The 57671-nt window shown below is 69.3% G+C and carries 45 protein-coding genes, 1 tRNA gene and 1 riboswitch (1 of these 47 running past the window's edge); of the genes, 24 read left to right on the top strand and 22 right to left on the bottom strand.

Annotated elements, in window-relative coordinates:
* Nucleotides 1-282 precede the first annotated feature (282 nt).
* Nucleotides 283-1446 carry a site-specific integrase gene (locus RN901_RS10255; protein ID WP_310758184.1) on the top strand — a complete coding sequence of 388 codons (1164 nt, stop codon included), beginning with the start codon at nucleotides 283-285 and terminating at the stop codon, nucleotides 1444-1446.
* 19 nt (nucleotides 1447-1465) lie between these two features.
* Here the strand turns inward: RN901_RS10255 and RN901_RS10260 are convergent, their stop codons facing one another.
* The 10 genes from RN901_RS10260 to RN901_RS10305 all read right to left on the bottom strand — a co-directional run bounded on the left by RN901_RS10260 (nucleotide 1466) and on the right by RN901_RS10305 (nucleotide 10638).
* The gene (locus RN901_RS10260; RefSeq protein ID WP_310758185.1) at nucleotides 1466-2323 is read right to left on the bottom strand and encodes a hypothetical protein; all 858 of its coding nucleotides are present in this window, start codon (nucleotides 2321-2323) and stop codon (nucleotides 1466-1468) included.
* Nucleotides 2324-2624: 301 nt separating this feature from the next.
* Entirely contained in the window at nucleotides 2625-4991 is a 2367-nt protein-coding gene (locus RN901_RS10265) for an aerobic carbon-monoxide dehydrogenase large subunit (RefSeq protein ID WP_310758186.1), read from the bottom strand.
* Nucleotides 4991-5491 carry a 2Fe-2S iron-sulfur cluster-binding protein gene (locus tag RN901_RS10270; RefSeq protein WP_310758187.1) on the bottom strand — a complete coding sequence of 167 codons (501 nt, stop codon included), beginning with the start codon at nucleotides 5489-5491 and terminating at the stop codon, nucleotides 4991-4993. The genes RN901_RS10265 and RN901_RS10270 overlap by 1 nt, the downstream gene beginning before the upstream one ends.
* A gap of 4 nt (nucleotides 5492-5495) precedes the next feature.
* Nucleotides 5496-6434, bottom strand: a complete 939-nt coding sequence (locus tag RN901_RS10275; protein WP_310758188.1) for a xanthine dehydrogenase family protein subunit M — start codon at nucleotides 6432-6434, stop codon at nucleotides 5496-5498.
* Nucleotides 6431-6898 carry an SRPBCC family protein gene (locus RN901_RS10280; RefSeq protein WP_310758189.1) on the bottom strand — a complete coding sequence of 156 codons (468 nt, stop codon included), beginning with the start codon at nucleotides 6896-6898 and terminating at the stop codon, nucleotides 6431-6433. Before RN901_RS10280 ends, RN901_RS10275 begins: the two co-directional genes overlap by 4 nt.
* Nucleotides 6895-7092: a hypothetical protein gene (locus RN901_RS10285; protein WP_310758190.1), complete on the bottom strand. Its 198-nt coding sequence runs from the start codon at nucleotides 7090-7092 to the stop codon at nucleotides 6895-6897. Before RN901_RS10285 ends, RN901_RS10280 begins: the two co-directional genes overlap by 4 nt.
* 14 nt (nucleotides 7093-7106) lie before the next feature.
* Nucleotides 7107-8117, bottom strand: coding sequence for an XdhC family protein (locus RN901_RS10290; RefSeq protein WP_310758191.1), 1011 nt, complete (start codon nucleotides 8115-8117; stop codon nucleotides 7107-7109).
* On the bottom strand, nucleotides 8114-8740 hold the full coding sequence (locus tag RN901_RS10295; protein WP_310758192.1) for a nucleotidyltransferase family protein: 627 nt from the start codon (nucleotides 8738-8740) through the stop codon (nucleotides 8114-8116). Before RN901_RS10295 ends, RN901_RS10290 begins: the two co-directional genes overlap by 4 nt.
* 73 nt (nucleotides 8741-8813) lie before the next feature.
* Nucleotides 8814-9677, bottom strand: a complete 864-nt coding sequence (locus tag RN901_RS10300) for an SAM-dependent methyltransferase (RefSeq protein ID WP_310758193.1) — start codon at nucleotides 9675-9677, stop codon at nucleotides 8814-8816.
* 28 nt (nucleotides 9678-9705) lie between these two features.
* Nucleotides 9706-10638, bottom strand: a complete 933-nt coding sequence (locus tag RN901_RS10305) for an EamA family transporter (RefSeq protein ID WP_310758194.1) — start codon at nucleotides 10636-10638, stop codon at nucleotides 9706-9708.
* 153 nt (nucleotides 10639-10791) lie between these two features.
* On the opposite strand from RN901_RS10305, the gene RN901_RS10310 reads away from it, so the two are divergent.
* From RN901_RS10310 to RN901_RS10340, 7 genes are all read left to right on the top strand, one after another.
* Entirely contained in the window at nucleotides 10792-11259 is a 468-nt protein-coding gene (locus RN901_RS10310) for a nucleoside deaminase (RefSeq protein ID WP_310758195.1), read from the top strand.
* A gap of 67 nt (nucleotides 11260-11326) precedes the next feature.
* Nucleotides 11327-11445: riboswitch (SAM riboswitch) on the top strand.
* A gap of 90 nt (nucleotides 11446-11535) precedes the next feature.
* On the top strand, nucleotides 11536-12753 hold the full coding sequence (gene metB / locus RN901_RS10315) for a cystathionine gamma-synthase (protein WP_345782382.1): 1218 nt from the start codon (nucleotides 11536-11538) through the stop codon (nucleotides 12751-12753).
* Between the two features lie 502 nt (nucleotides 12754-13255).
* Nucleotides 13256-13996 carry an ABC transporter ATP-binding protein gene (locus RN901_RS10320; RefSeq protein WP_310758197.1) on the top strand — a complete coding sequence of 247 codons (741 nt, stop codon included), beginning with the start codon at nucleotides 13256-13258 and terminating at the stop codon, nucleotides 13994-13996.
* Between the two features lie 9 nt (nucleotides 13997-14005).
* Nucleotides 14006-15430 carry an ABC transporter permease subunit gene (locus RN901_RS10325; protein ID WP_310758198.1) on the top strand — a complete coding sequence of 475 codons (1425 nt, stop codon included), beginning with the start codon at nucleotides 14006-14008 and terminating at the stop codon, nucleotides 15428-15430.
* 1 nt (nucleotide 15431) lies between these two features.
* Nucleotides 15432-16862: a DUF3526 domain-containing protein gene (locus tag RN901_RS10330; protein ID WP_310758199.1), complete on the top strand. Its 1431-nt coding sequence runs from the start codon at nucleotides 15432-15434 to the stop codon at nucleotides 16860-16862.
* A gap of 3 nt (nucleotides 16863-16865) precedes the next feature.
* A complete protein-coding gene (locus RN901_RS10335) occupies nucleotides 16866-18314 on the top strand; it encodes a DUF3526 domain-containing protein (protein ID WP_310758200.1) in 1449 nt (482 codons plus the stop codon).
* Complete coding sequence (locus tag RN901_RS10340; protein WP_310758201.1) at nucleotides 18311-19687, top strand: DUF3526 domain-containing protein; 1377 nt, start codon at nucleotides 18311-18313, stop codon at nucleotides 19685-19687. Before RN901_RS10335 ends, RN901_RS10340 begins: the two co-directional genes overlap by 4 nt.
* A 30-nt stretch (nucleotides 19688-19717) precedes the next feature.
* Here RN901_RS10340 and RN901_RS10345 read toward each other — a convergent pair whose 3' ends face one another.
* Complete coding sequence (locus RN901_RS10345; protein ID WP_310758202.1) at nucleotides 19718-20968, bottom strand: serine hydrolase domain-containing protein; 1251 nt, start codon at nucleotides 20966-20968, stop codon at nucleotides 19718-19720.
* A 134-nt stretch (nucleotides 20969-21102) separates the two neighbouring features.
* Between RN901_RS10345 and RN901_RS10350 the strand changes: the two genes are divergently transcribed.
* Nucleotides 21103-23343, top strand: coding sequence for a TonB-dependent receptor (locus RN901_RS10350; protein ID WP_310758203.1), 2241 nt, complete (start codon nucleotides 21103-21105; stop codon nucleotides 23341-23343).
* 48 nt (nucleotides 23344-23391) lie between these two features.
* Here the strand turns inward: RN901_RS10350 and RN901_RS10355 are convergent, their stop codons facing one another.
* Nucleotides 23392-24498 carry an ABC transporter substrate-binding protein gene (locus tag RN901_RS10355; RefSeq protein WP_310758204.1) on the bottom strand — a complete coding sequence of 369 codons (1107 nt, stop codon included), beginning with the start codon at nucleotides 24496-24498 and terminating at the stop codon, nucleotides 23392-23394.
* A 144-nt stretch (nucleotides 24499-24642) separates the two neighbouring features.
* Between RN901_RS10355 and RN901_RS10360 the strand changes: the two genes are divergently transcribed.
* The 4 genes from RN901_RS10360 (at nucleotide 24643) to RN901_RS10375 (ending at nucleotide 31046) form a co-directional block, all read left to right on the top strand.
* Nucleotides 24643-27948 (top strand): hypothetical protein, encoded by a 3306-nt coding sequence (locus RN901_RS10360; protein WP_310758205.1) that lies wholly within the window; start codon nucleotides 24643-24645, stop codon nucleotides 27946-27948.
* Between the two features lie 61 nt (nucleotides 27949-28009).
* Nucleotides 28010-29440 (top strand): NfeD family protein, encoded by a 1431-nt coding sequence (locus RN901_RS10365; protein ID WP_310758206.1) that lies wholly within the window; start codon nucleotides 28010-28012, stop codon nucleotides 29438-29440.
* A gap of 2 nt (nucleotides 29441-29442) precedes the next feature.
* A complete protein-coding gene (gene floA, locus RN901_RS10370) occupies nucleotides 29443-30429 on the top strand; it encodes a flotillin-like protein FloA (protein ID WP_310758207.1) in 987 nt (328 codons plus the stop codon).
* Nucleotides 30429-31046, top strand: coding sequence for a hypothetical protein (locus RN901_RS10375; protein ID WP_310758208.1), 618 nt, complete (start codon nucleotides 30429-30431; stop codon nucleotides 31044-31046). The genes floA and RN901_RS10375 overlap by 1 nt, the downstream gene beginning before the upstream one ends.
* A 24-nt stretch (nucleotides 31047-31070) precedes the next feature.
* On the opposite strand, the gene RN901_RS10380 is transcribed toward RN901_RS10375, so the two are convergent.
* The 3 genes from RN901_RS10380 to RN901_RS10390 are packed head-to-tail and all read right to left on the bottom strand — an operon-like array spanning nucleotide 31071 to nucleotide 32928.
* On the bottom strand, nucleotides 31071-31835 hold the full coding sequence (locus RN901_RS10380) for a VOC family protein (protein WP_310758209.1): 765 nt from the start codon (nucleotides 31833-31835) through the stop codon (nucleotides 31071-31073).
* A 29-nt stretch (nucleotides 31836-31864) separates the two neighbouring features.
* Nucleotides 31865-32161: a hypothetical protein gene (locus RN901_RS10385; protein ID WP_310758210.1), complete on the bottom strand. Its 297-nt coding sequence runs from the start codon at nucleotides 32159-32161 to the stop codon at nucleotides 31865-31867.
* Nucleotides 32158-32928: an SURF1 family protein gene (locus RN901_RS10390; RefSeq protein WP_310758211.1), complete on the bottom strand. Its 771-nt coding sequence runs from the start codon at nucleotides 32926-32928 to the stop codon at nucleotides 32158-32160. Before RN901_RS10390 ends, RN901_RS10385 begins: the two co-directional genes overlap by 4 nt.
* A 33-nt stretch (nucleotides 32929-32961) precedes the next feature.
* On the opposite strand from RN901_RS10390, the gene RN901_RS10395 reads away from it, so the two are divergent.
* From RN901_RS10395 to RN901_RS10420, 6 genes are all read left to right on the top strand, one after another.
* Entirely contained in the window at nucleotides 32962-34614 is a 1653-nt protein-coding gene (locus tag RN901_RS10395) for a 4-coumarate--CoA ligase family protein (protein ID WP_310758212.1), read from the top strand.
* Nucleotides 34611-35081 carry a PaaI family thioesterase gene (locus RN901_RS10400; RefSeq protein WP_310758213.1) on the top strand — a complete coding sequence of 157 codons (471 nt, stop codon included), beginning with the start codon at nucleotides 34611-34613 and terminating at the stop codon, nucleotides 35079-35081. Before RN901_RS10395 ends, RN901_RS10400 begins: the two co-directional genes overlap by 4 nt.
* On the top strand, nucleotides 35068-37026 hold the full coding sequence (locus tag RN901_RS10405; protein ID WP_310758214.1) for an amidase family protein: 1959 nt from the start codon (nucleotides 35068-35070) through the stop codon (nucleotides 37024-37026). Before RN901_RS10400 ends, RN901_RS10405 begins: the two co-directional genes overlap by 14 nt.
* 201 nt (nucleotides 37027-37227) lie before the next feature.
* A complete protein-coding gene (locus RN901_RS10410; RefSeq protein ID WP_310758215.1) occupies nucleotides 37228-38034 on the top strand; it encodes a hypothetical protein in 807 nt (268 codons plus the stop codon).
* A 161-nt stretch (nucleotides 38035-38195) separates the two neighbouring features.
* Nucleotides 38196-38582: a BlaI/MecI/CopY family transcriptional regulator gene (locus RN901_RS10415; RefSeq protein ID WP_310758216.1), complete on the top strand. Its 387-nt coding sequence runs from the start codon at nucleotides 38196-38198 to the stop codon at nucleotides 38580-38582.
* Nucleotides 38579-39745: a M56 family metallopeptidase gene (locus RN901_RS10420; RefSeq protein WP_310758217.1), complete on the top strand. Its 1167-nt coding sequence runs from the start codon at nucleotides 38579-38581 to the stop codon at nucleotides 39743-39745. The genes RN901_RS10415 and RN901_RS10420 overlap by 4 nt, the downstream gene beginning before the upstream one ends.
* Here RN901_RS10420 and RN901_RS10425 read toward each other — a convergent pair.
* Nucleotides 39707-40930 (bottom strand): FAD-binding oxidoreductase, encoded by a 1224-nt coding sequence (locus RN901_RS10425; RefSeq protein WP_310758218.1) that lies wholly within the window; start codon nucleotides 40928-40930, stop codon nucleotides 39707-39709. The genes RN901_RS10420 and RN901_RS10425 overlap by 39 nt on opposite strands.
* A gap of 16 nt (nucleotides 40931-40946) precedes the next feature.
* Nucleotides 40947-44321, bottom strand: coding sequence for an amidohydrolase family protein (locus RN901_RS10430; RefSeq protein WP_310758219.1), 3375 nt, complete (start codon nucleotides 44319-44321; stop codon nucleotides 40947-40949).
* Between the two features lie 152 nt (nucleotides 44322-44473).
* Between RN901_RS10430 and RN901_RS10435 the strand changes: the two genes are divergently transcribed.
* Complete coding sequence (locus tag RN901_RS10435) at nucleotides 44474-45013, top strand: NAD(P)H-dependent oxidoreductase (RefSeq protein WP_310758220.1); 540 nt, start codon at nucleotides 44474-44476, stop codon at nucleotides 45011-45013.
* A gap of 26 nt (nucleotides 45014-45039) precedes the next feature.
* Entirely contained in the window at nucleotides 45040-45570 is a 531-nt protein-coding gene (gene dut, locus RN901_RS10440; protein WP_310758221.1) for a dUTP diphosphatase, read from the top strand.
* Nucleotides 45571-45725: 155 nt separating this feature from the next.
* On the opposite strand, the gene RN901_RS10445 is transcribed toward dut, so the two are convergent.
* Nucleotides 45726-46385, bottom strand: coding sequence for a hypothetical protein (locus RN901_RS10445; protein WP_310758222.1), 660 nt, complete (start codon nucleotides 46383-46385; stop codon nucleotides 45726-45728).
* Nucleotides 46386-46505: 120 nt separating this feature from the next.
* Between RN901_RS10445 and RN901_RS10450 the strand changes: the two genes are divergently transcribed.
* Nucleotides 46506-46590: transfer RNA gene (locus tag RN901_RS10450), tRNA-Leu, on the top strand.
* 5 nt (nucleotides 46591-46595) lie between these two features.
* Here RN901_RS10450 and RN901_RS10455 read toward each other — a convergent pair.
* Together RN901_RS10455 and RN901_RS10460 are read right to left on the bottom strand one after the other, a co-directional pair.
* Nucleotides 46596-49547 carry a TonB-dependent receptor gene (locus tag RN901_RS10455; RefSeq protein WP_310758223.1) on the bottom strand — a complete coding sequence of 984 codons (2952 nt, stop codon included), beginning with the start codon at nucleotides 49545-49547 and terminating at the stop codon, nucleotides 46596-46598.
* A 75-nt stretch (nucleotides 49548-49622) separates the two neighbouring features.
* On the bottom strand, nucleotides 49623-51656 hold the full coding sequence (locus RN901_RS10460; protein WP_310758224.1) for a serine hydrolase: 2034 nt from the start codon (nucleotides 51654-51656) through the stop codon (nucleotides 49623-49625).
* A 245-nt stretch (nucleotides 51657-51901) separates the two neighbouring features.
* On the opposite strand from RN901_RS10460, the gene RN901_RS10465 reads away from it, so the two are divergent.
* On the top strand, nucleotides 51902-55162 hold the full coding sequence (locus RN901_RS10465; RefSeq protein ID WP_310758225.1) for a PDZ domain-containing protein: 3261 nt from the start codon (nucleotides 51902-51904) through the stop codon (nucleotides 55160-55162).
* A gap of 109 nt (nucleotides 55163-55271) precedes the next feature.
* Here the strand turns inward: RN901_RS10465 and RN901_RS10470 are convergent, their stop codons facing one another.
* Nucleotides 55272-55985, bottom strand: coding sequence for a hypothetical protein (locus RN901_RS10470; RefSeq protein ID WP_310758226.1), 714 nt, complete (start codon nucleotides 55983-55985; stop codon nucleotides 55272-55274).
* 40 nt (nucleotides 55986-56025) lie between these two features.
* Nucleotides 56026-57144: a peptidyl-alpha-hydroxyglycine alpha-amidating lyase family protein gene (locus tag RN901_RS10475; protein WP_310758227.1), complete on the bottom strand. Its 1119-nt coding sequence runs from the start codon at nucleotides 57142-57144 to the stop codon at nucleotides 56026-56028.
* Between the two features lie 190 nt (nucleotides 57145-57334).
* Between RN901_RS10475 and RN901_RS10480 the strand changes: the two genes are divergently transcribed.
* Nucleotides 57335-57671 carry the 5' end (the start) of a hypothetical protein gene (locus RN901_RS10480; protein WP_310758228.1) on the top strand. 551 nt of this gene lie beyond the right edge of the window, so only the first 337 of its 888 coding nucleotides appear in the window; its start codon is at nucleotides 57335-57337; its stop codon lies beyond the right edge, outside the window.

Below are 57671 nucleotides of genomic sequence, written 5' to 3' on the forward strand. Positions count from 1 at the left end.
GTCGCTCCGGTCACGGCCTCCGTTTCCGGCGCGGCGCAGCCGCCCCGGAGGCCGTTGTGCAACCGCAATCCGGCAAACGACATGTGCCGTCGCTGGCGTGCACATCCGGAACGCGTGTCCGCGCACACGGACCCCGAGGTCGATGTGCGCTCGCCGCCCGGCCCCGGTGACCGGGTTTCCGGGACGGAAACCGGCTTTCGAGCAACCGCAACTGGCGCAAGGGCTTTCCCTCCGCGAAGTTTTGTTCGCGCAGGTCGTGCGGTCCATCACGAGAGGAATCGAATGATGGCACGCACGAAACGAAGTCGGCGCTCGTACAGCGCCGGCGAATGGGGCCGGAACCGGGTGAGGGTGTTCACCGATCCCAAGACCGGCCTTTACCAGATGGAGTGGCGCGAGAACGGGCGCAGGCTCACCCGGTCGCTGAAGCACCGCGATTGGACTCGGGCCAAGAGGCAGGCCGACGAGGCCGCCGCCGCGTTTGCAAGCCCCGGCCTGAATGGCAAAGCGGAAGCCGAGCCGGAGCCGCTCACGCTGGGCATGCTTTTTGACATCTACGCCGAGGAGGTGACGCCCGCCAAGGGCGAGAAGTCGCGGCGGCACGATAGGGTCGCGACCGCGATGTTCCTCCGGTTCTTCGGCACCGACCGAAGGCCCGAAACCCTGTCGCGGCGGGACTGGGACCGATTCATCCAAGCCCGGCGGGCGGGCAGGGTCGGCCTGTCCGGGAGGCCCGTGGGCGACCGGACGATCGAATGGGATCTGGCGTTCCTGATGGCGGTGCTGAACTGGGCAGAGCGTTCCAACGACGAGCGGGGCCGCCCGCTGCTCGACAGGAATCCGCTGAAGGGCCTGAGGAAGCCCACGGAGAAGAACCCCGCCCGGGTCGTTCTCACCGAGGAGGAATACCGGGCTCTGCTCGGGGTTTCCCGGGAGGTCGGGTGGCGATTCCATGTCGCACTCGTGCTCGCGCACGAGACGGGGCACCGCATCGGAGCCATCCGCAAGCTCCGCTGGTCGGATGTCGACTTCGAGGGCCGGGAGGTGCGGTGGAGGGCGGAGCACGAGAAGACGGGCTACGGGCACAGGACGCCGGTGACCGACCGGGCACTGGCGGCCTTGGAAGAGGCGCGACAGATGAGCGGCGCAACCGGTGACGCGCCGGTGCTGCCCCCGCCGACCGACGCGGGGACGTGGATCTCCAACAGCTTGGCGCTCACGTGGTGGAACAGGGCCGTGGCGCTTGCCGGGCTGGAGCCGAAGCGCGGCCGGGGTTGGCACTCGCTGAGGAGGAAGTTCGCCAGCGACCTGATGGACTTGCCTCTCAAGGTCCTCTGCGAGCTTGGCGGTTGGAAGGACCCGAAGACGGTGCTGCGCTGTTACCAGCAGGCCGACTCGGTACAGCTTCGGAAGGCTTTGGACAGCCGCTCGGTGGGTCGCGCCTAAAATCCGCAATGGGCGGGAGTCATTGGGCGGGAATCCGGCACGTATGACTCGCAAGTTCAACAATCACAATCATATCCACGCCCAGTCCCAACTGTTGCACCAGCGGGTCGTCCTCCGCCACCGGCGAGGCGCTGAAGAGGCCGGGGCCGGCCGGGCACACCTCGAGCGCCGCTTCCTCGCCTGCGCTTGGCTCGTCCCTCTCGGAGGGCATCGGATTGCATGCGTCTGAGGGGCAGAGCTCGAACCCGTCCGCCGTGGAACTCCGCATGGCGAACACGAAGCGCCCGCCCACAATCTCCACTCGCGTGATGAACGGCTCCGGGGCGTCGATGTACTGCTGGAGGATCATCCGGGCGCCGGGCCCGGCGTCGAAGCCGTCGCCGTCGAGGTGCCGCTCGAGCTCCCGCGCGTCGCGGAAGAGGTGGATCCCCAGGCCCTTGCCCCCCTGGTCGTGCTTCGTGATGAACGGGCCGTCGAAGGTGGCCGCCGCTTCGAGCAGGTGCTCCCTCCCCACGGCCAGCACGGTGCGCGGCGTGCGGATCCCGTGCCGGCGCAGGACGAGATCCTGCCGGAGCTTGCTCATCTCCAGCTCGAAGGCGCCGAGCCCGTTGATCACCCGGCGGCCGTGCGACTCCAGCCAGTACAGGAACTGCCGCGCCAGTTCCACCGTGTGGACATGGCCGCGCGTGTGCGACGACGGGCTGATGCGGTTGATCCAGATGCCCTCGGGAGGCGGCGTCGAAGGGTCGACGAGCCCTTCGTTTACGTGCACGAGGCGGACGCGGAAGCCCTCCCTCGCGAGCGCCTCCTGAAGCGGCGGAATCCAGGCCGGGTTTTCGTACAGCACGTGTATCTGCGGTAAAGCGGGACGAATCATGGGTTTCTCTCGGGTTGAGTCCGGTTGCACGGGGCACGAAAAAAGCCGCCCGGGTCGGTGGACCGGGGCGGCTCGAAAAACGCTTTGAGCTAGGGGCTCAGCGCATCAACACACCCGGATCCACGCGTCGTGGAGACACGAGCACATACAGACGCAGGTGCTACAGGCGCAGGTCGCTCCGCGGGCGCGGAGAGCTCGGATGTCAGACGCGTGAATCATGGCGCGAGAAGATGTCCGCATGGGCATGGCGGGGCAACTGCCACAGCGTCGCCCAAACCGTGACGCACCCCTCATCGCACCCTTACTCTGCCACGCCCTTCTCGTTGAGGATCTCCCACACCTTGTCGGGGGTGATCGGGATGTCGAGGTGCGTCACGCCCAGGTGCGCCAGAGCGTCCACCACGGCGTTCGCGATCGCCGGGGGCGCGCCCACCGTCGCCGATTCGCCGACGCCCTTGGCGCCGAGAGGGTGGTGCGGGGACGGCGTGATCGTGTGCCCGGTCTCCCACGCCGGCGTCTCCATGGACGTGGGGACGAGGTAGTCCATGAACGAGCCGGCGAGGTTGTTGCCGTCCTCGTCGTAGGGGATCTCCTCGAACAGGGCGGGGCCGATACCCTGCGTGAGGCCGCCGTGGATCTGGCCCTGCACGATCATGGGGTTGATGATGTTGCCGCAGTCGTCCACGGCCACGAAGCGGCGCACGGTGACCTCTCCCGTGCCGCGGTCGATGTCGACCACGCAGATGTACGTGCCGAAGGGGAAGGTGAGGTTGGGTGGGTCGTAGTAGTTCGTCGCCTCGAGGCCCGGCTCCATCCCCTCGGGCAGGTTCGTGTAGGCGGCGAAGGCGCAGTCCTGGATCGTGACGGACCGGTCCGGGGCGCCCTTCACGGAGAACTTCCCGGGCTCCCAATCGAGGTCCTCCTCGCTCACCTCCATCAGGTGGGCGGCGATCTTCGCGGCCTTGTCGCGGATCTGGCGTGCGGCCATCGCGCCCGCGGCCCCGGCGGTGGGGGTCGAGCGGCTGGCGTAGGTGCCGAGCCCGTACGGGGCGGTGTCGGTGTCGCCCTCCTCGACCTGCACGTGCGCGGCGGGGAGGCCGAGTTCCTCGGCGATGATCTGCGCGTAGGTGGTCTCGTGGCCCTGGCCCTGCGACTTGGTGCCGAAGCGGGCGATCGCCTTCCCCGTGGGGTGCACGCGCACCTCGGCGGAGTCGAACATCTTGATGCCGAGGATGTCGAAGTCCTTGGACGGGCCAGCGCCCAGCACCTCGGTGAAGCTGCACACGCCGATCCCCATCAGTTCGCCGCGCGCGCGCTTCTCGGCCTGCTCGCGGCGCAGATCGTCGTAGCCGATCATCTCCCTGGCCTTGTCCATCGCGGCCTGATAGTCGCCGCTGTCGTACTCCCAACCGAGCGGCGACTTGTAGGGGAAGGCCTCCTTCGCGATGAAGTTCTCCTCGCGCAACTGCGCCGGATCCTTCCCGATCTTGTGCGCCAGCGTGTCCACGACCCGCTCCATGCAGTGCACGGCCTCGGTCACGCGGAAGGAGCAGCGGTAGGCGACCCCGCCCGGCGGCTTGTTCGTGTAGACCGCATCCACCTCGGCGTAGGCCTGCTCCATGTCGTAGGAGCCGGTGCAGATGGAGAAGAGACCGGCCGGGAACTTGGAAGGCGCGGCCTGGGCGTCCGAATAGCCGTGGTCCGCGAGCGTCTTGATGCGGAGGCCGCGGATCTTCCCGTCGGCGTCGGCCGCGAGTTCGGCGTCCATGTGATAGTCGCGCGCGAACGAGTCCGCCTGGAGGTTCTCCATCCGGTCCTCGATCCACTTCACCGGCTTGCCCAGCACGACGGAGGCCGCGATCGCGACCACGTAGCCGGGATAGACCGGCACCTTGCCGCCGAAGCCGCCCCCGATATCGGGCGACACGACACGGATCTTCTCCTCGGAGAGTCCGACGTGTCCCGCCACGAGGGCGAGCACGGTGCGGATCGCGTGCGGCGCCTGCGTCGTCATGTAGACGGTGAGGTGGCCCTCGACGGGGTTGAAGTCGGCGACGCAGCCGCAGGTCTCGATCGAGGCGACGTGGATGCGCGGCACGTGCATGCTCTCGCGCACGACGACGTCCGCCTCCTCGAACACCTTGTCGGTCGCCTCCTTGTCGCCGGCCTCCCAGTGCCAGATGCGGTTGTCGGTCTGGCCTTCCTTGTCGGTGCGGAGGACGGGCGCGTCCTCATCGAGCGCCTTGAAGGGGTCGATAACGGGCTTCATCGGCTCGTAGTCGACTTCGACCGCGGCCACGCCGTCGGCCGCCGCGTAGCGCGATGTCGCGATGACGGCCGCGACCTCCTGCGCCTGGTACATGACGGTGTCGGTGGGGAGCACCATCTGCGTGTCCGACATGAGCGTCGGCATCCAGTGCAGGTTGTACGCCTCGAGGTCCTTGCCGGTGAGGACGGCGAGGACGCCGGGGACCTCCAGCGCCTTGCTCGAGTCAATGCCTTTGATCTTCCCGTAGGCGATCGGGCTGCGGACGATGTCGAGCCACAGCATGCCGGGGAGGACGATGTCGTCGATGTAGTTGCCCTTGCCCTGCAGGAAGCGCGGATCCTCCTTGCGCTTCATGGAGTGCCCCATGCCGCAGATGTCGGCGGAAGTCTTCGGTGCCATCAGCTGTCCTCCCCCGCTTCGGCGGCGCCAGCGGCGAGTTTGTCGGCGGCGTACTGCACCGCCTTGACGATGTTCACGTAACCGGTGCAACGGCAGAGATTGCCGGAGATCGCCTCGCGGATCTCCGCCTCGCTCGGGTTCGGGTTGTCCTCGAGGAGGGCGGCGCCGGTCATCAGCATGCCGGGCGTGCAGAAGCCGCACTGGAGGCCGTGCTTCTCCCAGAAGCCTTCCTGAAGCGCGTGCATGCCGTCGGCCCCGGCGAGTCCTTCGACGGTTCCGATCTCGGCGCCGTCGGCCTGCACTGCGAGGACGGTGCACGACTTCGTCGGTTTCCCGTCGACCAGCACGGTACAGGCGCCGCAGTGGGTCGTGTCGCAGCCGATGTGGGTGCCGGTGAGCCGCAGTTCGTCGCGGATCAGGTGGACGAGCAGCATGCGCGACTCGACCTCCATCGCGTGCGCCTCGCCGTTCACGGTGACGCTGATCGGATGTGTCGCCATCGCTCTACCCTCCGGCTCCGGCGCGCGCGAGCGCCTGGCGGATGGCCCTCGCGGTGAGCACGCGGGCCATGTTCCTCTTGTACTCGACGGAACCGCGCCGGTCCTCGACGGGCTCGGTCATATCGGCCGCGGCCTGGGCGGCGGCGGCGATGATCTCGTCGGCGTCGGGCGCCTTCGTGATCGCGTCACGAACCCTCTCGATGGCGCCACGCAGCCCGCTCGCCGGCACGAAGTCCGCGCCGAGGAGCGTCTCTTCTGCCGCGGTCGCGCGGATCGGCGCGAAGCTCAGGTTCGTGAGCGCCACACCCGCCTTCGTCACCTTGCCGTCGTCGTCCAGAGTCAGCTGCACGGCCGCGCCGGCGACCGCATAGTCGCCCACCTTGCGCTCCAGCTTGACGTAGGCGCCCCCGCTGCCCGCGGGCGGCACCGGGATGTGGAGTTCGGTGAGGATCTCGTCCTCTCCCAGCGCGGTCATGAAGAGGCCGTGGAAGAAGTCGTCGATGTCGATCGTGCGCTCTCCGCCCGGCCCGGTGGCGATGACGTGCGCCCGCAGCGCGAGCATCGTCGCCGGGTGGTCGTTCGCGGGGTCGCCGTGCGCGATGTTCCCGCACACCGTGGCGCGGTTGCGCACCAGCGGGTCCGCGATCACGCGGGCGGTGTCGATCAGGATCGGATAGCGCTCCACCACCGCCGCCGATTCCTCGAGTTGGGCCTCCGTCACGAGCGCCCCGATGCGGAGACATCCGTCCCGCTCCTCGATCGTGTCGAGCCCGGGGATGCGGCCGATGTCGATGATGTTCGCGGGCGCGGCGAGCCGAAGCTTCATCATCGGGAGGAGGCTCTGGCCGCCCGACATCACCTTCGCGTCGTCGAGTTCGCCGAGGAGGTCGATCGCGTCGTCCAGTTCGGCCGGCGCGTGGTAGTCGAACTGCGGGGGAATCATGCCTCTGCCTCCTTCGCCTGATTCTCGAGCGTGCTCGTGAGTCTTCCCACGAACTCCTGCAGCATCCGTTTGGACACAACCTGGGTCATGCCGCGGCCGAGTTGCGCGAGGATCCCGGTGACGGTCACGTCCGAATCCATCGTCACCTCGGACCCGCCGTCGGGCAGCGCCGTGACACGACTGTTCATCGTCATGTCGGCGGTGCCCATGCCGGCCTTGCCCTGGCCCCGAGCGCGGACGACCGCGGACCGCTCCTCTTCGTTCAACATGAAGGATACGGTCCCGGTATAGGCCGCCACGAGGGGGCCCACCTTGACGGTCATGCCGCCTTCCCAGGTCGTGTCGTCGATCTGCTCGGTGATTTCCGCTCCCGGCAGGAGTTCCGAGAGCTGCCGCGGGTCGGAGAGAATCCCCCACACGGTCGCGGCGGGCGCGTCGATCGTGAACCCTTCCTCGATTCTCATGGGCCTTGTTCCTCCATCGTCACCCGCCGGGAGCGCCTGCGATAAACCAGAACGACGTAGGCGATGACCGCACCGATCGATACGACCATGCCGATGTTCCCGTAGGTCGTGCTGACCTGCAGTCCGAGGAACAGCGAGAACGAGAACATCAGGTAGAGCAATGCGATCACCGCGACGTGCACGGCGACCCTCACCAGGCTTCTCAATGTCACCCCCTCGTGACTTGTTGCTGGAGATACGCCTCCGGCGAGGCGTCGAATCGCGTTCGGCACCCCTCGCAGCAGAAGTAGACGGGTGCCCCCTCGAAGACCGAGGACGGAGAACCCGAGATCGAGACGGTCATTCCGCACACGGGATCCGTCGCCTCGTCGTCGGCTCGCTGCCCGGTCGCCACTTCGTCCGCGGACGCGTCACCGGCCTCGACTGCCTCCGACTCCGTCGGTTGCGGCCCGAGCTGGACGATCTCCGCCAGAATGCTGACGGCGATCTCCTCGGGGCTCTCGGCGCCGATGTCGAGGCCCGCGGGGCCGCGCACGCGGGCGACGTCGCCGCCGCCGAGTCCCTGCGCGGCCAGAACGCGGCGCACTTCCTCCATCCGGGTGGGAGAGGCGATCACGCCCAGGTAGTCCGGGGCGGCGGCCGCCAGCTCCCCGAGCGAGCGCTCGTCACGCCGTCCCATGGTGGCGACGACTCCGTACAGCCTCCAGCCGCGGGGGCGTTCGGCGTAGCGCGCCGCCGTCTCCGCCAGATCGTCCACGACCTCATCGGCGGCGGCCGCCAGCGCCTCGTCTTCGGACGTCTCGGCGACGGTCGTGTACCCCATCGCGCCGCCGAGGCGCACCAGCGCCAGGGCGACGGGCGAACTGCCCGCCACGATCAGGACGGGAGCCGGAAGAACCGGATTAACGTGCACTTCCACCTTCCCTCCGCTGCTGCAGGACATGGGTACGGGGACCAGGCCGTCCGGCCGCCCGGGACTCGACCCGAAGGCGAGGAGCCTGGGCTCCCCCTGATCCAGCGTCTCCAGCGCGTGGCGGATCACCTCCGATCGCGTGCAACTGCCGCCGATCCAGCCGTGCATGACGCCGTCCGCCGAAATCAGCGCCATGTTGCCCGGCTTCCCGCTCGTGGGCCGCTCGCTCCGCACCACCGTCGCGAGCGCATACGGCTGCCGTTCGGCAGTCAAACTCGCGGCGAGATCCAGCAGGTCGCGTTTCACGGGAGATCGCTCGAGCGGGAGCCGACCCCGGCGAACTCCCTCCGCACGGCTTCGTATTCGTCCGGGCGGTCGAGGTCCCTGAGCCGGTCGGCCGGCCAGTCCACGGGGACCGCCCGCTTGTGGTGGCGGCGCACGACCTCGCGCCCGCACCCCGCCCGCATGCGGGATATCTCGCCGAAAAGGCCGCGGCCGTAGAGGATGGGCGGCGCGTTGACCTCGCCGTAGCGCGACACGACCAGCGGGGCGTCCATCTCCGCGTAACGCTCCACCAGCGTCCGCACCATGCGCGCGGTCACGAACGGCATGTCGGACAGCATCACGATGGCTGCCGCGCAGGCCTCCGGCACCGCGGCGATGCCGCAGGCCACCGATGTCTGGATGCCGGTCTCGTGATCGGGATTGACAGCCACGGTACAGTCGAGGTGCCGGACTTCGCGCTCGACGGCACGGCGCGCGTGTCCCGTGACGAGGATGACGGGGTCGAGTCCGGCTTCACCCGCGAGGCGGACCGCCCGGCGCACAAGGGTCTCTCCACCGACGTCCAGCAGGAGCTTGTTGCGCCCCATGCGGGTCGACGACCCGGCGGCCAGCACGATTCCCGCTACCCTGTGCTCTTCGGACATGGCTCCAGAATAGGCCGGCGCCGACCGCTACCGCGAGCCCGGAAGCCCGTGGCCCACGCCCCTGGGCGGGCCGCTATCGCTCGTAGAGCCCGCAGGCGAAGATGCCCGGTATCTCGAAGGGCAGAGGCCCGAGTTCTCTCGTGAACCGGTCGCCGAGGTCCATCATCGTGATGGCCTCCAGCGTGCGGAACCCCGCGCCGGCCATCAGTTCGCACATCTCCCCCGGGCTGTAGTCGGAATGCATCGGCTCGCCGCGCTTCGCAACGTATTTCCGCAGCGCCGTGCGCGCCTCGCGGTGTTCGGGCAACGCGGAAGCGTCGTCGAGCAGGTGGTCGAGCACGAACCGCGAACCCGGCGCGACGCCCTCGGCAATCGAACGGGCGGTCTCCGCGATGATGTCCGTGGGCAGGTAGTACGTGACGCCGAGAAGCGAGAGGAACGCACGCCGGGCGGGGTCGAAGGAGGATTCCGCGAGCGCCGCCATCACGGGCACTTCCCCGAGCTCCGCCGCGACGAAGTGGAGACCCGGCGGCCGTTCCACGCCCATGCGCTTCAGCCGCTTCCGCTTCATCGCCTGCATTTCGGGCAGGTCGAGCTCGAACACCTGCAAGTCCTCCATGAGGTCGGCCCGGCGCAGCGCGAACGAATCCATCCCGGCCCCGATGATCACGTACTGCGCGATCCCGTCACGGATGGCCGCCTCCAGCGCCTGCTCCGCGTAGCGCACCCGGATCAGCACGCCGAGCATGCCGGGCCGCAGCTTCCGCAGGACATGGTTGAGCAGGAACCAGGAGACGGGCCGGACCTTGATCAGCAGACGCAGGTGCCAGCCGCACAGGCCGAGGGCGAAGGGGTCCTCGACAAGGCGCACCCGGTCGCGCTGATGCAGGGCCCGCATGCCGGCGACGAGTTCGGCGGTCGTAGCTCGCGTCTTCATCTGTTCCGGTCACTCCGCGTGATGCGATTCACGGCGCGCGACGACGCCGGCCCCCGGCAAGGCCCCGCGCCACGGCGATGCCCGAAAGGATGACGGCGGCGCCCCCCAGTTGCTGCGGCGTGGGCGTCTCTCCCAGCCACATCCACGCCGTGGCGAGCGCGATCACCGGGACGAGGTTCTGGTACACCGCCGTCCGGCTCTGTCCGATCGTCTTCATGCCGCGCGACCAGAGCAGGTAGGCGATGGCGATCCCGAAGACCCCCGTGTAGGCCGTCGCGAACCAGATGCCCGGCGGGATCGAACTCCAGTCGACGCGCATCAGATCCGGGATCCCCATGATGACGATGACGGGGAGGGCGGCCCACAGCGTCCACCCCGTCACCTCCAGCGCCCCCCGGCGTTTCGTGATGCGTCGTCCGAAGACCGTGAACGACGCCCAGGAGAATGCGGCCCCGAGGACGAGCAGATCCCCGAGCCCGGCTCCTCCGACTTCCTGCGTGCCGCCGGTGATGAGAATCGCCATGCCGGCGATCGTCGCGGCGACGCCCAGGAGGATCGCGAGGCTGAACCGCTCCCGCCCGAGCGCGGACGCGATCAGGAGCACCCACACGGGACTCGTGGACAGGAGCAGCGCGGCGTTCCCGGTAAGCGTCAGGTCGATCCCGTAGATGAAGGTGGCCTGGAAGATCACGTGGCCTACCACCGCGAGTCCCAGGATCCGCGGCCACTCGCTCCGCGGAGGGAGGACCGGTCGCCCCGTGGCCCGGAGGAGGCACCAGACCGCCAGCGCCGCGAACGGGAAACGCACGGCGTTGAATGCGAGCGGATCGAGTTCCCGCAGGACGACCTTCACGACGGAGAAGTTGATGCCCCAGATGATCGCCGTGGCCAGGAGTCCGAGGTCGACCGTGAGGTCGCGCGCTCGCCGCCGGGAAGGGTGGCCGCTCGAAGAGTTCGTCAATCGCGCTCGCCGTGGGGAAAGGGACGAGGGAGCCCCCGGCCGAACACCGGGGAGGGAACGGCTGAGTATATTCCGGGAGTGCTCCGGGAGTCGACCGCCGAGCGTCGACCGGCTGGAATCGAGCGCACACGCCCTTGCGAAACGAGCGTCGCGATGAATGACGGATTCATGCAGCGGGCCATCGATCTGTCCGAGCGCAGCGTGGACGAGGGCGGCGGGCCGTTCGGCGCCGTCGTCGTGAAGGACGGCGAGGTCGTGGCGGAGGGGACGAACCGCGTGACGCTGGACAACGATCCCACGGCCCACGCCGAAGTCCGGGCGATTCGAAAGGCCTGCGAAATTCTGGGCACGTTCGATCTCGGCGACTGCGAGATCTACGCGAGTTGCGAGCCGTGTCCGATGTGCCTGGGAGCGATCTACTGGAGCCGGATCCGCCGCGTGTACTACGCGAACACCCGGGAGGACGCGGCGCGCATCCGGTTCAGCGACGAAGACATCTACGACGAGTTCTCCCGGCCGCTCGCGGAGCGCCGGATCGTGTCGCTCGTGCGGATCTCCTCCGCCCGGGCGCGGGACGCCTTCGAGCGCTGGATCCGAAAATCGGACCGGACGCCGTACTAGCGCCGCCGCATCCGTCGCGGCGCGGTTTGACATCCGACGGTCGCCCCTATAGAACTGCCCGCACGACAACTCATCGAGACCGGCTGAGGGACAGGCCCGTTGACGCCGGGGCAACCTGCGGGAAGTGGCATTCCCGCGAAGGTGCCAACTCCTGCGGTGGACTCGCATCCGCCGTGAAGATGAACCGCCCGCCGCCCTTCGAGGCGGTAGCCGCAGTCTCAGGGTGTCGAATCTCCGGAGTCCGATGAGGTGCACTCGAGACTCGGAGAGGTCATGATGACCCACCGCTCTGCCGCTCGCGTTGCCTCTTCCCCCGTCACACGCGCCGTGCGGGCGGGGCTCGGCGCCGACACCGCCCATCGGGCGATCATGCCGCCGATCCATCTCTCCACCAACTTCTTCTTCGACGCTCCGGGCGTGTACGCGAAGTACGACTACACGCGTACGGCCAACCCGACGCGCGATCTCGCGGCCGACACCATCGCCGAACTCGAGGGAGGGTGCGGTGCGGTCGTCACCTCTTCCGGCATGTCGGCGATCGCCGTGTCGACGCGCCTGCTTTCGGGCGGCGATCTGCTCCTGGCGCCCCGCGACTGCTACGGAGGCAGCTACCGCCTCTTCTCCGCCGAGGCGAGCCGTGGCGGGTATCGCGTCGAGTTCGTCGACCCGTGGGACCCGGCGTCGCTCGAACTCGCCCGCCGACTTCGGCCCCGGATGATCTGGATCGAGACGCCGAGCAACCCACGCCTGCGGATCACCGACATTGCCGCGTGGGCGCGGGTGGCGCGCGACATCGGGGCGATCTGCGTGGCCGACAACACCTTCCTCTCGCCCGTCAACCAGCGCCCCCTGGAGTTCGGCGCCGGTCTCGTCGTGCACTCGACGACGAAGTTCCTGAACGGGCACGGCGACGTGGTGGGCGGGGCGGTGGTGGCGGCGGACGAGGATCTGCTCGAAGAAATCGCCTGGTGGACCAACGTCATGGGCGTATCGGGGGCGCCGTTCGACTCGTATCTGACGCTCAGGGGGATGCGGACCCTTCACGCGCGCAGCCGCGTACACGAAGCGAACGCGCTCCGCATCGTGGATCTGCTGGACCGCAGCGACGTGGTCGCCCGCGTCCATCACCCGAGCCTGCCCGATCATCCCGGGCACGATATCGCGCGGCGGCAGCAGACGGGGTGGGGCAGCCTCGTTTCGTTCGAACTGCGCGGCGGACGAGCGGCGGTGGATGCCTTCGTGGACCGTATCGAACACTTCGCCCTGGCCGAGTCGCTGGGCGGCGTGGAGAGCCTGGTCGCGCACCCCTGGACGATGACGCACGCGTCGATGGATGAACCCGCGCGCCGGGCGGCGGGGATCGGCGAGGGGCTGCTCCGGTTGTCGGTGGGGATCGAGGCCTGCGAGGACCTGGAGGCCGATCTGGAGCGGGCGCTCGCCGCGGCTGACCGCCCGACAGCGTGCGCTGCCCGGGTGCGCGCGGCGCAACGTTGACCGGGAGCCCCGCATTCTCTAAGGTGCCGCCGCCGCCGACACGGCCGCTTTCCAGTCGGTCGGCGCGCCGATCCGCGGGAGGGAAGGGGAACCATGGCAAACCAGGTCGACGCCGGACGATCCAGGCGCCCCATGCGCCTGCTGGCCGGCGTCCCGGTCGCCCTTTCGCTCCTCTTCGCCGGCCTCGCCGAGGGCTCGCATACGCACGACGGCGCGGCCGACTCCCCGGCGGCGTGTGCGGTATGTGAACTGTCGCACAATGTGGGGCCCGTGGCGTCCTCGGCGACGCCGAGCTTCGGCGGGCCCGGTCCCGTACACGCTCCCGCGCTTCGCGGCCACCGGCTGAGTGCCCGGCCCGTCCAACTCCCCCCCCACCGCAGCCGCGCGCCTCCGCCTCCGATCTCTCTGTAGCGAAGAGCCCCTCCGCCGATCCGGAGATCGGCGGGAGACTTGTCGACCGTTGCGCCGGTGACGGCGCGGCAAACGCGAGAGATGGAGATCCATGCAGACCGCCGATTCGGGTGCGGGGCGACCGCCCCTCCTCGAGGCCCGCGGGCTCAGCAAGCGCTACGGCGCCACGCAGGCCCTCGATTCCCTCGACCTGGCCATCGAGCCGGGAGAGGTCTACTGCCTCCTCGGCCCCAACGGGGCGGGGAAGACCACGACGATCAACCTTTTCCTCGGCTTCGTGTCGCCGTCCGGGGGCCAGGCCCTGGTGTCCGGCATGGACGTGTCCACCCACGACCGGGAGACGAAACACAGGCTCGCCTACATCCCGGAACAGGTGATGCTGTACCGCAACCTCAGCGGGCTCGAGAACCTCGAGTACTTCGCCGCTCTGGGCGGGAAGGGGTCGCTGGGGCGCGAACGGCTCGCCGACATCCTCGTCGAAGCCGGCCTGCAGCGCGACGCGGTCGACCGCCGCGTGTCCGAGTACTCCAAGGGCATGCGGCAGAAGGTCGGCATTGCGATCGCGATGGCCAAGGAGGCTGACGCCCTCCTGCTCGATGAGCCGACGTCTGGTCTCGACCCCAAGGCCTCCAACGAGTTCTCGGCCCTGATCGAGCGGCTCAGGCATGGCGGCGTCGCGGTGCTCATGGCGACGCACGACCTGTTTCGCGCCAAGGAGACCGGGACGCGCGTGGGCATCATGCGCTACGGAAGCCTCGTGACGGAGCTGGGCACGGACGAGATCGGCCACGCGGATCTCGAGCGCGTCTACCTGGAACACATGCACGATTAGGAGGCGTCGATGGTTGGGCACAGCATCCGCCACATTATCCGCAAGGAATTCACCGACGTACTTCGGGACGGCCGCTTCCGGTGGTCCGCCGTCCTGGTGGGAGCGCTGCTGCTCGTCTCGCTGGGCCACGGGTGGGTCCAGGCGCGGGAGGCGCAGCGCGAGCACGCGGCCGCGCAGGGGACGGCCCGCGACCACTGGGAGTCGCAGGGCGAGAAGAACCCCCATTCCGCGGCCCACTACGGCATCTATGCGTTCAAGCCTCGCCTCGCGCTGTCCTTCGTGGACGAGGGCGTGGACCCATACACCGGGACATCGGTGTGGCTGGAGGCGCACCGGCAGAACGACTTCCTGCTGCGCCCGGCGCAGGACGCGACGGCTGCCCAGCGCATAGGGGCGCTCACGGCCGCGCAGGTGCTGCAGCACCTCGTGCCCCTGCTCATCATCCTGCTCGCCTTCGGCGCGCTCGCCGGCGAGCGGGAACGGGGCACGCTTCGTCAACTGCTCGCGACCGGGGTCGGGCGGCGCGATCTGGCGCTCGGGAAGGCGCTCGGCATCGCCGGCGCGCTGGCGCTGCTGCTGGTGCCGGCGGCGGCGGTGGGGGCGGCGGCCCTCGTCGTCGGGAGCCCCGGTCCGGCGGCATCCCCCGTGGCCCGGGCCGCGGTCATGGCCGTCGTCTACCTGGTCTATTTCGCCGCCTTCGTCGCGCTCTCGCTGGCCGTCTCCGCCTGGGCCCGCTCGACGCGCACGGCGCTCGTGATCCTGCTGGGCGTGTGGGTGGTGAACGGGCTCGTCGCGCCGCGCGTGGCGGTGGACCTGTCGAAGTGGATGCACCCCACGCCTTCCGCCCTCGAGTTCGCTCAGACGGTGGAACGGGAAATGGCGTCCGGCACGGAGGACATCGCTCGTCCGGACAACGAGGCGCTGACCGAGGGCCTGCTGGCGGAGTACGGAGTCGAGCGGGTCGAAGACCTGCCGATCAACCAGTCGGGCGTCCTGCTCCAGGCGAGCGAGGAGTTCGGCAACCGGATCTTCGACCGCAACTACGGCGCGCTCTGGGACACGTTCGAGCGCCAGGGGGCCGTCCACGAGATGGTCGCGGTGGCGGCGCCGCTGCTCGCGGTGCGCGCGCTCTCCATGGGACTGGCCGGAACCGATGTCGAGCAGCACCGGCACTTCGCGATCGCCGCGGAGACGTACCGCCGGGATCTGATGCGGCGCATGAACGGCGACCTCACGGAGAACTCCCGCTCAGGCGATTTCTCGTACCAGGCCGGAGCCGAACTCTGGGGGTCCACGCCGCCGCTGCGGTACGACGCCCCGACCCTGGGCTGGGTGCTTGGCAACCGGATCCTGTCGCTCGTCGTCCTCGGGGGCTGGCTCGCGGGAGCGATCCTGATCGCCGCGGCGCGCGTGCGGCGCGCGGAGGTGGCGTAGGATGACCGCGCGCACGGTACTCCGGAACGAGTGGCGTCTGCTCATGGCGGACCGGGCGCTCCGGATCGCGCTCGGGCTCTTCGCGCTCCTGCTCGTCTATGCGCTGGCCAACGGCGTGGTCTGGACGCGCTTTCAGGAGCGCACCGTGGAGGCCGCGGAGGCCGGCAACGTCGAGCGTGCGCAGGCCCTCGTGCAGGAACTGGCCGACATCGAGGCCGGTGCGGAACCCGCTTCGCGCTTCTCGGATCCGCGGCTCCCGAACGTGCTCGGCGGGGCGCGGGGCCGCCACACGGCGGTGCTGACGCCGGGCCCCCTGACGGCCCTGACGGTCGGACAGAGCGACCTGCTGCCGTATTACTACGACGTCAACATCTACACGAACGAGTCGTCGTTCCAGCAGAACGGAGAGGTCGAGAGTCCCCTCAACCTGATGGTCGGGCGCTTCGACCTGGCCTTCGTGGTCATCTACCTGCTGCCGCTGCTCGTGCTGGCCCTGAGCTTCAACGTCCTCTCGGAGGAGCGCGAGCAGGGGACGCTGGCGCTGACCCTCTCGCAGCCCGTGTCGGCGCGGGGCGTCGTGGCGGCGAAACTCGCCTTCCGCGCCCTCCTGGCGGTGGGCATGGTCCTGGCGGTGTCGCTGGTCGGGCTCCTCGTGACAGGGGGCTTCGGCGCTCCCGGCCGGATCCTCCTCTGGTGCGCCGCGGTCGTCGCGTACGCGCTCTTCTGGTTCGTGCTCGCGGCGTGGGTGAACAGCCTGCGGCGGTCCTCCGCCTGGAACGCCACGGTGCTGGTGGGCGCGTGGCTGGTGCTGGTCGTCGTGCTCCCGGCCGGGATCAACATCGCGGCGGGCCTGCTGCACCCGCTGCCGTCGCGGGTGCAGATGATCACCGCCCAGCGCGAGGCCTCGAACGAAGCGGTGAACCGCCGCAGCGAACTCCTCGCCCGATACCTGGAGGACCATCCCGAAATGGCCGAGGGCGTGGTGGCCGACGAGCCCGGCCTGGGGGCGCTGGCATGGGCCGCCACCGATGCCGTCAACCGCCGTCTGGAGGAGGTGACGGCCGAACACGATGCCAGCCGCGCGGAGCAGATCGCCCTGGTCCGCCGCTACCGTTTCCTGTCGCCGGCACTCATGGCCCAGGAGGTGCTCCTCGATGCGGCGGGAACGGGGGACGCGCGGTTCGCCGGCTTCCAGTCGCAGGTACGCGCCTTCGCCGAGCGATGGCGGGACTTCTTCGTGCCCGCGATCGTCGCCGGCGAGCAGATGGACGCCAGCGTCCTTCCCCGCGTGCCGCAGTTCCGTCTCGCCGACGAGGCGCCCGGCGACGTCACGCGCCGCGCCGCTGTTCCCCTCGCGGTCCTGGGTGGACTCCTCCTCCTGGTGGGCGCGGGCGCGGGGGTCGGACTCGGCCGCGTTCGAGGCGCCGACTAGGGCATGGGTCTCCGCAACGTGCTGCTCGTCGCCCGCCGTCAGGTGGGTGCGGTCCGTGAGGACCGGTACGTGGTCTTCCTGCTGGGGCTCGTCATCGCCCTCGGCGTGGTCGCGGTCCTCGGCGCCCGGCATCATGCGGCGAGCGAGGCGGAACAGCGCGCCCGCTACCAGGCGATGGTCGAGCGCCAGTGGCTCGCGCAGCCGGACCGTCATCCGCACCGGGTCATCCACTACGGGTTCCTCGTCTTTCGGGAGGAGGCGCCGCTCGCCTTCTTCGACCCGGGGGTCGGTTCCTGGGCGGGGACCTCGCTCTTCCTGGAGGGGCATCGGCAGAACACGGCCAACTTCGGCGATGCCCGGCACGCGACCGGGATGCTGCGCTTCGGCCGCCTCACGCCGGCGAGCGTCCTGGCCCTGCTCCTGCCGCTGTTCGTCATCGTCGCGGGCTTTGCCTCTGTGAGTGCCGAGCGAGAGCGGGGCACGCTTCGACTGCTCCTCGCCCAGGGGGCGACGCCCGCGCAGATTCTCGCGGGCAAGGTGCTGGGCACGGGGGTGGTGGCGGCCCTCGCGGCCCTTCCCATCGGTGTCGCCACCGTCGTCATCGCCGGGTCCGGGGCCGTGGGTCCGGTCTCGGTCGGGCGCGTGGCCGGCTTGGCGGGCATCTACGCCGCCTACCTTGCGGGCTGGGTGCTGGTCACGGTTCTGGCCTCCTCCTTCCGGGCCTCCTCGCGGAGCGCCCTCGCGCAGTTGATCGCAGTATGGGTCGTCTTCTGCGTCGCCGTGCCGCGCCTCGGGGCCTCCGTCGCCGGGGCGCTGCATCCGCTGCCCTCTCGCGCCGAGTTCACCGCCCAGGTGGAACGCGCGCTGAACGAGGTCGGGGACAGCCACAACCCGCAGGATCCCTTCTTCCGCTCGCTGCGGGACGAGTACCTGGCGCGCTACGAGGCGGCGTCCGTCGAAGAGCTTCCCGTGAACTGGGGCGGCGTGGTGAGCCGCGAAGGGGAGGCCATCAGCAGCCGGATCCAGGAGGAGCATCAGCGGGACTTGGTCGAAGGCCAGCGCCGTCAGGACCGCGTCCTGTCGTGGGCCGGGCTGCTCTCCCCGTACTTGGCGGCGCGGGACCTTTCCATGGCGGCAGCCGGGACCGGGCCCGAGGCGGTGGAGGCGTTCCGGGCGCAGGCGGAAGCCCACCGGTACGACCTCATACAGCGCCTTAACGATCTCCACATCAGCGAGATCCGTTACGAGAACGACCGCGCCCAGCGCCTGCCGCGGGAACACTGGGCGGAATTCCCGACCTTCGGGACGCGGCCGCCCGCGCTCGGAGGGGCGTTCGCCGGTCGCGCGCCCTCCCTCGGCGCGCTCGGCCTGTGGATTCTCCTTCCGCTCCTGGGCCTCGGCCTGGCACGGGCGCGGCTGGCGCGCGTGGGGGTGGAGCGGGCCGCATCGTGAGGGCGCGGCTCCGGCTGATCCGACTGGACATCCTCCGGCTGACGCGCTCCAACGGCGTCGCCGTCGCCGTCGTCCTGCTCCTGTCGATCGGGATCTACGGGGCGTGGCGCGGCGATCGCAACATCGAAGCGGCCGGGACCTCCGCGATCGCCGCGGAGACCGCCTACCGCGACCAACTGGCCTATCTCCTCTCCGTCTACCCTCCCACGACGGAAGCCGGGGAGGTGCTCTATTACCTGGCCTTTCCGGCCCCGCAGCCGTCCCTGCCTCTGGCCGCGCTCGCGCGGGGCCGCACGGAGGTCGAGACGGCGAGCCTTCGAATCCGGCTCCTGGCGCTCGAAGGGCAACTCTACGAACACGAGACGGTGAACCCGCGCCTCGCCGCGGCGGGCGACCTCGACCTCGCCTTCCTGCTCATCGCGCTCCTCCCCCTCTTCATCATCGCCCTCACCTACGACCTCGTCTCCAGCGAGCGGGAAGGGGGCACCTGGAACCTTGTCCGCCTCTTCGCCCGGCCGCGGCGCCTGCTCGCCCTGAAGCTCGCGTCGCGCGCCTGTCTCGTCGGCGCGGTGGTGGCGGTGCCGGTCGCGGTCGCGGCGTCGCTGGCGGGCTTCCCCCTCGATGGCCGGGCCGGTTGGGCGGTCGCCCTCATCGCGCTGCACACCCTGTTCTGGTTCGCGCTCTGCCTTGGCGTCGCGTCCGGCCGCCGGTCCTCCACCGCCAACGCCATGATCCTCGTCGGGACATGGGTGGCGCTCACCCTGCTGGCACCCGCCGCGCTCAGCCTCGCGAACGCGATCCTCCACCCCGTCCCGGAGGCGCTGGAACTCACCGTGCGCCAGCGCCAGGGATATCACGAAGCCTGGGATCTGACGAAGGACGAGACGATGCGGGGTTTCTTCGAGGACTACCCGGAGTGGAGCGACCGGACGGTCCCGGAGGACGTGTTCACGTGGGCCTGGTACTACGCCATGAACCACCGGGGCGACCGGGCCGCACGCGACGCGTCCGGCGCGTACCGGGACGTGCTTCGGGAACGGGAACGGTGGGCGCGGCGGTGGTCCCTGCTCGTGCCCCCGCTCGCGGCCCAGCTTGCCCTCGACCGCCTCGCGGCCACCGATCTCGGCGCGCAACTCGCGTACCAGGAGGTCGTCCGCCGACACCATGAGCGGTTGAAGACCTACTTCTACCCGCACTTCTTTGCCGGCACCCCGATCGATGCGGTCGACTGGGACGGGGTGCCCGTCTTCGAGCCGGCCGCACGGGAGGAAAGCGCGGCGCGGGCCGGCTTCCCGGCGGCGACCGCCCTCCTGCTGGCCTCGATCCTCGTGCTCGCCGCGGGCGCGCGGCTCTCCGGCCCGCGCGCCGACTGACCCGCGGCGGCCGTTGTCCTGTGGCGGCTGCTATCCCCCGGCCCCTGCCAGCGCTTCCAGCACGACGCCGGCCAGCTTCGGCATGTGGTCGCGCATCCGCGAATCGTCGGAGTTGACCTGCATCGAGACGGCCACGCCGTGGTCCGGGTAGTACGCGAGGAGCGAGTTGTATCCGGGCCAGAAGCCGCCGTGGCCGTACGTCAGCCCGTGCTCGCTCTCGGCGACGGACACCGCGAGGCCGTATCCCAGATGCGGCCTCGTGCTGTCGGCAGGGAACCCGACTTCGAGCAGCTGGGGAAGGTCGTCGCCCTCGATCGCCTCGCCCTCGTACAGGAGCTTCGCCCAGCGGACCATCGCCTGCGGGTTGTTCACGAGGCCGCCCCCCGTCCACTCCTGGAGGGGATGGAGGATGAACCGGCCGTCCACGACGACCTCGAGCGGCGTGCCGTAGAGTTGCGAGCTGCGGTGCGCGTAGCCCTGCGCGAGTCCGGGCAGGTCGCGCCGATCCGCCGCCAGCGTGAGGTCGAGGCCGAGCGGGTCGAGGAAGAACTCGTCGAGGAGATCGTAGTAGGCGCGGCCCGTCGCCTCCTCGATGGCGAGACCCGCGAGCGTGTAGTGCACGTCGCTGTAGTGGTATCCCCCGCCGGCGGGGAAGAGCGGCTCGGCGTCCAGCACCGTCTCGGCGATGAACTCCTCCGGGGTCATGTACGCGTCGGGATCGCGGAACACCTCGCCCAGCCGCACGGCGAAGTCGGGGTCCTCGAAGTAGGGCTGGATCATGCCGGCCGTGTGGTTCAGGAGGTTGCGCACCGTGAGGTCGGCGTGATTCGGGACCCGGGAGAACCACTCCTCATCGCCGAGCCACGTGGAGACCGGCGCATCGAGATCCAGGTCTCCGTTCATGGCCAGCTGCAGGGCGACCGCCGCGACGTACGTCTTGCCGATGCTGCCGGAGCCCATGCGCATGTCCGGCGTCATCGGGACCTCGTCGTCCACGTCCGACAGGCCGGTGGCGAAGCCGAACACGCGTCCGCCCGGGAGGATGAACGCGGCGGTCGCCCCCGGGAAGTTCTCGTCCGTCTCCCGGGCCTGCGCCCACGCCGCGTCGAGTTCGGCCTGGAACGCCTCCACCAGCGCCGCCGTCGCTTCCGGAGACAGGGAAGGCTGAGGCTCGGTCGCCGGATCCGGTGTCGAGTCCGGCCCCGGACCGCAGGCCAGGACGAGGCAGACGCCCAGACACGCGAGGCGGGACGAGATCCTGCGGCGATATGTGTGACCCATGGCGCGTCCTCCTCTCGGTTCGCCTGCGGAAGCTCCAGCCGGCGGCTTGCCTTGTCCGCCCGGCGTTGCCATGCAGCTTGCGGACGTCGGTTGGACCGGCCAAGAGTTGAAGCGCCATCAGCCGGAGAGAATGCATGCGGAAAGCGCTTGTCCTGATTTTGGCGGTGGCCCCCGCGCTCGTCGTCCCCCGCGTCGACGCGCAGGAGCCGGTGCAACGGTACGTCTTCGAGGGCAGCGTGCGCGACGGGGGGACCGGTTTCCCCCTGGCGGGAGCGCGCGTATCGGTGGTCGGGAGGGAAACCGGAGCGGTGACCCGCGCCGACGGCACCTTCCACCTGACCGGGATGGCCGCGGGCGTGCACACGCTTCGAGCCGAGCGCCTGGGGTACCGGGGCACCACGGTGGAAGTCACCGTGGGGACGGAGCGCGCGCGCCGGGCGGTGGCGGAGTCGGGAGAGGTCGTGATCGAGTTGTCACCGTCTCCCATCGCGCTGGGGGAGTTGGTGGTGACGGCCACGATCAGCGAGCGCGCCGCGGCGGAGGCGCTCCGGCCCGTGAGCGTCATGGCGGGCGACGACCTGCAGCGCCAGATGACGGCGACCGTAGCGGGAACCCTGGCGTCCATGCCGGGGCTGGCCGCCACCAGGATGGGGCCGTCGGTAGCGCAACCGGTGATCCGGGGACTGAGCGGGGATCGGGTATTGATGCTCGAGGACGGGACTGCGGTGGGCGATGCCTCCAGCCAGGGCGCGGACCACACCACCGCGCTCGATCCGTCGTCGGCAAGGCGGATCGAGGTTGTGCGGGGTCCGGGCGCGCTGCTCTACGGGGGCAACGCGCTGGGCGGGGTCATCAACGTCATCCGCGACGAGATTCCGTCGTCCATGCCGCACCGCCTGACGGGCTCGGCGACCCTGCAGACGCAGACCGCGACCGGATCGCTGGCCGGCAGCGCGACGACCGTATTCCCCATCGCGGAGCGCGTGCCGGTACGGGTGGAGGTGGCCGCACGGACCGCGGGGGATCTGAAGACGCCCGTCGGCACGCTTCTCAACACCGACGGCGAACTGCTAAGCGGGGGCGCGGGGACGGCCTACGTCGCCGATTGGGGCCGTCTGGGCGCGTCCTTCCGCGGCTACCGCAACGACTACGGCATCCCGGGTGGTTTCGTGGGTGGGCACCAGGAGGGGGTGCGCATCGAAATGGAGCGGGTCGCAGCGAAATTCCGGACCGTGGTCGATGAACGAAGGGTCGGGCCCTTCCACAACCTCCGCTTCGACGCGACGCACACCGCGTATACGCACCGCGAGATCGAAGCGGGGGGCATTCTGGGCACGCTCTTCGATCAACAGAGCGCGAACGCGGACGTCCTGGGTCGGCACGAGGCATGGGGGCCGTTTACGGGGGGTGCGATGGGCGGCCGTGTATCGTGGGAGGATTTTGCATACGGCGGATCCCTTCACACGCCGGACACGCGCCGGTTCAAGGCGGCCATGTATCTGCTCGAGGAGGTCCACCTGGGCTCGATCCAGATCGAGTCGGGGCTGCGCTACGACTGGGCCCGGGTCGATCCGGGGGAAGATCGGGTGTCGGACATCGGCGAGATTCGCCAGCGCACCTTCCAATCCTTGTCGGGGTCGTTGGGTGTCCTTTACAAGTCCGCCTCCGGGCTGGTGCTCGGCGCCAGCGTCGCCCGCGCGTTTCGCACGCCCGATGTCACCGAACTCTATTCGGAGGGGCCGCACCTCGCGGCCTACGTCTTTGAAGTCGGAAACCCGTCTCTGGAGGGCGAGGTCGGGCACGGGCTGGACGTCTTCCTCCGCTTCGAGTCCGACCGGCTGAAGGCCGAGGTGACCGGCTTCCATAACGACATCAGGAACCACATCTACGGAGAGGACACGGGCCGCCTGAGCCGCGTGCGCCTCCCCGTGTATCAGTTCCAGGGCAACGACGCCGTGTTCAGCGGCTTCGAGGTCGGCGTGGACGTCGACGCCGGTCGGGGGCTGGCGCTGGAGGGGGTGGCCTCATCGGTGAAAGGCAGTCTCAAGGAGACCGGGCGGCCCTTGCCGCTCGTTCCTCCGCTCAAGGGTCATATGGCCCTGAAGTACGAGAGGCCGTCGTGGTATGTCCGGGCGGAGGCCGAAATGGCGGACGGGCAGGACCGGATCGGCGAATTCGAGACGCCGACCCCGGGGTACACGGTCTTCAACGCCGCGGCCGGGGTGCGGTTCACGTTCGGCGGGCGCCTGAACGTCCTGACCGTGAGCCTCGCCAACGCCGCGAACACCGAGTACCGCAACCACCTCTCCCGGGTGAAGGAGATCATGCCGGAGGCTGGGCGGAGCCTGAACGTCACCTATCGGGTCGTGTTCTGACGCCCGCGCACACAGGCCCTGGCGCGCCCGCCTGCCGGCGCCCGCCCTTTAGCGCGCCAGCCAGGCGCTGAAGCGCTCGTTCAGTTCGTCCTGGTAGTCGACCCAGAACGCCCAGTCGAACCGAAGCGCACGATCCACGTTGCCCGGGCCGGCCGGCATGTGGGGCGCCATGTCGATCCCTGCCGTGACGTGGGTCGTCACCAGCGGCATGCCGGATCTGCGCGTCGGGGAATAGGAGATGCGGCGGCCGATCCGCGCCAGGGACTCGGCGCTGGTGCTGAAGGCCACGTATCTCAGCGCCTCTTCCAGCCTCGGCGTGCCCGCGACGATCCCGACCTGACCCATGTCCAGCAACTGCCCATCCCACACGATCACGAACGGTTGTCTTTCCATGATCTGGGCATTGAAGATGCGGCCGTTGTACGCCGTGCTCATGACCACCTCCCCGTCGGCCAGCATCTGCGGTGGCTGGGCGCCCGCCTCCCACCAGACTACCTCATCCTTGATCGTTTCGAGCTTGGCAAAGGCCCGGTCGAGGCCCTCCGGCGTCCTCAGCGTGGCGTACACTTCGTCGAGCGGCACGCCATCGGCGATCAGGGCGAACTCCAGGTTCACCTGCGGTACCCGCCGCATCCCACGGCGGCCCGGGAACTTCTCCAGGTCGAAGAAATCGGCCATGGTGGCGGGCTTTTCGCCCGCGAAGTTCTCATCGTTGTACGCGTACACGGTCGACCAGTACAGATTGCCCACTCCGCACTCGGTCTGGGTCTCGGCCACGAAGTCGTCGGCCGCGGGAGTGCCGTCGGGTCCGGGAGGCAGATCGTCGATGTCGATCAGTTCGAGCAGCCCCTCGTCGCAACCGCGCACGGCATCGGCGATCTCCAGGTCGACCACGTCCCAATGGATGTTGCCGATGTCCACCTGGGCCCGGATCTGGGCCAGGCCGCCGTTGTAGTCCTCCATGCTGATGCGGATGCCGGTCGCCTCGGTGAAGGGAATGTTGGCGCCCTCGTTGACGGCGCGGCCGTAGGAGCCGCCCCAGGAAACGACCGTGATCGACTGCCCCGCGATGGGGAGGGGCGGGACGCCGGCAAGGAGCGCAACGAGCCCCAGAGTGGTCACCGCCGAAAAACGCATCGCGACTCCTTCTCTCATTCCGTCTCTCCTTCACGCCCGAAAAAAAGGACAGATTCTCAACGTTCACGGAAACATATGGGGTTCCGGCGTATTGCGCGGGCATGTCCGCGGTGCAGTTTGCGGGCGGAAGCCCCGTCATCTCCCCGTTTCCGAGGCAGTATCATGAAAGCAGCCCGAGTTCTTGCGCTCTCCGCGGTCGGTTTCCTCTTCGGTGCCACGACCGGCGTACCGGTCGCCGCCGCCCAGTCCGCGCTCGAGACGGCCATCTCTCATCTGGAATACCGGGAGATCGGCCCGGCCCTCATGGGAGGACGGATCGCCGACCTCGACGTCGTCGAGGCGAAACCCCAGATCTTCTACCTGGGCACGGCCACCGGAGGACTGTGGAAGACGGAAAATCACGGCACGTCGTGGACCCCGCTCTTCGACGACCAGCCGACGAGTTCGATCGGGGACGTGACCCTTCACCAGGCGAACCCGAACCTCGTGTGGGTGGGGACGGGCGAGCCGCAGAACCGCCAGTCCTCCCCGTGGGGGAACGGGGTCTACAAGTCGACGGACGGCGGGAACACGTGGATGCACATGGGGCTCGAGGCGACGAAGCATATCGCCCGCATCCTCATCCATCCCCGGAACCCCGACGTCGTCCATGTGGCCGCGATGGGGGACCTCTGGGGCTCGAACCCCGAGCGCGGCGTCTTCCGGACGACGGACGGCGGGGAGTCGTGGGAGAAGGTTCTCTACGTCGACGACCATACGGGGGCCATCGACCTGGCCATGGATCCCGCCGACCCGAACACGATCTTCGCGGCCATGTACCAGCGGCAGCGGACGGGCTGGGGGTTCAACGGGGGCGGTCCCGGGAGCGGCCTCTACCGCACGGTCGACGGCGGCGACAACTGGACGGAGCTGACGGACGGGCTGCCGGGGGGCGACAAGGGCCGCATCGGAATCGACATCTACCGGCAGGACGGCAACCTCATCTACGCGCTCGTCGAAGCCGACCCGCGACGGCCGGGACAGGGCTTCGGGGGCGGAGGCGGCGGTCCGCGCCAGGGCGGGCTCTTCCGGTCGACCGACCGCGGCGAGACGTGGGAGAAGGTGTCCGACACGAACCCGCGGCCGATGTACTACTCCCAGGTCCGCATCGACCCCAGCAACCCCGACCGCATCTACGTCCTCGGCACGCAACTCTCGATCTCGGATGACGGGGGACGGACGTTCAGGAATGACGGCGCCGTGCAGATCCACGTCGACCACCACCAGCTCTGGATCAACCCGGAGGACCCGGACCACCTGATCCTGGGCAGCGACGGCGGGGTCGCGGCCTCGTGGGACGGGGCCGCGCACTGGCGCATGTTCGACAACATCGCGCTCGGCCAGTTCTACACCATCGGGCACGACATGCGGACGCCCTACGCCGTGTGCGGCGGGCTGCAGGACAACGACGCGTGGTGCGGGCCCTCGAACACGCGCTCCTTCCACGGCATCCGGCACCAGGACTGGTACGAGACGGCCTACGGCGACGGCTTCTTCACGATCGTGGACCCGACGGACTCGACGATCGTCTACTCCGAGTCGCAGGGCGGGAACATGAACCGCTACGACCTGACGACGGGGGAGAAGATCCCGATGCGCCCCATCGTCGGGCCGCGGGCCGACGGCGACACGACGAAGGCCTACCGCTACAACTGGAACTCGCCGCTCCTGCTCTCGCCGCACGACCCGGCGACCGTCTACCTGGGCGCGAACTACCTCCTGCGCTCGCGGGACTACGGGATGTCGTGGGAAGAGGTCGGCGGGCTCGACCTCACGAAGCAGATCGACCGCGAGGAGCTGGAGATCATGGGCGTCCCCGGCTCCGAGTCGCAGATGTCGCTCAACGACGGGATCTCCACGTACGGGAACCTGACCTCGGTGGAGGAGTCGGTGCTCGCCCCGGGGCTCATCTACGCGGGGACGGACGACGGAAACCTGCAGGTGACGCGGGATGACGGAGAGACGTGGGAGAACGTCGTCGACCGCATCCCGGGCCTCCCGGAGCGGACGTACGTGAGCCGGGTGGAGCCGTCGCACCACGTGGAGGGGCGCGTCTACGCCACCTTCGACGGGCACCGGAACGGCGACTACGCGCCCTACGCCTACGTGAGCGAGGACTACGGGCAGAGCTGGCGTGCGATCGCGAACGGCCTGCCGGACCTGTGGTCGGTGAACGTGATCGTCGAGCACCACCGGTCGCCGAACCTCCTCTTCATCGGGAACGAGGTCGGCGTGTTCGTCTCCGTGGACCGCGGCGAGAACTGGGTCCAGCTCAAGAACAACCTGCCCACGGTCCCGGTAGACGATATCCTCGTGCACCCGCGCGAGAACGACCTCATCGTCGGCACGCACGGCCGCAGCGCCTGGATCCTGGCCGACGTGGCGCCGCTCGAGGCCCTCTCCGAGGGGATGCTGGCCGATGCGGGACGCGTGTTCGGCGACCGTTCGATCATGTGGACGGAGCGGGGCGACTGGCCCTTCTACGGCGCCACGTACAGCGCCCCGAACCCGCCGCGCGGCGCGCGCATCCGCTACTACCTGAGGGATGCACCGGCCGAGGACATGACGGTGGACGACGCGGGAGAGGACGCCGACGGGGACGATGGCAACGACGAGGGAGACGACGGAGAAGGGGACGACGACGGTGGCGGCCCGGACGATGAAGGCGCAGGCGAGGACGGGGACGATGGTGCGGACTCCTTCGCATTGAAGATCAGCGACGCCTCGGGGGTACATGTACGTACGCTGGAGGCGCCCGCGGAAGCCGGCGTCAACGAGGTGATCTGGGACTGGCGTCACGACCGGCCGTACGAGCCCGAGGGCGGCGGTCCGGGCGGTGGCGGCGGAGGCGGCTTCTTCTTCGGCGGCGCACAGCAGGGACCGATCGTCCTTCCGGGCACCTACACCGTGAGCATGGACGTGGGCGGTGAGACGTTCTCGGCCGAGGTCGAGGTCGTGGCGGAACCGCGACGCCCGATGAGCCGGACGGACCGAATGGCGCGGCAGGAGGCGCTCATGAGCCTCCACGCCATGGCGGGCCCGATCTACGAGGCGGGGCAGGCCCTCGACGCGCTCGAGGAGCAGCTCTCCGCAGCGGAGGACCTGGTCGAAGGCGCGGACGAGGCGCCCGAGGGACTGGAAGACGAGCTCGAGGCGATCGAGGAGGAGATCGACGAGATCCGCGACGAGCTGGGGGACGCGCGCCGGAACGCCGGGGTCGCGAACGCGATCCAGGGTTCATCGACGGTCCCGACCGCGGACCACCTGTGGCAGGTCGACGAGGTCTGGAACGTGATGCCGGAGCTGCTGGACCGGCTCAACACGCTCATCGAAACGCGCGTGCCGGCGCTGAACGCGCAGTTGTACGCGGAAGGCGTGCGGCCGTCCCCGGGTGAGCCGATCCGGTTGCCGGACCGGCCGGGCGGCTGACGGGCGGCGGACCCACGGCACGGTTAGATTGCGGCCCATGCAACGAATGAAGAGACCGGGAATGAAATCGGGCATCACGGGGCTGCCGGCGCCGGTGCTTGCCCTCGGGCTGGCCGTCGTGGCGGTGTCCGCGTCGGACGGGCCCGTGCCGCCGGGACTCGGCACTGTCTTCACGCCAGCCTCGCGGGTCGAGCAGTCCGCGCAGTCCGCGGCCACGGTCGTTCGGGTGCCGATCTCCGGCACGATCGAACTCGGCGTGGCCCCGTTCGTGGCGCGTGCGCTCTCGGAAGCCGCGGAGTCCGGGGCGCCCGCCGTGATCATCGAACTCGACACGCCCGGGGGCCGGGTCGACGCGGCGTGGAAGATCATCGACGACCTGCGCGACGCGGAGGTCCCGACCTACGCCTACGTGAACCGTCGCGCCCTTTCGGCGGGCGCGATGATCGCGCTCGCGACGGACCGGATCTACATGCGGCCGGGCTCCACCATCGGCGCGGCCACCCCTGTCACCGGCGAGGGCGAGAAGGCTCCGGAGAAGATGGTGAGCGCGATGCGCTCCGAGTTCCGCGCGCTGGCCGAGGAGCGGGGGCTCGATCCGCTGGTCGCGGAGGCGATGGTGGACGAGAGCATCGAGGTCCCCGGCGTGAGCGAAGCCGGCAGGCTGCTCACCCTCACGACGGATGAGGCCACCGCGCTCGGCGTCGCGGACGCCGAGGTCCGTGACCTCATCGAACTCCTCGAGGTCATGCGGCTTCCGGCCGCCCCGGTGCGGGAAGTCCAGCCCAACTGGGCAGAAGCGATCGTCCGCTTCCTCACGAACCCGGCGGTCGCGCCTCTCCTCCTGAGCCTGGGCTTCCTCGGACTCATCGTGGAGGTGCGGACGCCGAGTTTCGGCGTGGCGGGCGCGGTGGGACTCGCCTCGCTGGCCGCGTTCTTCGGCGCGCACCACCTCGTCCACCTCGCCGGCATCGAGGAGATCCTCCTCTTCGGCGCGGGCGCCGTGCTCATCGCGCTTGAAGTCCTCGTCATCCCCGGCTTCGGGGTCGCCGGCATCCTGGGGACGGCGGCGATACTCGGGGCGGCCGTGATGGGCATGGTCGGCCAGGTCCCGACCTTCGACCAGGTGTTCAACGCGGCCGGGCTCGTCTCGCTCTCGATCATCCTTGTGGGGGTCGCGACGTGGGCCCTCGTGCGGCACCTGCCGCGCAGCAACCGCTTCTCCGGACTCTTCCTCCGTGACTCGACGAGCCGCGAGACGGGATATCTCTCCGTGCCGCCGCGCGAGGATCTGGTCGGAGAACGCGGCGTCACGTCCACCGACCTGCGGCCCACGGGGGTCGCGATCGTCAACGATGAACGCATTCATGTCGTGACCGAGGGTCCCTGGCTCGAGGCCGGGACCCCCATACGCGTGCTCGAGGTCGCGAGCGGGCGAGTGCTCGTGCGCCGCGCCAAGGAGCCGTCCGAATCCGAAACCGGGAACGAGGTCTGAATATGCTGCAGGATCTTGCGGGAAGCGGGATCATCCTTCTCATCGCCGTCGCGCTCGGCCTCCTCATTCTGTCGTGGATCGTGCCGATCCGACTGTGGGTTACGGCGATCGCGTCGGGGGTCCGGGTGGGCCTCGGCAGCCTGGTGGGGATGCGCCTGAGGAAGATCCCTCCGCCGCGGATCGTCTATCCGCTCATCAGCTCCTACAAGGCGGGGCTTCCGCTCCACACGAACGAACTGGAATCGCATTTCCTCGCGGGCGGCGACGTGGAGCGGGTCGTGAACGCGCTCATCTCGGCGGACAAGGCGCAGATCGAACTGCCGTTCCGGCAGGCGGCCGCGATCGACCTCGCGGGACGGGACGTGCTCGACGCGGTACAGGTCTCCGTCAACCCGCGCGTCATCCAGACGCCGAAGGTCGCCGCCATGGCGAAGGACGGGATCCAGCTCATCGCGACGGCGCGCGTGACGGTGCGGGCCAACATCAACCGCCTCGTCGGCGGGGCGGGGGAGGAGACGATCCTCGCGCGCGTCGGCGAAGGGATCGTGTCCACGATCGGGTCGGCTTCGTCCCACAAGGCCGTGCTCGAGAACCCGGACAACATCTCGAAGACCGTGCTCGCGAAGGGGCTCGACTCCGGGACCGCGTTCGAGATCCTCTCCATCGACATCGCCGACGTCGACGTGGGGAAGAACATCGGCGCCGAACTGCAGACGGACCAGGCGGAAGCGGACAAGCGGATCGCGCAGGCGAAGGCCGAGGAGCGGCGGGCCATGGCGGTCGCGTCGGAGCAGGAGAACCGGGCGCTCGTCGAGCAGATGCAGGCCGAAGTCGTGAAGGCCGAGGCGGAGGTCCCCCTCGCGATGGCCGAGGCGTTCCGCGAGGGCAACCTCGGCATCATGGACTACATGAAGTACCGCAACATCCAGAGCGATACGCAGATGCGCAGATCGATCGCGAAGCCGCCGGAAGGCGATAAGGACGCCTGATGCCCGATCTCGAGGGGGCGCTGCCCCTCATCCTGCTGATGATCTTCCTCTGGGTGCGCAGCATCGGCGCCGCGATGAAGAGGAACCGGCAGCGGCAGGAACAGGCGCTCGAGCAGGCCGGGGAGACCCCCGAGTTCGAGGTCGAGCCGTCGCTCGCCGAGGTCGCCCAGCCCGCCGGAGGAGAAGCGCCGCCTCCGGCGCGGCGTCCGACCCTGCGCGACCAGTTGCGCGACATGGGCCGCCAGCTCGAGCAGCAGATGCAGCAGGCCGCGGAGGAGGGCCGGCCGGGCAGCATGGTCGGCCACGTGGACCCGGAGGAGGCCCCCGAGCCCCCTCCGTTCATCCGGCCGGCTCCGGCACCCGCTCCGCGACCGGTGACGAGTGCGCCCGCGCCGGCGGCTCCTGGGCGCGAAAGCCGGCGGCGACCGCCGCCCGGGCTCGCGGCGTCGAGTCCGCTCCGTGAACCGCAAGGGTCCGTGACGGCAAGCCGGCGTGCCTCGACTCGGCAGGGCGGTCCGCTGGAACGTCTCGAGCGCTACCCCTCGCTCGCTCGCGCTGTGATTCTGTCCGAGATCCTCGGCCGGCCGCCGGGTCTGTCCGACGACCGGGAAGTCTGAATCGGGCCGAGCAGGCCCGCCACACTACCTGCTGTGCAGGGCGAAGGCGGCTCCCTGCGGGTCGATGCCCTGCAGGATGAACTCGCCGCCGGGGACTTCCATCGGCCCCATGACGACCGACCCGCCCAGCTCCTTCACGAGTTCGGCCGAGGCGTGCACGTCGGACACGAGGATGTAGAGCCCCCAGCACGGCGGCGGCATGTCGTCGCTCCGGTTCATCATGCCGCCCAGCTCCTTGCCGTCGCGCCCGTACATCTGGTAGATGCCGGCCTCGCCCATGTCCATCGCCGTCGTCTTCTCCCAGCCGAACAGGTCGGCGTAGAACGACCAGGCCGCGTCGAGGTCGCCGGCGACCAACTCGTGCCAGGAGAACTCTCCGAGGGTGGGCGGCCCATCGTGCCCGGGCGTCTCGTCTGAAGGCTGGTAGGCCGTGAACACCGCGCCGCCGGGATCCCTGAGGACCGCGATATGGCCGACGTCGGGGATCTCCATGCGGTGGATCACGCCGCCTCCGAGCCCCTCCGCCTTTGCCACCGTCGCGTCCACATTCGGCGTCGACACGTACGGTAGCCAGTGGGCCGGGGCCCCGCCGGCGAGGGCGTCGTCCGGAAGCTGCATCACGCCGCCGATGGGGGTGCCGTTGTTGTTCCAGGTGATGTAGGGCGGGCCTTCGCCCTGCCATGTTCCGGTCTCCCAGCCGACGATCCGCCGGTAGAAATCCTGCGCGCCATCGAGGTCCGTGGTGAGAAGCTCGTACCAGCAGAAGCGGCCGAGCGGCGTGTCAGACATCGCGTGTCTCCTGTGGGTTGGACAGTGGTTCAGTCATGGTCGTCGAGGAAGGGCGATTTCTTCCTCCGCGGTTCGTAGGTCTCCCCGAAGGGCGAGGCGGGTGAAACGCCGCGATCGGCTCCCGCCTCCGGCGTCGCGGCGCCGAGTATGGACTGGAGTTCCTGCTCGCTGAGTTCGAACGGGTCGTCCCCGGCGTAGAGGGGAGGACGTACGCGGTGCGGCGTGCCCGGGTTTCCCGGCAGGGGCTCGAACCGCCATTCGGACCGGGAGGCGACGCGCACCTCCCAGCGATTCCCGTGGCGGTCGGAGAACTTTCGATGGCTCACGATCGCTTCCTTTCGGAGGGGGACTTCCGGCCGCCTGAGGAGCGGAGCAGAATCGCGGTCCCGCCCAGCCCGATGACGGCGAACGCGAACCACTGGATCGCGTAGGACAGGTGCGGGCCGGCGTCGGTCTCGAGCGCGCGGGCGGGACGCAGGACGCCGCCCGGGGGAGGGTCGTCCGCGCGCAGGACATGGGGAGAGGGGTCCAGGTCGGTCTGTTTACGGATGAGGGCCAGGTCGAGCCCCGCGATGGCGAGGTGCTGGGCTCCGGCGATCTCAGGCCGGAGCGGTTGTCCGCCGCGGCCATCCCGCGAGGACACGAAGACCCCCTCGACCTCGCTCGGCGCGCGCGCCTCCGAGGCGTCGCCGGGTGAACCCGTCCAGCCGGACGCGAGGTCGGGGCGCAGGCCGTCGGGCGCGGGCAGCCAGCCGCGCAGGACCATCACGACCGGCCCGGCGTCGCCGCCGACGAGGAACGGGGTCAGCACCTCCGCGCCGGCCCGCCCGTCCAGGGTGCGGCTGCGGAGGATGACTTCGCCGGCCCGGTCCCACCGGCCGGCGAGCCGCGCGCGGCGGCCGATGAGGCCCGCCGTATCGGGAGGCACGTCGCCGGGGCCGAGCCACTCGAGCCGCGGGGCGTCGGCGCGCTCGGCGCGCGCGCGCACCCCCGCGCTCCGTTCCCCGTGCCGGTCGAGTTGCCAGAACCCGAGGCGGACAAAAAGCGCCCCCAGGGCCAGGGCCACGGCGCACAGCAGAATCCTTCGGTTCATGGTCACGGCACACGAGTCTATCCGCTCGAGCTGGTGAACGCAGCCGCGCGCGGGTTGGCGGCCGCCTTGCCGCGCCGCCGCCGATTCGCCGATCTTCCGGCGATGATCTTCCAGAGTCCCCATCCCCCGATCACCGTGCCGGAGCAGTCGTTCTCCGATTACCTCCTGGGCTCCCTCGGGGAGCGCCGGGACAAACCCGCGTTCATCGAAGGGCCGAGCGGCCGGGTGGTGACGTACGGTCAACTCCGGGATCAGGCGCGCGCCGCTGCACGAGGCCTCGCGACCCGCGGACTGGGGCGCGGAGGCGTCGTGGCCATCTGCAGCCCGAACCTGCCCGAGTACGCGACGGCGTTCCTCGCGGCGGGCATGGCCGGCGGCTGTAACACGACGCTCAACCCTCTCAGCACGGACGACGAACTCGTCTCCCAGTTGAACGACTCCGGCGCCCGCTGGTTCATCACCGTCCCCCCGCTTCTCGAAAGGGCGCGAGCCGTCGCGGCGCGGACGGGCATCGAAGAGATCTTCGTCTTCGGCGCGGCCGAGGGCGCCACTGCCTTCGCCGACCTCATCGCGGACGGGACGAAGGACGGGTCGGATGCGGAGCCGGCGGGCATCCGGGATTCCGCCGAGGACCTCCTCACGCTCCCGTATTCGAGCGGCACGACGGGGGTTTCGAAGGGCGTGATGCTCACGCACCGGAACCTCGTCGCGAACATCGAGCAGTTCAGCGCCATCGGTCTGGTGGAACCCGACGATGTGGTGCTCGCCGTCCTCCCCTTCTTCCACATCTACGGGATGGTCGTGGTCATGAGCGGCGCCCTGAAGGCGGGCGCGACCGTCGTCACCATGCCCCGCTTCGATCTCGAGGAGTTCCTCGGGGCGATTCAGCAGTACCGGGCCACCTGTCTCTACCTCGTTCCGCCCATCGTGCTCGGCCTTGCCAAGCACCCCGCGGTCGACGACTACGACCTCTCGTCCGTGAACTGGATCATGTCCGGGGCCGCCCCGCTGGGAGAGGAAATCGCCCTCGCCTGCCAGGACCGGATCGGGTGCCGCGTGTTCCAGGGCTACGGCCTCACGGAGGCGAGTCCCGTGACCCACGTCTGTTTCGGGGAGAGCGTCGATGCGGACAAGATCGGGACGATCGGGCCGACGATCCCGAGCACGGAGATGATGATCGTCGATCTCGAATCCGGCGAAGCGCTGGGACCCGGCGGGGAAGGGGAGGTGTGGGTCCGCGGCCCGCAGGTGATGAAGGGATATCTCGGGAATCCCGAGGCCACCGCGGCCACGGTCGATGCCGAGGGCTGGCTCCACACCGGGGATGTGGGGCGCGCGGACGAGGACGGATATGTGACGATCGTCGACCGGGCCAAGGAACTCATCAAGTACAAGGGTTACCAGGTGGCCCCCGCCGAGCTCGAGGATCTTCTCCTCTCCCATCCGGCCGTGGCCGACGTCGCCGTCATTCCGGTGGCGGACGAGGAAGCCGGAGAGATCCCGAAGGCGTGCGTCGTGCGGGCGGGGGACGTGAGCGGCGAGGAGATCATGCGGTACGTGGCGGAGCGGGTGGCGCCGCAGAAGAAGGTGCGCGCGGTGGAGTTCCTGGAGGAGATTCCGAAGTCGGCGTCGGGCAAGATCCTGCGGCGGTTCCTGGTGGCGCGCGAGCGGGCCGCGTCATCGTGAGCGAGGCGCTGCAGGAAAGGTACGCCCCCGAGTCGATCTGTTTCGGCTGCGGCCCGGCGAACCCGGAGGGGCTTCGGTTGCGCAGCTTCCCCGCGACGGGCGACGGCTACGAGGTGGAGGCCGAATGGACGCCCGGGCCGAATCACCGGGCGTTCCCGGGAATGATCAATGGAGGGATCATCGGGGCCCTGCTCGACTGCCAGGGCAACTGGTGCGCCGCCTGGTACTTCATGCGGACGCGCGGCCTGGACCATCCGCCCGTCACCGTGACGGCCGAATACACGGTCCGGCTGCGGAAGCCGACACCCTCCGACGCGCCGGTGCAACTCCGAGCGCGGGTCGCCGAGGCGGGCGAGCGCAAGGTCGTGGTCGAAGCCGATCTGCTTTCCGGAGGCGAGTGCACGGCCACCTGCTCGGGGACGTTCGTGGCGATCGGAGAAAGGCACCCGGCACATGGAAGCCGCTAACGTTCCCGTCGTCCGCCCCCTCATCGTCCGCCGCCTCGTCGCGTGGGGGCTCGTGTTCGCGGGGGGCGGCTCCTCGGCGGCACGGCTCTCTGCCCAGGCCGCGGACGCCGCCGGGTCGGCGCCGTTCGAGGTGACGGAGGCGTCGATCCCCGAGCTTCAGGCGGCGCTCGAGTCGGGTCGGGTGACGTCCGTGGATCTCGTCGACGCATACCTCGCCCGGATCGCGGCCTATGACCGGGCGGGGCCGGCGCTCAACGCGATCATCCGCCTCCATCCCACGGCGAGGGAACAGGCGCGGCGGCTCGACGCGGAGCGCGCGTCGGGGCGGGTGCGGGGGCCGCTGCACGGGATCCCCATCCTCCTCAAGGACAACTACGACACCTTCGACATGCCCACGGCCGGGTCGACCGTCGCGCTCGCGGGGTGGACGCCGCCGGACGACGCCTTCCAGGTGCGGAAGCTGCGCGAGGCGGGGGCGATCATCCTCGCCAAGACGAACATGCACGAGCTGGCGGCGGGGATCACGAGCATCAGTTCGCTCGGCGGACAGACGCGAAACCCCTACGACCCGGCGCGGAACCCCGGCGGTTCCTCCGGCGGGACGGGCGCCGCGGTCGCGGCGAGCTTCGGCGCCGTGGGGTGGGGGTCGGATACGTGCGGCTCGATCCGCATTCCGTCGTCGGTTCACAACCTCGTCGGGCTGCGGCCGACGAAGGGGCTGTCGAGCATCGACGGCATCATCCCCCTCTCGCACACGCAGGATACGGGCGGGCCGCTGGCACGCTCCGTCGTGGATCTCGCGATCGCCCTCGACGCGACGGTCGGCGCGGACGCGGCGGATGCGGCCACGGAGGCGATGCGCGGCCGGGAGCCGGCCGGCTTCCGCGCGGCGCTCGACGCGGGGTCGCTGGCGGGGTCGCGCATCGGGGCCTTGACGGAGTGGCTGTCGGATTCGGGCGCGGAAGCTCCGGTCACGGCGGCGGTTCGGGCCGCCCTCGACGCAATGGCTGCCGCGGGGGCGGAGATCGTCGAGGTTGAGATCCCCGAGCAGGACTCGCTGCTGGCGAACACGGGCGTGATCGGGCTCGAATTCGCCGTGGATCTCGCCGCGTACCTGGACGCGGCCGGCGGCGCGCCGGTGGCGTCGCTCGGGGAGATCGTGGAACTCGGACTGCACCACGAGCAGCTCGACGGCACCTTCCGGCGGCGCAGCGAGGCGGGCCCGCGCGACGAAGCGGCCTACGCCGAGGTGCTGGAGCGGCAGGCCGCGCTGCGGGAAGCGATCGTGGCGTTCATGGACGCGGAGCGGCTCGACGCGATCGCCTACCCGACGCTGCGGCGCGATCCGGCACGGATCGGCTCACCGCCGGTCGGGGGGACGTGCCAGCTGGCCGCGCACAGCGGGCTGCCGGCGATCAGCGTGCCCGCGGGGTTCACGCGGACCGGGATGCCGACCGGCGTCGAGCTTATCGGCCGCCCGTTCGACGATGCGCGCCTGGTCGCGTTCGCATACGCGCTCGAACGAGCGATCGAGCCGCGCCGCGCGCCCCACCGCACGCCTCCGCTCGTGGACGGCCGCGCGCCGGAACCGGTCCGGTTCAGCGTCGCCGGTGACGGCGGATGGGCCGGGCGGCCCGCCGCCCCTCGGCTCCACGGCAGCTTCAGCCTTGACCTGCCGCGCGGCACCCTCCGCTACCTCATCTCCACGTCCGCCCTCCGGCCGGCGGACGCCCACGCGATCGTGCTCCAGCGCCGGGGGAGCGGAACGCGGCCGAACGCCGTCGTGCGCCGTCTCTCCGGCCCGGGCCACGCGTCGGCCGAGGGCACCCTGACGCTGAGCGCCGCCGACCTCGACGATCTGCTCGCGGGGCGGTTCGAACTCGCGCTCTACACGGCCGACCGCCCGCGCGGCGCGGTCCGGCTCGTGCTCTCGCCGGAGGGCTGAGGGTCAAGCCCCGGCGAGGTTGAGCCCGAGACCGATCACGGTCCCTGGGGCGAGTCGGTTCCGTTTCTCCGCCATTCCGGATTCTCCTCTGCCATCTCTTGTGCGTTTCCTGGAACCTATGTAGACTACCGGAGTAGTTGACTATTACAGTAGTCAATCACGATGGATACGAACCAACAACGAGACGAGAAGGGAATTGCGATGAAGATCATGATCGTATCGCTGATGCTGCTCGGCACCGCGGGAGTAGGCGGGCCCGCGCTGGTGGGCGGCGGGGGGGACGATGCGCCCCCGGTGCAGGAGCGGCCGGAGCCGCAGGTTGTCCGGAACAGCGCGGACGCGGACGCGCTCTACGAGATGGTGAAACAGGCTCGCGCCGCGCTCCGCGAGACGCGTACGCTCGCGGGACTCAGCGCCTACCCGGCTGGCCCACAGGTTGGTCGGCCGGCAAGCCGTGAGCGCCGGGAAGTCCGCGGCGAGCACGGCGGCCGGACGGGGGGCGAGGAGGGCGGCGCCTACCTCGCGAAGATGACGAGGCAGGACGAGCTGTTCGCGAACGGCGCCCGCCTCGTCCTTCAGTTCAACCCCAACACGCAGGTCTTCGCGGGTTCGGTGACGAACACCACGGCGAACCCCCTGTCGCAGGTGCGCGTCGAGATCCACCTGGACAACGGCACGGAACTTGGGCCGACGAAGCGCGTCGACGTCGGGCCGGGTCAGACGATCCCCGTCGAACTCGGGACGTTCGGCGAAGAATTCAGTTCCTGGATCAGCCATCCGGAAGCCGGCATCGAGCGAGGCCACGGCGCCGGAAGCGAGGAGGACGGCGAAGGCCACGGCGGCGGCGAAGGCCGGGGTGAGCACGGTGGCCGCGAAGGCGGCGGCGAAGCCCGAGGCGATGGAGTCCGTCCGCAAGACGCAGCCTACCGTCCGCTGTACAACCAGCTCCGGATCCTGCGCGGCGAGATGCACGCGTTCGAGGCCGAGCTGAAGACGAGGTCACGATAGCCTCGCGCTGGTCTCCGCTGCATCCGCCGAGTGACCCACGTCATGGTTGGCACGTCAATTTCACGGCGCATCCATCGACCCCGGGAACCCTTGTCGGGATCCGGGGTCATGGGATACGACTATCTGAGTAATCGACCGGTCCCGTACGCCGGAGGGCATCCATGCAGCCGAAACGTCGACTCGGAGACCTGCAACTCGCCATCATGCGCGTGCTCTGGGAGCGCGGCGAAGCCCCCGCGATCGAGGTCCACCAGGCACTCTTCGAGGAGCGGGGGCTCGCCGTCACGACAATCAAGACGATGCTGCGCAAGCTCGAGGAGTACGGGTGTGTGAGCCACCGTTTGAACGGCCGACAGTTCATCTACCGGCCCGAGATCGCCGAGACGGACGTTCGCGAGGGGATGGTCGGCGACCTCGTGCAGCGCCTGTTCTCCGGCGACAGCACGGCGCTGGTCAACCATCTGATCCAGTCCGGCGAAGTCGACGTTGAGGATCTGGACGATCTCAGGGCTCTCGTTGAAGCGAAGCGGAAGGGGGGAGCGGGATGAACGAACTGATGGCGTGGCTCCTCGCGTTCCTCGTCCACAGCACCCTGTGGTGCGGCATCGCCTGGCTCGGTCTGCGTCTCTTCCCGAGGACCCATCCGCGTCTTCGGGAGACGATCTGGTACACGGCGCTCGCCGCGAGCCTCATCACTCCCACGGCCCGGACGTTCGCCTCGCCGGAGGCGGCGATCTGGCGGCTTCCGGCGCCCTCGTTCGTCGTCGGCGCGGAGCGACCCCACGCCGAGGGCGAACAGGGTGAACACGACCGCGCGAATGTTGTGGCGCCCATCCCCGCACGGCCGGCCGGTGAGATCCGCGGCGAAAGGGAGGCGGCCCATGGCGAAGGCGAAGCGGCTCACAGCGATGCTGCGGTCAGCCCGGCGTGGTTCCGCTCGGCCGGCGCCGCGTGGCTCCTCCTCGCGTGCGGCCTGCTTGCCTTCTACCTCCTTCGGCTGGCGATGCTCCGGCGCCGCCTCCTCCACCGCGAGCCGGTGGCGAATCCGCGAGCCTCCCGGGCGCTCGCCAGGCTCAGTCGGAGAGCGGAACTGGACTCGCCGCCGCGCCTGACGGAGTGCCACACCCTCGGTTCGCCGCTCGCGCTCGGAATGGGAACCCGTCGCGAGATTTGCGTACCGGTTCGCGCCTTCCATGAACTGGACGACGGCGAGCTTGCCGCGCTCCTCGGCCACGAAGTCGCGCACCACCGGCGCCGCGACACGATCCGACTGGGGACCCTGAACGTCCTCCAGGCGGTCTTCTTCCTTCAGCCTCTCTTTCGACTTGCGGTGCGCGAGGTACGTCTCGCCACCGAAGAGCAGTGTGATGACTGGGCGGCCAGCCAGCTCGAAGACCGTTTCGCCATGGCGAGCTGCCTGACGGAAGTGGCGGGGTGGGTGGTCCGGCGGGACCGGAGCATCCCCGTCCCCTGCATCGGCCACCGCCGCTCGCAGTTGGAGTTGCGCGTGCGACGCCTGTTGAACGAACGCGGCTCGCCGCATCCGCCCACGGTTGTCCGGCGAATGAGCGTCATCGGCCTCCTTGCGCTTGCCCCCCTGTTCGCTCCCGCGGTGGCTCCCGCCGGAGACCTGCGCCACGAAGATGGGCACGCTTCCGAGCATCACGACGAGCTAGGAGATGGATCCGACGCCGTAGGCGCCCAGGAGTAGTGCTTCTTCGCTGAAGCGCTCCCGGCGGTACGGCGCGAGGTCGATGTCGGGCGCCTCGCCGAGTAGCGATTGTGCTACGCAGCGCCCGATCGCCGGGGCCAGCTTGAACCCGTGCCCCGAGAAGCCGTAGGCGAGGTACAGGCCCGGCAAGCCGGGGGCGGGACCCAACACCGGATTCCAGTCCGGCGTGATGTCGTAGGGACCCACCCACGAACCCGTGAGCCGCGCCCCCTTGAAGGCCGGCATGCGGGCTCCGACCTGGGCTCGCTGCAGGGCGACGAGGTCCCGAGGAGCTGCGGCGGTCATTCGGTCGGGATCCGCCAGCGGGTCTCCGAAATCTCCGGTCCCCACAAGCACGACGCCGCCGTCCGCAGGTCGAAAATACATTTTGTTATCGACTGTAAGGTCTTTGACGATAGGCAGTTCAGGGCCGTACGGAGATGCGCCGCCGAACGTCAGCACCACGTGCCGCGACACCTCTAGGCGGAGGGCGTCAATGGCATCGTCCGGTAGACCGGAGCCGGCGTAGAGACCGCGGGTCCAGGGCCCCACCGCACTCACGACGCACCCGGCCTCCACCGTTCCACCGGGCGTCGCCACGCCGGTCACGCGACCCATGGACGGACCGCCAGCCGGTGCGAGGCGCAGCCGCTCCACGGGCGTGTGCTCGAACACCGCGACCCCGCGCCGCCGGGCGGCCGTCACGTACCCGCGGGTTGTGGCGACCGGGTCCGCGTAGCCGGACGCCGGTTCCCAGCCGATGGCGGCCACGCCCTCCAGTTCGAGCCAGGGATGCACCTCCAGCGCCTCCGCCCGGCCGATGGGCGACGTGTCCGCGCCCAGCTCCCGCTGCCGCGCCAGGTTGTCGGCCAGCCGGTCGGCGAACGCTCCGGGCCCCGCGAGGATGAGGTAGCCCGAGTTCACGAAGCCGCACTCCACGTCGTCTTCGCCGAGCGCCCCCCGGAAATCGCGGAACACGTCGAGACTCCGGAGCGTGAGCGCGGTGTTGCTCGCCACCGAGTAGTGGCTGCGGACGATGGCGCACGACCGGCCCGTGCCCCCGCCGCACACCTCTCCCCGGTCGAAGAGGGCGACGGAGGCGTCCGACAGCTCCGCCAGGTGGAAGGCGACGGAGGCGCCGACGACGCCTCCGCCCGCGATCACGAAGTCGTAACCGCTCCGCACCGATCGGCCTTCTCCGTCAGCGGGCCGTCACGCCCGGGACACCGTCCGGCTCGTCGTCCCACCACCAGAGCGGGGCCAGCGGCCGCTGCCGGGGATGGATCTCGTCCAGCGTATCCGCGTCGTACAGGCGCCCGTTGAACATCACCTGCTCGATCGCGTTCGTGTTGCGAAGGTCGTCCAGCGGGTTCGCCGTCAGGATCACGAGGTCGGCGAGCTTGCCCGCCTCGATCGAGCCGAGATCCCGGTCGAGCCCGATCGCTTCGGCGCCGAAGATCGTCGCCGTGCGCAGCGCGTCGTGCTCGTCCATGTCGTCGGCGGCCATCGCCCACAGCTCCCAGTGGTAGCCGAGTCCCTGCAGCTGGCCGTGGCTCCCCACGCCCGCCTTGCCGCCCGCGTCGACGAGGTTCCTGACGAACTCCCCGTGCCGCGAGAACACGTGCTGGTCCTCCCGGAACCACTGCGGCCGGCGCAGTGTGCGCGAGTCCACCTCATCGTGCGGGACGAAGCGGCGTAACTTCGGATCGTCGTGCGGGTTCTCGCGCGAATAGAAGTAGTTCTCCGCCCACGGCCCCCCGTACGATACCAGCAGCGTCGGCGTGTAGACCCGACCCGTCTCGGCGAAGAGCCGCACGTAGTCGTCGTACACCGGGAAGACGGGGATGGAGTGCTCGAGCCCCGGGTATCCGTCCAGCGTTTCCGTGAGGTTCTGCCGAAGGTTCAGCGACCCCTCCGTCGTCGGCATGAGCCCCAGTTCGCGGGCCGCCATGATGATGTGCTGCCGCCCCTTTCGCGCCGCGGCCACGTACATCTTGATCGTCTTGGTATCGAAGTAGTCGGCGTAGCGGGAGAGAACATCCCTCGCCTCTTCCTCCGTGTCGATCCCGTCCTGCCAGAAGACGCCCGGCCCCGTCGAGTAGACGCGCGGCCCGAGGATGGTCCCGGTGCGGACCATGTCCGCGTAGGAGAGCACCTCCGTGTTCCCGGTCTGCGGGTCCCGGGTCGTCGTCACTCCGTACGCGAGGTTGGCGAGGTAGGGCCACACGTCGGTGCGGTGGAGCTGGTCGCGCGCCCGCAGGTGCGCGTGCGTGTCGACGAACCCCGGCACGACCGTCCGGCCGCTGATGTCGAAGACGACGGCATCTTCCGGCACGGCGACCGTACCGCTCGCGCCCACCGCCTCGATCCGGTTGTTCCGGACCACGATGTCCGCGTTCTCGATGACCTCGCTGCCGTTCATCGTGATCGCGCGCCCGCCGCGGAGCACCGCTACGCCGGTGGGGATGTCGCGCGGCGCGTCGATGAGGATGCGGTGTTCAACCGCGCGGTAGCCCTCGTCCTCCTCCTCTTGTTCGGTCACCTCCTCCTCTTCCTCCTCGTCCGCTCCGGCCTCCTCGTCCGTCTCATCGACATCTTCGGCGGCTTCGGACGCCTCCACGCTGTCCTCGTACGCCTGCGCGGCATCGAGGTCGTAGGAGAAGTGGGCGTTGCCGAGCGAGAAGTGCACCGTGCGGCCGTCGCCGCTCCAGGCGGGGAACTCGCCGCCGATGTCGGTGACGCGGCGGGCGGGGAAGGAGGCGTTGTCCGGGTTGGAGACGTTGATCGTCGGCGTCACGCCGACGCGCGGCACCGTCACGGTGTAGATCTCGCGCTGGATCTCCGCGAGCGCCTGATCGCCGCGCGGCGCCATCTCGATGGTCGAGGGGGTCAGGCCCTGCGTCGAGCCCTGCGGCGTGGGCCCGCGCACCTTCACGTGCTCCTTCTCGTCCGTCCCATCCCAGCGAATCGAGACCAGGGCGTCGGGGAAACGGAAGAGGTGGATGCGGTCGTTCTCCTCCACGAAGTGGGGATTCGCCCGTCCGTCCGTGGGCGCGATGAGCGTCGCCGGCCCGCCGCCGGAGCCGTCCGGGTCGGCGGACACCCACACGATCTCGGTCCCCGGAGCGCCGCCCTCGCCCTGTGTTTCGTAGGCCCGCACGAGGCCGCGCACCGCGACGATCCGGTCGCCCGGCCCCCACGCGGGGGCGAAGTACGTCGCCGCGTCGCGCGTGAGCCGCACCGGATCCCCGCCGCCGTCGCTCCGCGCCTTGTACAGGTGCCCCTCGTTTCCGTCCCACGTCGAGTACGCGATCCACGCGCCGTCCGGCGACCAGGTCGCGAAGTGCTCCGACATGTCCGCGTCCGTGAGGCGTTCGGGGCTCGAGCCGTCGGCGCCCGACACCCAGAGGCGGTCCAGCGCCGTGAAGGCGAGCCGGTCCCCGGCGGGGGAGGGCGCCGCGTCGCGGATCTGGCGCACGGTGAAGGTCGGCGTGTCCTCGATCGGATAGTCGAAGTCGACCCTCGGTCCCAGCGTGAGGTCGAACCGGACGCGGAAGGGGATCTCCTCCGCCTCGCCTCCCTCGACCGGCAGCTTCCAGATCTTCCCGCCGTAGGAGGCGACGAGGTGCCGGGAGTCCGGGGTGAACGACATGCCGGGAAGTACGTCGAGCGTGGCGCGCGACTCCTGGTCGTCATGCTGGACGGGATAGGCGAGCCAGCGCTCGTCGCCGCTCTCGAGGTCCCGGATCAAGAGCCCGGTGTGTGCCTCGTGCCGCGTCCCGAACACGAGCCAGCGGCCGTCGGGCGAGAGCACGGGCCGGATCGCGGAGCCGTATCGCGAGGAGCGGGTGTATCGTTCGCCCGACTCTCGGTCGTACGCCTCGAGCTGGTACTGCGGAAACTGCGCGTTGTAGGTCCAGTCGCCGGTTCGCCGCGCATACCAGATGTAGCGGCCGTCGGAGGAGACCGCGGCCCCGAGCATCTTCAGGTTGTCCGGTTCCGAGACGAGCTGGATGCCGCTCCCGCCGTCCACGTGGAACATCTTGAGCTTCGGCAGGCCGCCCCCGCGGAAGCCGCCCATCGACGCCACGATGTAGTCACCGTCCGGAAGCCACTCGGGCGACTCGGCGCGATTGGCCGCGCCCTTCGAGATCGGCGTGGTGTCGGAGCCGTCGAGCGAGCGGATCCAGATGTTCTGTCCGCCGTCGTAGTCGGACGTGTAGACGATCCGCGCGCCATCGGGGGAGAAGCGGGGCTGGGCGTCGAAGGCCATCCCCGAGGTGAGCTGCGTCGCATCCCCGCCGCCGATCGGGATGGTGAAGAGGTCGCCGAGGTAGTCGAAGACGATCGTCTCGCCGTCCGGGCTCACGTCGAGAGAAATCCAGCTCCCCTCGGTCATGTCCATGGCGACGGTCCGGTCGACGGGCAGCGGCAGGTTCTCGTTCTCCGGCTCCCCGTCTCCGTTCGAAGCCTCCTGCGCGGTCGTGGCGCCTGCGGTAGCGAACAGAAGTGCAAGCGAACAGGTGTACGGGACGACCGCGAGCATCGCGCGGTACACGAACGAAGACTGTTTCATCGGACGGCTCCTCGAAGTGTGATGTTCCCGCGGGAACGTCGCCGCTGCCGGCGAGCTGTCGCAATTTGCGCGCGGTCCCCGCGTGGCGCACTCTCCGGCCCATGACACGCCAACCAGACTCAGCGTCGGCGTCGGGTCCGGCGCCGCTCTCCGTGCTCGCCGTTGCGGGCAGTTGCCGTCGACGGTCGTTCAACCGGGCGCTCCTGCGGGCCGCCATCGCGCGGGCGCCGGACGGTGTCGAGACGCGGGATTTCGATCCGTCCCGGCTGCCGTTCTATGACGGAGACGTGGAGGCCGCCGGCGATCCGGACGTGGTCGCGGAATTCAAGGCTGCGGTTCACGCCGCGGACCTCGTGCTGCTCGTGACGCCGGAGTACAACGGAGGTCTGCCGGCCGTGCTCAAGAACGCCGTGGACTGGGGGTCGAGACCGCCGCGTCCGCAGGCGTGGGACGGGAAGCCCGTCGCGATCATGGGGGCGACGCCCGGCCGCCTGGGGACGGCGCTGGCCCAGCGCTCCCTGCGCGAATCGCTCGCGGGGCTGAACGCTCACGTCATGCCGCAGCCGCGGGTGCTGCTCTCGGGGGCGGGCGCCGTCTTCGACGATGATCTCGAGTTGGCGGACGAAACGACGGGGAAGCATCTCGACAGATTCATGTCCGCCGCCGCAGAATGGGCACGTCGGTTCCGCTGAACGGTCAGGCAGGTGGGGGAGGGGTTTTGTCCGACGCTGATGGTGCGCGCGTCATCTTCGAGAAGCTGGCGGAAGATGTTCGTGTTCCGACGCGAGCTACGGAGCAGTCGGCCGGCTACGACATCCGGGCGCATCTCACGTGCGGGCCGATCCGGGTCCATCATGGTGCCAGCCGCGAAACCGCCTCGGTGACCGCGATCTCCGCCGCGGACGGTACGCTTTCGATCGTCCTCGAACCCGGCGACCGGGCGCTCGTGCCGACGGGCTTCCGCGCGCGCCTGCCCGACGGCTACGAAGCGCAGATTCGAATGCGGTCGTCGCTCGCCTGGAAGCGCGGGCTCACAGTGCCGAACGCGCCCGGTACCGTGGACGCAGACTATCCGGACGAGTGGTTCGTCCTCGTCCTCAACTCGGCGCCGCACCCCATTCGGATCGAACACGGTGAACGGATCGCCCAGGTCGTCCTCCACAAGTACCGGGTCGCGCGCTGGGAGGAGGGGCCGGTCGCGGTCTCGACGGATCGCGCGGGCGGGCTCGGCAGTACCGGCAAACGATAAGGAAAGGAGAAGACACGATGCCCGAACTGCAGGAATGGCTGCTCGCCATCCCCGTCCTGATCACGCTCCTCGTTATCTTCCTCGTCGAAGTCACCGGCTCGTCCAGGCGCTGAAACGCCCGGCGCCGGCGCTGACGCGGGGTTCTTAGCCGACGGCTAGCGGAACGGCTCCGGGTGGGGACGCTCGAACGGTTCCGTCTCCTCCATGCGGTCGACCTCGATCGTGTCCGCGTGCGGGCAGGCTACCGAACGTGACGCTGCCCCCTCGACGATGAAGTAATCCCCGGTCGCCGCGTCTCCCAGGTCGCCGGCCAGCGTGTAGAAGTACCCATCCCGATCCTCGAACGTCACGCAACCGTTTTCCCGCCCGGCGATCATGCCGGTGCGCTGGACCCGGCCGTCCTCATCCGTCACGTGGAACGGGTCGGAAAGCCCCGTGGGCGCAAAGTTCCCGTTGAAGATGATGAAGACGACGGCACGGTCCCACGTCGCCGTCTGCGGCACGTGCACGGTGGCTCCGATCTCGCCGAACTCGCCTTGGTCGCCCGTCCCGAGTTCCTCGAAGCCCGTGCCGATGGCCCCCAGGCCGACGACCACCCTCGCCTGGAGCGGGATGTTCTCCGTGTAGAGGCTGACCTCGGTGCCCGGCGGCCCGATGCGCGGCTCCATCGTCTGGATCTGTCGCAGCGAGTCGGGCGTGGCCGGATTCGGATGCGCCTGCGCGGACGCGGCGCTTGCCGTGAGGAGCAGGATCGATAGCGCGCCGAGACCTGAGAAGGTGCGGGCGAGGGCGCGTCGCTTCAGGAATCGATTCATGATGGCCTCCGGGCGAAATCCTCCCGTCCATGCTGGGCCCGGTGCCACCTCACCCGCAAGCGGAGGCGGTTCGTCTGCCCCCGTGCGGGCGAGGCGTTAGCTTGCGCGTGCGGCACGCGCGCCGGGGTGGCGGAATTGGCAGACGCATCGGACTTAAAATCCGAAGGGGTCCATCCCCGTGTGGGTTCGAGCCCCACCCCCGGCATTCTGCTAGAACGGGCTGAAGTCCCAGCGCATGCGGGCGAGTATCACGCGCCCGATCGCCGGCGCCCCGAGCATGCTCTGGTATGCCTTGTCGAAGACGTTGGATACGTCGACCTGGAACCAGAGGTCCTCGTACCCCGGGACGCGGAAGCCGAAATTCGCGTCCAGCGTGGTGATGGCGTCGACATCGCCCACCCAGGGGCCCGAATTGAACGGATAGCCGTTCTGCGCCCGGAAGCGCAGGCCGCCGTTGACTCCTGAATCGTCGTTCCGGTACGTGAGCGACGCGGTCCCGCGCACCGTCGGCGCATTCAGCGATACCTCGCTCAGGAGTTCGCCCGCCGTCTCGAAGGTGTTCTTGTCGATGAACGACAGCGAAGTGGCCATCTCCAGCCGGTCGCTGAGGAGGAAACCGGCGCCCAGCTCGCCCCCCATGACGTCGAACCCGCCGGCATCCTGGTATCCGAGCACCATGGCGGACGTCGTGCCGCCGGCACTGGTGGGAGTCACAGCTCCCAGAGGAACCTGTGCGGCGAGATCCGCGACCAGCTGGGCCGTACCGAGCGCGACGGCCTCGTTTGGGAAGGCCACGCCGACGAACTGCCGGAACACGCCTTCCAGATACGGTCGCAACTGCGCGCCGTTCAGGAAGAGGTTGGGCGAGAGCAGCCGCAGGGGGGCAATATAGCTGTCGTAGCGGGTGAACCAGGCGTTGGCCCCGAACGACACTCGGTCTCCGAACAGCCCCTTGTAGCCCACCTCGAGCGTGTTGCTGACCGTCGGACCGAGCGCCTCGATGTCCTGCAGAGCGGCGAGATCGACCGCCTGACAGAACGGCGGAGCCACGCAGCCTGCGGGCGGTGCGCCGCCTCCCGCCGCCTCCACGTCGAGGAGCAGGGCCAGGATACCCACCTGGTCCTGCGAGGGGACGGGGATCAATGGCAGGAGTGCCGCCAGCGGTGCCAGCTGAGGATCGGCCCCGGCCACAGCGCTGAGCGTGTTTATCGCCGTGCTCCAAAGCTGGGCCGTGGTCGACGGAAGGAACTGCCGCGCACTGCCCCCGCCCAGCACGTTGAAAGGCGACATATGCATCGGGATCCCATTCGAATCCCGCATGTACATGTGCCCGTTGCCGGCGGAGCCGGTCGCGCGGAGGTCGTACCGGAACGGCAGGCCGGGGATCGGGATCGTCCCCCCGGAGATATCCAGGAACTGGTTCGTGGAGGTAGGCGTAGAGAACGCCCGGTTGAAAGTGACCCGGAACGAGTTCGCCGCATCCGGCTTGTACACGAGCGCCGCGCGCGGGGAGAAGACCGGATCCGTCAGGCTGCTGTTGTAGTCGTACCGGAACGCGCCCGTGAGATCGACCTTCGGGCTCAGCGCCCACTCCCACTGGACGTAGCCGCCGACCTCCGTCGTCTCGTCGTCGTTCTCGAACTGTCCGTTGATCGTGCCCCGGCTGTCCGGGTTCGTCCCGAGGTAGTCGACCCCGTAGATGAGCCGGTGCGCCGAGCCGATCCGCGACTGGTGCTGCACCTGTCCCACCATCAGGGAAGAGTTGTCGAAGAGCGGCCGGCCCGAGCGGAGGAGGAAGGTTTCGTCGTTCGTGTTGTAGTTGTAGAAGACCTGCGCGAACAGATCCTTGTGCCGGAGACGGGCCTGTCCGTATGTGACGCCCCAGTTGGTGACGTTGGACGCGCCCAATCCGGTGAGTTCCGTTGCCTGGGCGGCAACGTTTCGTCCCCCGGCCAGAATGAGCGAAGTCCCCGGCGACGGCTCGAAGTCCATGCGCGCGTCCACGGCCCAGTTCCGGTGTCCGTCATCGCGCCCCATGGCCGCATTCCGGGCGGACTGGGCCAGCACGCCCTGATCCGTCGGATTCGTCAGGTCGAGTCCGGAAGTGAACGGCTGGCAGGCCGGCGATGTGGGGTCGAACCCGGCTCCGATACAGGCCTGCCCCGCGCCCTGCACCTGCGCCTCGGCCAGATCGTTGAAGACGTATTCGGTCGCGTCGAAGTACTGGCCCGAGATCTTGAAGCCGAACTTGTCGCTCGGGGCCACGGCGATGCGCCCATCGAACTGGAACAGCCCGGCGTCCTCGCCCTGGATCGGGCCGCTGCCGACCCCCGGCGTGTCGCCCTGCTGCCGGAGGCCGCCGCCCACCGAGAAGCTGGCGCCCGGCGAGTGAATGGGGGACTTCGTGAGGTAGTGGACAACGCCGCCCGCCGCATTCGGTCCGTAGAGGGCCGACCCCGGGCCCAGGACGGTCTCGACGTGGTCCATGTCGAGGTCCGAGGCCGGGTTCAGGTAGAAGATGTTCACCCGGAGCGACGGCACGCGCGCGATCCGGTTGTCCGTCATGAACAGGGTGCGGCTGGAGAAGATGTTGTTGAAGCCGCGCAACACCGCGGCGCGGCCGCGAATCCCCGTGCGGGCGACGTCCACGCCGGGCTGGTGTTCCACATGCTCGATCGGAGACGTCACCTGGCGTTCCTCGAGATCGCGCGTCGAGACGACCTCCACCGCTGCCGGCGCCTCCAGCACCTTCTCATGCGTGCGGGACGCGGTGACGGTGAGCGGATTGAGTTCGAACGACTGCTGCGTCATGGTCGTCGAGACGGTCGTCGACTGGCCCGCGGCGACGGCCTGCGATTCCATGACGACGGTCACCCAGCCCGGTGCGGTGAACCGGACCGAATACGAGCCTGCGGACACACCGTCGATGGCATAGGTGCCGCCTGGGCCCGTGGTGGCTTGCGCCGCCACCGCGCCCTGTGCGTCCAGGACCTCGACCAGCACGGCCGCCAGGGGTGCGCCCGTGTCGTCATCCGTGACCGAGCCTGCGATTCGACCCTGCGCCCACGCGGCGCCGGGGAAAGCCCCGAACGCGATGACCGCCGCCAGAAGAAAGGTTCCCCGCCCAGCATTCCGACCGAAACGAACTCCGAATCCCGTCATCGCGAGCGCCTCCCGCCCTTCGGTTGAACCTGCCGGCATCTCTCAGTTACAAGCTAAGCCGAACCCCGGTTTCTGTCAGCGCACCCGGCCGAAGCGGACGTCGCGCGTGCGGACGTTGGAGAGGTAGAAGCCGATCACCTGTCGGTTGCGGTCCCGCTCGAAGGCGACCGACAGGCCGCCGCCCGAGAACCGGTCCTCTTCTCCGGGCTCGAGTTCCGTCCGGTCGAGCCGGCGCTGGTGCAGCACGAGCGTTCCATCCTCGACGGTGAAGGTGTAGAACGTCTCCAGTTCCTCGCTGAAGAAGCGACCGGCGAAGTCGGCAAGATCCTCGGCCGTCGGCTCCCATGCCCCGGCCTCATCATCCTCGAGGCGCGTGGCGTGGTTGTCCCCGTTCTGATGCAGCGTGAGCCCCTCGACGTCGCCCTCCGGATCCCGCAGGAAAGTGACGGAGGCCTCTACCGCGAGCAGGCGGAAGGTCGAGTCGGACGTGGGGACGATCTCGAGCCGCTGCTGGCCCGTCGCCTGCGTGTAGAACGTGTCGTCCTCGCGCGTGAAGGTGAGGATGAAGTTCGGCGCTGCGTCCAGCGAATAGCGGCCGACGAACTCGTCAAAGGCCTCGGGGTCGTAGCTGGCGGGATCGAAATCGCCGGCAGCCGCTACGGCATCCGCTTCTTCCTCCTCCATCGCGTCCTTGAAGAAGGCCGCGGCGAGTTCATAGGCGACGCCGCTGTTGAACTGGGCGTGATTGCTCTGGGTCGTGAGGCCGGCGTTGATCTCGGGGAAGTAGACGAACATCGAACGGTGGGCGACGTCGGCTCCCCCGTGGCTCACGCGCTTCAGTCCGCCCTGCTCGCCCACGCTGAGTCCATATCCGTAGCCTGTCTCCTCCCCGTCGTTGAGGACGAACGACGTCGTCATCTCGTCGATGCTGTCCGGCGTGCCAACCCGCGGGTTCGCGTAGTTCTCGGCCCATGTCTGGAGGTCGCCGATCGTGCTGTAGATCGCCCCCGCCCCGACCGCGCCGCCAAGATCTCCGATCTGGCGGTATCCGTCCGGTCCCGGGGTGTAGCCCTCGGACATGTTGGGGACGATGTGTCGCGTGGAGGGACGCACCATCGTCCCGGTCATCCCCAGCGGTCCGAACACGTTTTCCTCCATGAAGACATGGAAGTCCTGCCCGGAAGTGCGCTCGACGATGACGGCGGCGAGTCCGAAGGCCGTGTTGTTGTAGTTCCATTCCGCGCCGGGCGCGTTCTGGAGGGCGGGCTGCCGCTGCACGATATCGATGAGTTCCGAACGGTCGATCCAGTCCCCGTGGTCGAGGCGGCGGCCCGTCATCCGCAGCAGGTTCAGGAATTCGCGCAGACCCGACGTGTGGGTGATCAGGTGCTTCACCTGGATGGCGTGCTCGAACTCCGGGAGTTCGGGGACGTGCTTGCGGATGTCGTCGTCGAGGGAGAGGAGTCCGCGCTCTGCCTGCAGCATGATCGCGAAGGCGGTGAACTGCTTCGAGGTCGAGCCGATGTTCGTCCGCGTGTCCTCCTCGAAGGGGAGGTCGTAGGCGAGGTTCGCCATCCCGTAGGTCTTCGAGAAGAGCGTGCGGCCGTCGCGCCACACGCGCACCGCACCTCCCGGAGAATCCGGCCCGTCGAAGCGGGACATGATCTGATCGGCGAGTTCCTCCGGGTCTGTCGCGACGGGTTCGTGCCGCAGCAGCGTGATCTCGTAGCGCCCGCCGGCCTCGTCATCGTCCCCCGCGACGAACAATTCCAGCGTGTGGACGCCCGCGCCGGACGTCCGCCCGCCGAAGCGCTCGACCCCGCGCCCCAGCCCCCCGAAACGGCCGACCTGTGTCCCCTCGGGGTCGAGGACGCGCGCCGTCACGTCGACGGAGATCTGGTTCACCTCGCCGAGGACGAAGTCGTTCTCACCCGTCTCGATCGTGTAGCGCGCCGTGTCGCCCGCGGCGAGCGTGCCCGGCAACGTCCGGCCGACCTCGAGTTCCGAACTCTGCGCCGCGATCTGGGCGGCCGCGAGAAGGGCGAAGAGCCCGGCGCAGACGGCGGAACCGAACGGGTGACGGGGACGGCGACCGAAACGCGTGTTCATGTGGATAACTCCAGGGGTGGGTTCGAAGCTGGTGAAACGACACTCGCGCGAGAGACGGTAAGGAGGCCCGACTCGAGCGGGCAACCGCACGGCAGGGTCAATGCGGGGCCGATACGGGATCGGTACGGCCGGCTGCCAATACCGGTTTCGACGTCTCCGGACGTACAATCAGGCGTACAGTCCGACAGCGTTCACGGCTCGACTCAAATCCACCCCAGATTGCGAAGGATCCGATGAAGGTACCCTTGAAGGCACGCTCGTCCCTCCTCACGGCCATGCTCCTCGCGGCCTCGTTCCGCCCCGCCTGGGCGCAGGACGCCACCGGCACGCTCATGCTCGCGCAGCCCGCGGTAAGCGCGGACCGGATCGCGTTCGCGTACGCCGGGGACCTGTGGACCGCGGGAATCGACGGGAGTTCGCCGCGCAGGCTGACCTCGCACGTCGGCGTCGAGTTCAACCCGCGCTTCTCACCGGACGGTGAATGGATCGCGTTCAGCGGGGAATACGACGGGAACACCGATGTCTTTCTCGTGCCCGCGGACGGAGGTGTGCCCGCGCGACTCACGTGGCACCCGGGAGCCGATCTCGTCCAGAGCTTCACGCCCGACGGATCGGCGGTGCTCTTTTCATCGGGACGCAACGCCTACACGGGCCGCCACGCGCAGTTGTTCACGGTCGCGACGAGCGGCGGACACCCCGAACAACTGCCCATTCCGCACGCGTTCAAGGCGACGTTCTCCCCGGACGGCGCGAAGATCGCCTACACGCCGCTGTACGAAGCCTTCACTCAGTGGAAGAACTACCGGGGCGGGACGACGACGCGGATCTGGATCTACGATGTGGCGGACCATTCCGTCGTTCAGATCCCGCAGCCGGAGGGCCGCTCGAACGACACGGATCCCATGTGGATCGGGGACCGCGTCTTCTTCCGCTCGGACCGCGACGGGGAGTTCAACGTCCATGCCTACGACCCGGGGACGGGGCACGTCTCGCGGGTCACCGCGCACGAGGACTTTCCGGTCCTGAACGCGTCCGCCGGCGCCGGCCGGATCGCCTACGAGCAGGCGGGGCGGCTCCATCTGCTCGATCCCGGCTCGGGCGCGAGTCACCTGGTGCCGGTGCGGATCGCGACGGACCTCCTGGAGGTGCGGCCCCGCTACGCCAGCGGCGGGAACTTCGTCCGCAACGCGAGCCTTTCGCCCTCCGGCGCCCGCGCCGCCTTCGAGTTCCGGGGCGAGATCGTCACCTTGCCGCGCGACAAGGGCGACGACCGCAACCTCACGCAGTCGACCGCCGCCCATGAGCGGAGTCCCGCCTGGTCGCCGGACGGAGAGTCGATCGCCTGGTTCTCGGATGCCTCCGGCGAATACCGGCTATACGTGGCTCCCCAGTCGGGGGCGGGAGAGGCGCGCAGCTACGTTCTCGATGGCGCCGGGTTCTACGGGGACCCGGTGTGGTCGCCCGACGGCATGAAGATCAGCTACACGGACAACTCGCGGGCCGTGTACTGGATCGATCTCGAATCCGGGGACACCCACCGCGTGGATGCCGACGCGATGTACGGGCCGCTGCCCCCGCCCTCGCACGCCTGGTCGCCGGACTCCCGGTGGCTCGTCTACACGCGCAACAACGAGACCAACATCCGCACGGCATACGTCCACTTGCTCGAAACGGGCGAGACGAGGGCCGTCACCGACGGACTCAGCGACGTCTCCGAGGCCGTCTTCGACGCCGGCGGCCAGTACCTCTATCTCACGTCGTCCACCGACGCGGGCCCCGTCGTCCAGTGGTTCGCCCAGTCGAACAACGACTTCGAGATGACGAACGCGATCTATCTCGCGGTCCTCGAGAAGGGCACGCCGTCACCTCTGGCGAGGGAAAGCGACGAAGAGGCCGGGGACGAGGCCGAACCGGAAGCGGAGGGCGCCGACGATGCGGACGAAGTAACGGTCCACATCGACTTCGACGACCTCGACCAGCGGATCCTCGCCCTGCCGCTGCCCGAAGCCGGCTACGCGAACCTGCAGCCCGGGGAGCCGGGTCAGCTCTTCTACATCCGAAGCGAGACGGCCAGCGGGTTCGGAAGCCCCGGTGCGGGTCCCAGCCTTCACCGCTTCTCACTCGCCGACCGCGAAGCGGCGACGGTGGTCGGCGGCACGCGCTTCTACGACCTGTCGGCGGACCGCAGGAGCGTGCTGTACGCGACATCGGGTGGATGGTTCATCAGCAACGCGGGCGGGACGGACATCGGATCCGGCGCGGATCGTCTCGGCGTCGCCGATGTCGAGGTGAGGATCGATCCACGGGCGGAGTGGCGTCAGATCTACGATGAGGCCTGGCGGATCAACCGCGACTACTTCTACGACCCGAACATGCACGGCGCGGACTGGCCCGCCATGAAGGAGAAGTACGCTGTTTTTCTCCCCCACCTCACCTCACGGGCCGACCTGAACCGGCTCATGACGTGGCTCCATTCCGAGATCGCGGTGGGGCACCACCGCGGCGGCGGCGGCGACTTCCTCCACGAGACGGACGACGTGCCGGGCGGTCAGCTGGGCGCGGACTTCGTCGTCGACCGGGGGCGGTACCGGTTCGAGAAGGTGTACGGCGGTCTCAACTGGAACCCGGGACTCCGGTCCCCGCTCACGGAGCCGGGAGTCGAGGTCGACGCCGGCGACTACCTGCTGGCGGTCGAAGGAGTCGATCTCTCGGCGCCGGAGAACCTCTTCAGCCGGTTCGAGAACACGGCCGGCCGGATCGTCTCGATCACCGTCGGGCCGTCGCCGGATGGGACGGGGTCCCGCACCGTCGACGTCGTGCCGGTGGCGAACGAGGGCGCGCTGCGGAACCGGGACTGGGTGGAGGGCAACCTCGCGCGCGTCGACGAAGCCACGGAGGGGCGAGTCGCATACGTGTACGTGCCCAACACGGCCGGCGCGGGACATGAGTACTTCAAGCGCTACTTCTTCCCGCAGACGAACCGGGAGGCCGTGATCATCGACGAGCGGCACAACGGGGGCGGCCAGATCGCGGACTACTACATCAACATCCTCCGGCGCCCGTACATGTCGCACTGGGCGATGCGCTACGGGGCCGACCTCGTCACGCCGCAGGGCGCCATCCCGGGCCCGAAGGTGATGCTCATCGACGAGACCGCCGGCTCCGGCGGCGACATGCTGCCCTGGATGTTCCGCAAGCTCGAGATGGGCACCCTCATCGGCCGCCGCACCTGGGGCGGCCTGGTCGGCGTCCTGGGTTTCCCCGTCCTGATGGACGGCGGGGTGATTACGGCGCCGAACGTCGCGATATGGACGGAGGACGGGTTTATCGTCGAAAACGTGGGCGTACCGCCGGATATCGAAGTGGAGCAGTGGCCGGCCGAGGTGATCGCGGGCGTCGACCCGCAGTTGGAGAAGGCGATCGAGGTCGTGCTGGAGCAACTCGAGGCGTCACCGGTGGCAACGCCCGAGCGTCCGCCTTTCCCGATCCGCGTGCGACGCCGCTAGCGGACCTGACAGGAAGCGGAACCGGCCGGCAGCAGGACCGGCCGACCCGCCGGGGATGAGCGTCGGTGCGGGCTCACGGGCTGGAGCCCGCACCCGACGCTCTCCGGATTCAACGGCAGGTGGCGGGATCGACGGAGATGGTGACCGCCTCGGCGGTAAACGAATTTCCACTCCTCCGCCAGTTGATGAGTGCGTTCGCGCCTACCCGTTGCGCGTCGGCCACGAGCCTCTCGAGCGCTTCCCGGAACTGTCCGACCCCGGCGCCCGCCATCTGCGCCTGCAGCTGGCCGTGTTCCGATTCCTTCGGACAACGGTCGATTCCTTCCCAGCCGGGGTCGCAGCGAACGAGCCGCGAATTCTGGAGGTTGATCTGATTGTCCGTCGTGCCTCCGAAGCAGGCCCAGATGCGATCGTCGTCGCCGCCGCCGCCGCCACCGACAGCGGAGAGCGAGAAGGGGAGGTCCAGGCGGGTGATCTGCTCCGTGAGATTGGCCGTGATGGCCGCCCCTCCCGTGCCCATGAACACCGGCTGAACCGAGATCTCGACGCCGAGCGGCACGTAGCAGAGCGTGTAACCGCCGTCCAGCGCGGTCTGCCCTTCCATCTGTCCTTCCTCCCCGTCCTTCTCCCAGGTGGCGACGACGGTGGCGCTGGGCAGCCCCATCTGCGTGTCCCCGTCCGAGACAAGCCCCCACAGGGCGCCCGTCATGTCCGGCGAGTCCGGACACACCTCGTTGAGTTCCTGCGCCATGGCGGCGGACCCCGTGAGGGCCAGCGTCACCGCACCCACCGCCATCCCCGAAGCGAATCTTCTCATCCTCATCGTCTTTTCTCTCCTGCAGCAGCCCTGCGTCCGTTGCTCATCAATTGCGCGTGTACTTTGTGAGCCCGCCCTCGGCGGCGGCCCGCGAGTTCGGTCCCTCCGCGGCATAAACGTTCCCGTCCGCGTCGACCGCAACCCCCTCGCCGGCCTCGCCCTGCGGATCCTCGGACTCGTGCGGCGGGATGAAGGCCGTGACCACGTCCTCCGCCGCGTGCCCGATCCGGACACCGGTCAGCCAGTCGGAGTGCGTGTTGGGGTTCGACTCCGAGTCGATCGCGTACACGTTGTCCTCGTCATCGATGAACAGTCCGCTCACCCGGCCGTACTGGTAATGGGTATCGAGCAGGTTCCCTTCCTGGTCGAAGATCTGGATGCGGTGGTTCCCGCGATCCGCTACGAACAGCCGCCCCTGCGAATCAAACTCCAGCGCGTGCGGCGTCCGGAATTCGCCCGGTCCGTCTCCGATCACGCCCCACTCCATGATGTAGTCGCCCTCGGGCGAGAACTTGATGATGCGGCCGGTGGCTCCCGGCGGCGGGTTCGCGTTCTGCCCGCTGTGACCGTCCGACACGAAGATCGAGCCGTCGGGGGCGGTGATCACGTCGCACGGCTGGTTGAAATAGCCCGGCTCGGTGCCCACGCGGCCCGGCACGCCGAGCGTCATCAGCACCTCCCCCTCGGGCGAGAACTTCACCACCGTGTGCCCCTTGTCGAGCGTGCCCATGGAGTCGGTGATCCACACGTTGCCGTCGTCGTCCACGTGGATGCCGTGCGGCAGCACGAACAGGCCGGCCCCGAAGCTGGCGAGGACCTCGCCCGTCTCGCGGTGGAACTTGACGACGGGGTCGACGAGGTTCTCCGCGCACCCCCCCGCGAGCGCGATCCCGCCGCAGCGGTCGTAGGCCCAGATGTGACCGTCGATGGGATCGATATCGACGCCCGCCGTGGAGCCCCATTCGCGCCCGTCCGGAAGCTGGGCCCAGTCCTTGATGACATTGGGCGTGGGGTTCGGGAGACCCGCGGCCGCCGGATCCGTGACCGCGGTCGGATCCATCATCTCGTCTTCCGCGGCGTCCTCCGCGCCGCAGGCCGCGATGCCGAGGAATGCGGCCCCCAGTGCGGTGAGGTGTGCCAGTCCGGTTACGCGCAGGTTTTTCATGTCTCCTCCGGCCGTTCAGTGTTGCGCAACCCGTACCCCGCCGTGCGTCGCCCCCGCCGTGCGTCGCCCCCGCCATGCGTCGTCCCGCGTCTCGAAATGTGCCTCCGAACTGTCGATCTGGCCAGAGAATGGGCCGGGTCGCAGTTTCGATCCGACGCGTACGGAACGGTCAAACCGGAGGTCGGTGCCGATGGCGAACTTCCCGAGGAAGCGCGAGCTACGTCGCGCGCAGCGAAATCCCCGTCGCGGGAGCCGTGCCCTGACCGCCCTTCTCGCCCTGGGGCTGGGGATGGTTACCGCCTGCGCGCCGAACGACGGCATCCCGCGAACGGCCTCGGGACGTCCCGACTTCAACGGCATCTGGGCGGCGCTCGGAAACGCGTATTGGGATGTCGAGCCGCACATGGCGCGTCCGGCGCTCGCCATGCAGGAAGGCCCGGTCGTGCCCGTCCCCGCCAATGAAGTCGTCGCGCTCGGGGCCGTCGGGTCGGTGCCGTCGGGGCAGGGTATCGTGGTCGGGGGGAACA

The organism is Candidatus Palauibacter soopunensis, from assembly GCF_947581735.1.
GTDB classification, from domain to species: domain Bacteria; phylum Gemmatimonadota; class Gemmatimonadetes; order Palauibacterales; family Palauibacteraceae; genus Palauibacter; species Palauibacter soopunensis.

What these genes read in the sequence shown, in the direction of transcription:
- RN901_RS10255 (WP_310758184.1), top strand. Translation starts at nt 283, where the DNA reads ATGATGGCACGCACGAAACGAAGTCGGCGCTCGTACAGCGCCGGCGAA.
- RN901_RS10260 (WP_310758185.1), bottom strand. Translation starts at nt 2,323, where the DNA reads ATGATTCGTCCCGCTTTACCGCAGATACACGTGCTGTACGAAAACCCG.
- RN901_RS10265 (WP_310758186.1), bottom strand. Translation starts at nt 4,991, where the DNA reads ATGGCACCGAAGACTTCCGCCGACATCTGCGGCATGGGGCACTCCATG.
- RN901_RS10270 (WP_310758187.1), bottom strand. Translation starts at nt 5,491, where the DNA reads ATGGCGACACATCCGATCAGCGTCACCGTGAACGGCGAGGCGCACGCG.
- RN901_RS10275 (WP_310758188.1), bottom strand. Translation starts at nt 6,434, where the DNA reads ATGATTCCCCCGCAGTTCGACTACCACGCGCCGGCCGAACTGGACGAC.
- RN901_RS10280 (WP_310758189.1), bottom strand. Translation starts at nt 6,898, where the DNA reads ATGAGAATCGAGGAAGGGTTCACGATCGACGCGCCCGCCGCGACCGTG.
- RN901_RS10295 (WP_310758192.1), bottom strand. Translation starts at nt 8,740, where the DNA reads ATGTCCGAAGAGCACAGGGTAGCGGGAATCGTGCTGGCCGCCGGGTCG.
- RN901_RS10300 (WP_310758193.1), bottom strand. Translation starts at nt 9,677, where the DNA reads ATGAAGACGCGAGCTACGACCGCCGAACTCGTCGCCGGCATGCGGGCC.
- RN901_RS10310 (WP_310758195.1), top strand. Translation starts at nt 10,792, where the DNA reads ATGAATGACGGATTCATGCAGCGGGCCATCGATCTGTCCGAGCGCAGC.
- metB (WP_345782382.1), top strand. Translation starts at nt 11,536, where the DNA reads ATGACCCACCGCTCTGCCGCTCGCGTTGCCTCTTCCCCCGTCACACGC.
- RN901_RS10320 (WP_310758197.1), top strand. Translation starts at nt 13,256, where the DNA reads ATGCAGACCGCCGATTCGGGTGCGGGGCGACCGCCCCTCCTCGAGGCC.
- RN901_RS10325 (WP_310758198.1), top strand. Translation starts at nt 14,006, where the DNA reads ATGGTTGGGCACAGCATCCGCCACATTATCCGCAAGGAATTCACCGAC.
- RN901_RS10330 (WP_310758199.1), top strand. Translation starts at nt 15,432, where the DNA reads ATGACCGCGCGCACGGTACTCCGGAACGAGTGGCGTCTGCTCATGGCG.
- RN901_RS10335 (WP_310758200.1), top strand. Translation starts at nt 16,866, where the DNA reads ATGGGTCTCCGCAACGTGCTGCTCGTCGCCCGCCGTCAGGTGGGTGCG.
- RN901_RS10345 (WP_310758202.1), bottom strand. Translation starts at nt 20,968, where the DNA reads ATGGGTCACACATATCGCCGCAGGATCTCGTCCCGCCTCGCGTGTCTG.
- RN901_RS10350 (WP_310758203.1), top strand. Translation starts at nt 21,103, where the DNA reads ATGCGGAAAGCGCTTGTCCTGATTTTGGCGGTGGCCCCCGCGCTCGTC.
- RN901_RS10355 (WP_310758204.1), bottom strand. Translation starts at nt 24,498, where the DNA reads ATGAGAGAAGGAGTCGCGATGCGTTTTTCGGCGGTGACCACTCTGGGG.
- RN901_RS10360 (WP_310758205.1), top strand. Translation starts at nt 24,643, where the DNA reads ATGAAAGCAGCCCGAGTTCTTGCGCTCTCCGCGGTCGGTTTCCTCTTC.
- RN901_RS10365 (WP_310758206.1), top strand. Translation starts at nt 28,010, where the DNA reads ATGAAATCGGGCATCACGGGGCTGCCGGCGCCGGTGCTTGCCCTCGGG.
- floA (WP_310758207.1), top strand. Translation starts at nt 29,443, where the DNA reads ATGCTGCAGGATCTTGCGGGAAGCGGGATCATCCTTCTCATCGCCGTC.
- RN901_RS10375 (WP_310758208.1), top strand. Translation starts at nt 30,429, where the DNA reads ATGCCCGATCTCGAGGGGGCGCTGCCCCTCATCCTGCTGATGATCTTC.
- RN901_RS10380 (WP_310758209.1), bottom strand. Translation starts at nt 31,835, where the DNA reads ATGTCTGACACGCCGCTCGGCCGCTTCTGCTGGTACGAGCTTCTCACC.
- RN901_RS10390 (WP_310758211.1), bottom strand. Translation starts at nt 32,928, where the DNA reads ATGAACCGAAGGATTCTGCTGTGCGCCGTGGCCCTGGCCCTGGGGGCG.
- RN901_RS10405 (WP_310758214.1), top strand. Translation starts at nt 35,068, where the DNA reads ATGGAAGCCGCTAACGTTCCCGTCGTCCGCCCCCTCATCGTCCGCCGC.
- RN901_RS10410 (WP_310758215.1), top strand. Translation starts at nt 37,228, where the DNA reads ATGAAGATCATGATCGTATCGCTGATGCTGCTCGGCACCGCGGGAGTA.
- RN901_RS10415 (WP_310758216.1), top strand. Translation starts at nt 38,196, where the DNA reads ATGCAGCCGAAACGTCGACTCGGAGACCTGCAACTCGCCATCATGCGC.
- RN901_RS10420 (WP_310758217.1), top strand. Translation starts at nt 38,579, where the DNA reads ATGAACGAACTGATGGCGTGGCTCCTCGCGTTCCTCGTCCACAGCACC.
- RN901_RS10430 (WP_310758219.1), bottom strand. Translation starts at nt 44,321, where the DNA reads ATGAAACAGTCTTCGTTCGTGTACCGCGCGATGCTCGCGGTCGTCCCG.
- RN901_RS10445 (WP_310758222.1), bottom strand. Translation starts at nt 46,385, where the DNA reads ATGAATCGATTCCTGAAGCGACGCGCCCTCGCCCGCACCTTCTCAGGT.
- RN901_RS10455 (WP_310758223.1), bottom strand. Translation starts at nt 49,547, where the DNA reads ATGACGGGATTCGGAGTTCGTTTCGGTCGGAATGCTGGGCGGGGAACC.
- RN901_RS10460 (WP_310758224.1), bottom strand. Translation starts at nt 51,656, where the DNA reads ATGAACACGCGTTTCGGTCGCCGTCCCCGTCACCCGTTCGGTTCCGCC.
- RN901_RS10470 (WP_310758226.1), bottom strand. Translation starts at nt 55,985, where the DNA reads ATGAGGATGAGAAGATTCGCTTCGGGGATGGCGGTGGGTGCGGTGACG.
- RN901_RS10475 (WP_310758227.1), bottom strand. Translation starts at nt 57,144, where the DNA reads ATGAAAAACCTGCGCGTAACCGGACTGGCACACCTCACCGCACTGGGG.